At 62.2% G+C, this 49,204-nt stretch carries 34 protein-coding genes and 1 tRNA gene; 13 read left to right on the plus strand and 22 right to left on the minus strand.

The annotated features are described in order from the left end of the window. Positions 1 to 261 precede the first annotated feature (261 nt). The 3 genes from lpdA to aceE form a co-directional block, all read right to left on the minus strand. Complete coding sequence (gene lpdA, locus PQR67_RS03985; RefSeq protein ID WP_408454705.1) at positions 262 to 2,031, minus strand: dihydrolipoyl dehydrogenase; 1,770 nt, start codon at positions 2,029 to 2,031, stop codon at positions 262 to 264. A 259-nt stretch (positions 2,032 to 2,290) separates the two neighbouring features. After that, positions 2,291 to 3,937 (minus strand): dihydrolipoyllysine-residue acetyltransferase, encoded by a 1,647-nt coding sequence (gene aceF / locus PQR67_RS03990; protein ID WP_408454708.1) that lies wholly within the window; start codon positions 3,935 to 3,937, stop codon positions 2,291 to 2,293. A gap of 86 nt (positions 3,938 to 4,023) precedes the next feature. Then, positions 4,024 to 6,720 carry a pyruvate dehydrogenase (acetyl-transferring), homodimeric type gene (gene aceE, locus PQR67_RS03995; protein WP_408454711.1) on the minus strand — a complete coding sequence of 899 codons (2,697 nt, stop codon included), beginning with the start codon at positions 6,718 to 6,720 and terminating at the stop codon, positions 4,024 to 4,026. Between the two features lie 275 nt (positions 6,721 to 6,995). Here aceE and fixL point away from each other — a divergent pair, with 275 nt between their 5' ends. The 6 genes from fixL (at position 6,996) to PQR67_RS04025 (ending at position 16,468) form a co-directional block, all read left to right on the plus strand. Next, the gene (gene fixL / locus PQR67_RS04000; protein WP_408454714.1) at positions 6,996 to 9,512 is read left to right on the plus strand and encodes an oxygen sensor histidine kinase FixL; all 2,517 of its coding nucleotides are present in this window, start codon (positions 6,996 to 6,998) and stop codon (positions 9,510 to 9,512) included. Beyond that, positions 9,509 to 10,153, plus strand: a complete 645-nt coding sequence (gene fixJ, locus PQR67_RS04005; protein ID WP_028199479.1) for an oxygen response regulator transcription factor FixJ — start codon at positions 9,509 to 9,511, stop codon at positions 10,151 to 10,153. The genes fixL and fixJ overlap by 4 nt, the downstream gene beginning before the upstream one ends. Positions 10,154 to 10,734: 581 nt before the next feature. Further along, entirely contained in the window at positions 10,735 to 12,042 is a 1,308-nt protein-coding gene (locus tag PQR67_RS04010; protein WP_408454717.1) for a DUF3300 domain-containing protein, read from the plus strand. Between the two features lie 20 nt (positions 12,043 to 12,062). After that, positions 12,063 to 13,004 carry a DUF2950 domain-containing protein gene (locus PQR67_RS04015; RefSeq protein ID WP_408454720.1) on the plus strand — a complete coding sequence of 314 codons (942 nt, stop codon included), beginning with the start codon at positions 12,063 to 12,065 and terminating at the stop codon, positions 13,002 to 13,004. Positions 13,005 to 13,253: 249 nt separating this feature from the next. Next, positions 13,254 to 14,114 carry a bifunctional methylenetetrahydrofolate dehydrogenase/methenyltetrahydrofolate cyclohydrolase FolD gene (folD, locus tag PQR67_RS04020; protein WP_408454723.1) on the plus strand — a complete coding sequence of 287 codons (861 nt, stop codon included), beginning with the start codon at positions 13,254 to 13,256 and terminating at the stop codon, positions 14,112 to 14,114. Positions 14,115 to 14,359: 245 nt separating this feature from the next. Further along, on the plus strand, positions 14,360 to 16,468 hold the full coding sequence (locus PQR67_RS04025) for a M3 family metallopeptidase (protein WP_408454726.1): 2,109 nt from the start codon (positions 14,360 to 14,362) through the stop codon (positions 16,466 to 16,468). Between the two features lie 125 nt (positions 16,469 to 16,593). On the opposite strand, the gene PQR67_RS04030 is transcribed toward PQR67_RS04025, so the two are convergent. Further along, on the minus strand, positions 16,594 to 17,895 hold the full coding sequence (locus tag PQR67_RS04030) for an amidohydrolase family protein (protein WP_408454729.1): 1,302 nt from the start codon (positions 17,893 to 17,895) through the stop codon (positions 16,594 to 16,596). A gap of 259 nt (positions 17,896 to 18,154) precedes the next feature. Between PQR67_RS04030 and PQR67_RS04035 the strand changes: the two genes are divergently transcribed. Continuing rightward, the gene (locus tag PQR67_RS04035; RefSeq protein ID WP_408454732.1) at positions 18,155 to 18,853 is read left to right on the plus strand and encodes an aspartate/glutamate racemase family protein; all 699 of its coding nucleotides are present in this window, start codon (positions 18,155 to 18,157) and stop codon (positions 18,851 to 18,853) included. 84 nt (positions 18,854 to 18,937) lie between these two features. Here the strand turns inward: PQR67_RS04035 and PQR67_RS04040 are convergent. Then, positions 18,938 to 19,014, minus strand: a tRNA-Met gene (locus PQR67_RS04040). Positions 19,015 to 19,150: 136 nt separating this feature from the next. After that, complete coding sequence (locus PQR67_RS04045) at positions 19,151 to 19,438, minus strand: hypothetical protein (RefSeq protein ID WP_028199471.1); 288 nt, start codon at positions 19,436 to 19,438, stop codon at positions 19,151 to 19,153. 266 nt (positions 19,439 to 19,704) lie between these two features. Here PQR67_RS04045 and xth point away from each other — a divergent pair, with 266 nt between their 5' ends. Next, positions 19,705 to 20,481, plus strand: coding sequence for an exodeoxyribonuclease III (gene xth / locus PQR67_RS04050; protein WP_408454736.1), 777 nt, complete (start codon positions 19,705 to 19,707; stop codon positions 20,479 to 20,481). A gap of 32 nt (positions 20,482 to 20,513) precedes the next feature. Here xth and PQR67_RS04055 read toward each other — a convergent pair whose 3' ends face one another. The 4 genes from PQR67_RS04055 to glnA form a co-directional block, all read right to left on the minus strand. Further along, positions 20,514 to 22,700 (minus strand): prolyl oligopeptidase family serine peptidase, encoded by a 2,187-nt coding sequence (locus PQR67_RS04055; RefSeq protein ID WP_408454738.1) that lies wholly within the window; start codon positions 22,698 to 22,700, stop codon positions 20,514 to 20,516. Between the two features lie 140 nt (positions 22,701 to 22,840). After that, the gene (gene ntrC / locus PQR67_RS04060) at positions 22,841 to 24,352 is read right to left on the minus strand and encodes a nitrogen regulation protein NR(I) (RefSeq protein ID WP_408454741.1); all 1,512 of its coding nucleotides are present in this window, start codon (positions 24,350 to 24,352) and stop codon (positions 22,841 to 22,843) included. A gap of 35 nt (positions 24,353 to 24,387) precedes the next feature. Next, positions 24,388 to 25,530, minus strand: coding sequence for a nitrogen regulation protein NR(II) (glnL, locus tag PQR67_RS04065; protein WP_408454744.1), 1,143 nt, complete (start codon positions 25,528 to 25,530; stop codon positions 24,388 to 24,390). Between the two features lie 208 nt (positions 25,531 to 25,738). Further along, complete coding sequence (gene glnA / locus PQR67_RS04070; protein WP_408454747.1) at positions 25,739 to 27,154, minus strand: type I glutamate--ammonia ligase; 1,416 nt, start codon at positions 27,152 to 27,154, stop codon at positions 25,739 to 25,741. A gap of 438 nt (positions 27,155 to 27,592) precedes the next feature. Here glnA and PQR67_RS04075 point away from each other — a divergent pair, with 438 nt between their 5' ends. Then, a complete protein-coding gene (locus tag PQR67_RS04075) occupies positions 27,593 to 28,057 on the plus strand; it encodes a rhodanese-like domain-containing protein (RefSeq protein ID WP_408454749.1) in 465 nt (154 codons plus the stop codon). A 373-nt stretch (positions 28,058 to 28,430) separates the two neighbouring features. Here PQR67_RS04075 and PQR67_RS04080 read toward each other — a convergent pair whose 3' ends face one another. The 4 genes from PQR67_RS04080 to PQR67_RS04095 form a co-directional block, all read right to left on the minus strand. Beyond that, entirely contained in the window at positions 28,431 to 29,261 is an 831-nt protein-coding gene (locus PQR67_RS04080; protein WP_408454752.1) for a competence/damage-inducible protein A, read from the minus strand. Positions 29,262 to 29,291: 30 nt separating this feature from the next. After that, the gene (locus PQR67_RS04085) at positions 29,292 to 30,122 is read right to left on the minus strand and encodes an EI24 domain-containing protein (RefSeq protein ID WP_408454755.1); all 831 of its coding nucleotides are present in this window, start codon (positions 30,120 to 30,122) and stop codon (positions 29,292 to 29,294) included. Between the two features lie 183 nt (positions 30,123 to 30,305). Further along, entirely contained in the window at positions 30,306 to 31,307 is a 1,002-nt protein-coding gene (locus tag PQR67_RS04090; protein ID WP_408454758.1) for a sterol desaturase family protein, read from the minus strand. Between the two features lie 57 nt (positions 31,308 to 31,364). After that, positions 31,365 to 32,384, minus strand: coding sequence for a YVTN family beta-propeller repeat protein (locus PQR67_RS04095; RefSeq protein ID WP_408454761.1), 1,020 nt, complete (start codon positions 32,382 to 32,384; stop codon positions 31,365 to 31,367). A gap of 619 nt (positions 32,385 to 33,003) precedes the next feature. Between PQR67_RS04095 and PQR67_RS04100 the strand changes: the two genes are divergently transcribed. Continuing rightward, on the plus strand, positions 33,004 to 35,916 hold the full coding sequence (locus tag PQR67_RS04100; RefSeq protein ID WP_408454764.1) for a YadA-like family protein: 2,913 nt from the start codon (positions 33,004 to 33,006) through the stop codon (positions 35,914 to 35,916). A 248-nt stretch (positions 35,917 to 36,164) separates the two neighbouring features. Here the strand turns inward: PQR67_RS04100 and hrpA are convergent, their stop codons facing one another. Then, a complete protein-coding gene (gene hrpA / locus PQR67_RS04105; protein WP_408454767.1) occupies positions 36,165 to 40,445 on the minus strand; it encodes an ATP-dependent RNA helicase HrpA in 4,281 nt (1,426 codons plus the stop codon). Positions 40,446 to 40,468: 23 nt separating this feature from the next. On the opposite strand from hrpA, the gene argA reads away from it, so the two are divergent. From argA to proP, 3 genes are all read left to right on the plus strand, one after another. Further along, the gene (gene argA / locus PQR67_RS04110; RefSeq protein ID WP_408454770.1) at positions 40,469 to 41,857 is read left to right on the plus strand and encodes an amino-acid N-acetyltransferase; all 1,389 of its coding nucleotides are present in this window, start codon (positions 40,469 to 40,471) and stop codon (positions 41,855 to 41,857) included. A gap of 55 nt (positions 41,858 to 41,912) precedes the next feature. After that, positions 41,913 to 42,188 carry an oxidative damage protection protein gene (locus PQR67_RS04115; RefSeq protein ID WP_074282891.1) on the plus strand — a complete coding sequence of 92 codons (276 nt, stop codon included), beginning with the start codon at positions 41,913 to 41,915 and terminating at the stop codon, positions 42,186 to 42,188. Between the two features lie 691 nt (positions 42,189 to 42,879). After that, positions 42,880 to 44,382 (plus strand): glycine betaine/L-proline transporter ProP, encoded by a 1,503-nt coding sequence (gene proP, locus PQR67_RS04120; protein ID WP_408454773.1) that lies wholly within the window; start codon positions 42,880 to 42,882, stop codon positions 44,380 to 44,382. A gap of 134 nt (positions 44,383 to 44,516) precedes the next feature. On the opposite strand, the gene PQR67_RS04125 is transcribed toward proP, so the two are convergent. The 7 genes from PQR67_RS04125 to PQR67_RS04155 all read right to left on the minus strand — a co-directional run bounded on the left by PQR67_RS04125 (position 44,517) and on the right by PQR67_RS04155 (position 48,959). Then, positions 44,517 to 45,005, minus strand: a complete 489-nt coding sequence (locus PQR67_RS04125) for a metallophosphoesterase family protein (RefSeq protein WP_408454777.1) — start codon at positions 45,003 to 45,005, stop codon at positions 44,517 to 44,519. Between the two features lie 97 nt (positions 45,006 to 45,102). Continuing rightward, the gene (locus PQR67_RS04130) at positions 45,103 to 45,678 is read right to left on the minus strand and encodes a TMEM175 family protein (RefSeq protein WP_408454780.1); all 576 of its coding nucleotides are present in this window, start codon (positions 45,676 to 45,678) and stop codon (positions 45,103 to 45,105) included. Between the two features lie 113 nt (positions 45,679 to 45,791). Continuing rightward, positions 45,792 to 46,178 carry a DUF488 domain-containing protein gene (locus PQR67_RS04135; RefSeq protein ID WP_408454783.1) on the minus strand — a complete coding sequence of 129 codons (387 nt, stop codon included), beginning with the start codon at positions 46,176 to 46,178 and terminating at the stop codon, positions 45,792 to 45,794. A gap of 142 nt (positions 46,179 to 46,320) precedes the next feature. Then, a complete protein-coding gene (locus PQR67_RS04140) occupies positions 46,321 to 46,638 on the minus strand; it encodes a hypothetical protein (protein WP_408454786.1) in 318 nt (105 codons plus the stop codon). Between the two features lie 61 nt (positions 46,639 to 46,699). Beyond that, positions 46,700 to 47,059: a cupin domain-containing protein gene (locus PQR67_RS04145; protein ID WP_408454789.1), complete on the minus strand. Its 360-nt coding sequence runs from the start codon at positions 47,057 to 47,059 to the stop codon at positions 46,700 to 46,702. Between the two features lie 121 nt (positions 47,060 to 47,180). Continuing rightward, positions 47,181 to 48,581, minus strand: coding sequence for an FAD-containing oxidoreductase (locus PQR67_RS04150; RefSeq protein WP_408454792.1), 1,401 nt, complete (start codon positions 48,579 to 48,581; stop codon positions 47,181 to 47,183). Positions 48,582 to 48,770: 189 nt separating this feature from the next. Further along, positions 48,771 to 48,959 (minus strand): hypothetical protein, encoded by a 189-nt coding sequence (locus PQR67_RS04155; protein ID WP_408454795.1) that lies wholly within the window; start codon positions 48,957 to 48,959, stop codon positions 48,771 to 48,773. Positions 48,960 to 49,204: the final 245 nt, after the last annotated feature.

Raw genomic sequence — 49,204 nt, forward strand, 5'->3', positions numbered from 1 at the left:
AAGCAACAGCGTTGTGCCGTTGCCGCTCACACGGTTTTATCTGGCCAAACGCTCCGATACGTTGAATAGCGTATCGTTTGCCCGGCACAAGGCCGGGATTTTTTTTCCCCGCTGCCTGAGATGGAAGACGCATGCTTCATGCGTTGCTTCACGACAAACGCTGCTTGCTGCAAAAGAAAACGGCGCGCCCCATAAAGGGCGCGCCGTTTTTTTTTGCCTCTGCACATTGGGTCCACCTGCATGCAGGCGGACCCGGTTGCATTACTTCTTTTTCTGCGGCGGCAGGTCGGTACAGACCCCTTCGTACAACTCGGCGGCCATACCGATCGATTCGCCAAGCGTCGGATGCGGGTGAATCGTCTTACCGATATCCGTTGCGTCCGCACCCATTTCGACTGCCAGACAGACTTCGCTGATCAGGTCGCCTGCGTTCAGACCGACGATACCGCCGCCGATCACGCGATGGGTTTCTTCGTCGAACAGCAGCTTGGTGAAACCTTCGTCGCGGCCGTTGGCGATGGCGCGGCCCGAAGCGGCCCACGGGAACACTGCCTTGCCGTACTTGATGCCCTCGGCTTTCAGCTGGTCTTCCGTCTTGCCGGCCCATGCCACTTCCGGATCGGTGTAGGCCACCGACGGAATCTGCAGCGCATCGAAGTACGCCTTTTCGCCGTGGGCCACTTCGGCGGCGACGTGACCTTCGTGCACGGCTTTGTGCGCGAGCATCGGCTGGCCGACGATATCGCCGATCGCAAAGATATGCGGCACGTTGGTGCGCATCTGCTTGTCGACGTCGATGAAGCCGCGATCCGTTACCGCGACGCCTGCCTTGTCCGCGCCGATCTTCTTGCCATTCGGCGTACGGCCGACGGCGACCAGCACGAGGTCATAGCGTTGTGCTTCGGCCGGGGCCTTTTCGCCTTCGAACGACACATAGATGCCGTCGTCTTTCGCTTCGGCCGCGGTGGTTTTGGTCTTCAGCATGACGTTGGCAAAACGCTTGCTGTTGTACTTCTCCCAGACCTTGACCAGATCGCGATCCGCGCCGGCCATCAGGCCGTCGAGCATTTCGACCACGTCGATTTGCGCGCCGAGCGTGGCGTAGACCGTCGCCATTTCCAGGCCGATGATGCCGCCGCCGATCACCAGCATGCGTTGCGGAATCTGGCGCAGTTCGAGCGCGCCGGTCGAATCGACCACCCGCGGATCTTCCGGAATGAACGGCAGCTTCACCGCTTCCGAGCCTGCGGCGATGATGGCCTGCTTGAACTTGACGACCTTCTTGCCGCCTTCGGTCTGCACTTCCATGTGATGCGGATCGACGAACGAGCCGGTGCCCGTCACGACTTCGACCTTGCGCATCTTGGCCATGCCGGCGAGACCGCCGGTGAGCTTCTTGACCACACCCGACTTGAAGTCGCGAAGTTTGTCGAGATCGATTTGCGGCTTGCCGAACGTGATGCCATGCGCGCCGAGCGCTTCGGCTTCGTCGATGACGAGCGCCGTGTGCAACAGCGCCTTCGACGGGATGCAACCGACGTTCAGACAGACGCCGCCAAGCGTTGAATAGCGTTCGACGAGCACGGTCTTCATGCCGAGGTCGGCCGAGCGGAACGCAGCCGAGTAACCGCCGGGGCCCGAACCGAGCACCAGCATGTCGCACTCGACATCCACGTTGCCGGAGAAGCTACCGGCTTGCGGTGCGGGCGCTGCCGCTTTGGACGCAGGCGCCGGTGCAGGCGCCGCTGCCGGAGCGGGCGCTTTCTCAGGCGCCTTAGCCGGTGCTGCGTCTGCCGACGTTTCGACTAGCGCGATGACCGTGCCTTGCGAGACTTTGTCTCCCGCTTTGACGCGTACTTCCTTGACTGTGCCGGCGGTATCGCTCGGCACTTCGATGGAGGCCTTATCGGACTCGAGCGTCATCAGCGCCTGCTCGTTCTCGATGACATCGCCCGGTTTGATATTGACTTCGATGACATCGACGTCCTTGAAGTCACCGATATCCGGCACTTTTACTTCGACGAGACTCATAGTGTCCCCTTCTCTTATTGATCGTGATGAGGCAAAGAACCCACTCCCAAACAGCCTGAAAGCTCGCAGCACCTTGGACAGGATCAGCCTTTGCAGTCCGCCCAAGGACGCGCCTTTCTTTTGCTTACTTTTCTTTGGAAGACAAAGAAAAGTAAGTGCCGCCCCGCACAGGGGCGACGCTAATAGACCGATAAGAAAGCAAGTTCAGCGAGAAGCGCGGATAACCACTCAAACCGCGCCGCCGGCAATCATCACCAGATCAAAGAATCACACGCCGAAAATCGGCAAGAATCGCACCCAGATACGCATTGAACCGCGCCGCAGCAGCACCATCAATCACCCGATGGTCATACGACAACGACAGCGGCAGAATCAGACGCGGCACAAATTGCTTGCCATCCCAAACCGGCTTCATCGCGCCACGCGACAAGCCGAGAATGGCGACTTCAGGCGCATTGATAATCGGCGTGAAGTTAGTCCCGCCAATCCCGCCCAGCGAAGAAATCGAGAAGCAACCGCCCTGCATCTGGTCCGGCTTCAGCTTGCCGTCACGCGCGGCCTTCGACAGCTCGGTCATTTCCTTCGCGATGTCGATCAAACCCTTCTTGTCCGCATCGCGAATCACCGGAACGACCAGGCCATTCGGCGTATCGGCAGCAAATCCAATATGGAAGTACTGCTTGAACACCAGGTTATCGCCGTCGAGGCTCGCATTGAACGTCGGGAACTGCTTCAAGGCAGCAACCACCGCCTTGATCACGAACGCCAGCATCGTGACTTTCACGCCGGACTTTTCGTTTTCCTTGTTCAACTGCACGCGCAGCGCTTCGAGATCGGTGATGTCCGCTTCGTCATTGTTCGTGACGTGCGGGATCATGACCCAGTTGCGATGCAGGTTCGCGCCCGAGATCTTCTTGATGCGCGACAGCGGCTTCGGATCGACCGGACCGAACTTGGTGAAGTCGACCTTCGGCCACGGCAACAGATTCAGCTCGCCACCACCCGCGGCAGCCGGTGCTGCGCCGGCCGGCGCAGCACGCTGGCCGGTCATCACGCCCTTGATGAAGGCGGTCACGTCGGCTTGCGTAATGCGGTCCTTCGGACCCGTGCCCTGCACCTGCACCACGTCGACACCCAGTTCGCGCGCGAACTTGCGCACGGACGGCGAAGCGTGGCTCGCGTGGCGCGCACCGCCTTCGCCAGCCGGAATCACCGGTGCCTGTGCAAGCGCGGACGGCGAAGCCGGAGCGGGTGACGGAGCAACCGGTGCGTCCGACGGTTTCTCGAGCGCTTCCTGTTTGGCCGCGGGTGCGGAAGCCGGTGCAGCAGCACCATCCGCTTCCAGCACGACGATGACCGAGCCTTCCGAGACGTTATCGCCGACCTTGACCTTCACTTCCTTGACGACGCCGGCGGCCGAACTCGGCACGTCCATGGTCGCCTTGTCGGATTCGAGCGTCACCAGCGACTGCTCTTTCTCGACGCGATCGCCGACCTTCACCGCGACTTCGATCACGGGAATATCTTTGTAGTCGCCGATATCCGGCACTTTGACTTCTTGCAGACCACCGCCGCTCGCAGCCGGCGACGGTGCCGGCGCAGCAGCCGGGGCTGCCGCGGGAGCCGGTGCGGCAGCAGGCGCCGGAGCGGGTGCTGCAGCAGCGCCCGCCCCATCCAGCACGACGATCAGCGAGCCTTCCGACACGTTGTCGCCCACCTTGACCTTCACTTCCTTGACGACGCCGGCGGCCGAGCTCGGCACGTCCATGGTCGCCTTGTCGGATTCCAGCGTAACGAGCGATTGCTCTTTCTCGACGGTGTCACCCGCCTTCACCAGCACCTCGATCACAGGAATGTCCTTGTAATCGCCGATGTCCGGCACCTTGACTTCGATCGCTTGACTCATTGTTAGTGTCTCCTGGGCCGCGCACGCCACCCGCCCCTGGTGATCAGGGACAGGTGCGCACGCCATGGCACACGGGGAATGATGCCTTAGACGGTCATCGGGTTGGGTTTGGCGGGATCAAGGTTGTACTTCTTGAGCGCCTCGGCGACAACCTTGCGTTCGATCGTGCCTTCGTCTGCCAGTGCATTCAACGCGGCAACCGTGACCCAGAAGCGATCGACTTCGAAGAAGTGACGCAGCTTTTCACGCGTGTCCGAACGGCCGTAACCATCCGTGCCCAGCACGACGAATTTCTGCGGCACGAACGCGCGGATCTGTTCGGTCAGCGCGCGCACGTAGTCGGTCGACGCGATGACCGGACCTTGTGCGTCCTTCAGCAGCTTCTCGACGTGCGAGACCTTCTTCTCTTCGGTCGGGTGCAGCAGGTTCCAGCGCTGCACTTCGTGACCTTCGCGAGCCAGTTCGGTGAAGCTCGGCACGCTCCAGAGGTCGGCAGCGACGCCCCAGTCGTTCTTCAGCAGATCGGCAGCGGCAATCACTTCGTTGAAGATCGTACCCGCGCCCATCAGTTGAACGCGCGGCGCCTTTGCGTCGGCGTCCGCTTTGCGGAAGGCATACATACCCTTGATGATGTCGGCCGCTACAGCATCGCCCTGCGGAATCGCCGGGTGCTCGTAGTTCTCGTTCATCACCGTGATGTAGTAGTACACGTCTTCCTGGTCAGCAACCATGCGACGCAGACCGTCCTGCATGATGACCGCGAGTTCGTAGCCGAAGGTCGGGTCGTAGCTGATGCAGTTCGGCACCGACGCCGCCCACAGGAGCGAGTGGCCGTCTTCGTGTTGCAGACCTTCACCGTTCAACGTCGTACGGCCAGCCGTGCCGCCCAGCAGGAAACCGCGCGAACGCATGTCGCCCGCGGCCCATGCCAGGTCGCCGATACGCTGGAAGCCGAACATCGAGTAGAAGATGTAGAACGGAATCATGATCTCGCCGTGCGTCGAGTACGACGTCGCGGCTGCGATCCAGTCACACATCCCGCCGGCTTCGTTGATGCCTTCCTGCAGGATCTGACCGGTTTCCGATTCGCGATAGAACATCAGCTGGTCGGAGTCTTCCGGAATGTACTTCTGGCCGTCCTGATTCCAGATACCGATCTGACGGAACAGGCCTTCCATACCGAAAGTACGCGACTCGTCCGGCACGATCGGCACGATGCGCTTGCCGAGCGCCTTGTCTTTCAGCAGGATGTTCAGGATCCGCACGAACGCCATCGTCGTGGAGATCTCGCGGCCTTCGCCCGTGCCCTTCAGCAGCGGCTCGAACGCGTCGAGCGCCGGCACCGGCAGCGACTCGGCCTTCTGACGACGCGCCGGCAGATAGCCGCCGAGGTCCTGGCGGCGAGCGCGCATGTACTCGAGTTCCTTCGAACCTTCTTCGAACTTGAGGTACGGCACGTTGACGAGATCTTCGTCCGAGATCGGCAGGCGGAACTGGTCGCGGAATTTCTTCAGCTGGTCCAGATGCAACTTCTTCTGCTGGTGGGTGATGTTCATCGCCTGACCGGCTTCACCCATGCCATAGCCCTTGATCGTCTTCGCGAGAATGACGGTCGGCTGGCCCTTGGCGTTGGTGGCTTCGGTGAACGCTGCGTAGATCTTGTGCGGATCGTGGCCGCCGCGATTCAGGTTCCACACGTCTTCATCCGACCAGTCGGCGACCAGCGCCTTCAGTTCCGGCGTGTTGAAGAAGTGTTCGCGAACAAACGCGCCCGATTCCGACTTGTACGTCTGATATTCGCCGTCGACGACTTCCATCATCCGGCGCATCAGCGCGCCCGACTTGTCGCGCTGGAACAACGCATCCCAGCGGCTGCCCCAGACGACCTTGATGACGTTCCAGCCGGCGCCACGGAATTCGCTTTCGAGTTCCTGGATGATCTTGCCGTTACCGCGCACCGGACCGTCGAGGCGCTGCAGATTACAGTTGATCACGAACACCAGGTTATCGAGACGTTCGCGACCGGCCATGCCGATTGCGCCGAGCGATTCCGGTTCATCCGTTTCGCCGTCGCCGAGGAAGGCCCAAACCTTGCGGCCGGTGGTCTTCGCAATGCCGCGCGCGTGCATGTACTTCATGAAGCGCGCCTGATAGATCGCCATGATCGGGCCGAGGCCCATCGAGACGGTCGGGAATTGCCAGAAGTCCGGCATCAGCCACGGGTGCGGATACGACGAGATGCCCTCGCCGCCCACTTCCTGACGGAAGTTGTCGAGCTGGTTTTCACTCAGGCGGCCGAGCAGGAACGCGCGCGAGTACACACCCGGCGACGAATGGCCCTGCACGAACACGAGGTCACCGCCATGTTCGGCCGACGGTGCATGCCAGAAATGGTTGTAGCCGACGTCATACAGCGTGGCGGCCGACGCGAACGACGCGATGTGGCCGCCGACGTTCGTGTCCTTACCCGCGCGCAGCACCATGGCGATGGCGTTCCAGCGCGTGTACGAGCGGATGCGGTGTTCGAGGTCCTGGTCGCCGGGAATCGGCGCCTGACGCGACACAGGAATCGTATTGATGTAGGGGGTGTTTGCAGAGAACGGCAGATGTTCGCCGTGTACACGGGCGAATTCGATCTGCTTCTCGATGAGGTAGTGAGCGCGATCGGGGCCCACAGCAGAAATCACGCCATCCAGCGCTTCCAGCCATTCGCCGGTTTCCTGGGGATCGTCGTCTTTTTCAGCGGCGACATATTTCATGACTTCGTCGGGTACAGCGGACATGCTCGTCTCCTGGATATAGAGGAACGCTCTTTGAACAGACGACGCGGACGAAGCACGGCCGCGGCAGCTTCGGCCGATTGTAAAAGGGGTCCCGACGTCCGCGCAACAAAATTTTCAAATTACGAGATCACTTCTCATAATGCGGAAAATTGTTGCGGCGCAACCTGATTTGACTGCCGATCGACGGATACGCCGGCTAGTTTGCGCCGAATAACGGTTCTTTCAGTGCTTTTTTGCGCCATTTGCTAGTGACTCGCTGCGCTACAATGCCACGCATGTTGACCGAACGGCTTTTCGCTCGCTCGGCGCGCACCGCCGGTTCGCCGGCGGATTCGACGCCGTCCTCCCGCTGGCACCACGGACCGTGGTGGTCGAACTCCTATTTGCTCACGCCGTTGCTGTCGATCCTGGTTTTCCTGGTCGTCATGAGCCTGATTCTGTGGAGCCTGAACCGGCGCGAACAGCAGCAGCAGGAAGACACGCTCTACCGCAATGTCGCGTGGGCGCAGCAGCAGATCCGCCTGTCCATGACCGGCGCGCAGGAACAGATCCAGGCCCTCGCGCGCGACCTCGTCGCCGGCCACGCCGATCCGCATTCGTTCCAGGTGTCCACCACGGACATCATGCAGGGGCATCCCGAGATCCTCTACATGAACCGGTACACGAGCCAGCAGCAGCCGCGCTGGCCCAATACCGCACTCCCCGTGTTCGGCCAGCGTCTCGCCAAGCCGAACGACGCGCAGATGGACGAGGCCGTCAAAGCCGCCTTCGCCGAAGCGCGCAATACGCGCCGCCAGGTGTATTCGCCGCTGATCTACGACGACCTCGGCAATGGCTACATCACGCTGCAGACGCCGGTTTTCCGCGACCGTGACTTCCTCGGCACGATTGCCGCCGTGTTCTCGGTGGAAGGCATCCTGAAGCACGACATTCCGCCCGAGTTGTCGGCCAAATACAAAATCTCGATCATCGACGTGAACAATCGCGAGTTGACCACCACGTCGACCCGCCCGCGCCTGCCGCGCGACATGTTCTACGATCTGCCGCTCGACCCGCCGGGCCAGGGCGTCTCGGTACGCGTCTACGCGTTCCCGCAGATGACCAACTTCACCAACAACACGCTGGTCTGGCTGGTGGCCGGCCTGTCGTGCTTCGTGCTGTGGAGTCTGTGGAGCTTGTGGAAACACACGCGGCAACGCTTTGAGGCCCAGCAGGCGCTCTACGCGGAAGCCTTCTTCCGCCGCGCAATGGAAAACTCGGTGCTGATCGGTATGCGCGTGCTCGACATGCATGGCCGCATCACGCACGTGAATCCGGCCTTCTGCCGCATGACCGGCTGGGACGAAAGCGATCTGGTCGGCAAGAACGCGCCATTCGCTTACTGGCCGCGCGACGCCTACCCCGAGATGCAACGCCAGCTCGACATGACGCTGCGCGGCAAGGCGCCTTCGTCGGGCTTCGAATTGCGGGTGCGCCGCAAGGACGGTTCGTCGTTCCACGCGCGGCTCTACGTGTCGCCGCTGATCGACAGCTCGGGCCGTCAAACCGGCTGGATGTCGTCGATGACCGACATCACCGAGCCGAAGCGTGCGCGCGAAGAGCTCGCCGCCGCGCATGAGCGCTTCACGACCGTGCTCGAGAGTCTGGACGCCGCGGTCTCCGTGCTGGCCGCCGACGAAGCCGAATTGCTGTTCGCCAACCGCTACTACCGCCACCTGTTCGGCATTCGCCCCGACGGCCACCTGGAACTGGCGGGCGGCGGCTTCGATAGCACGCAGGCGTCGTCCGATTCGATCGACATGGTGGACACCTACGCGGGGCTGCCCGCCGCCGCCTTGACCGAAAGCACGGCGGATGCCCAGGAAGTCTACGTGCAGGGCATCCAGAAATGGTTCGAAGTGCGCCGCCAGTACATCCAGTGGGTGGACGGCCATCTCGCGCAGATGCAGATCGCAACCGACATCACCACCCGCAAGCAGGCTCAGGAACTCTCGCGTCAGCAGGACGAGAAACTGCAGTTCACCAGCCGCCTGATGACGATGGGCGAAATGGCCTCCTCGCTCGCGCACGAACTGAACCAGCCGCTCGCCGCGATCAATAACTATTGCTCGGGAACCGTAGCACTGGTTAAATCCGGTCGGACGACGCCTGACAATCTTCTGCCCGTACTCGAAAAAACTGCCCAACAGGCGGTGCGAGCAGGCATGATCATCAAGCGCATTCGCGAGTTCGTGAAACGCAGTGAGCCGAAACGCCAGGCCACGCGCGTGGCCGATATCGTCGCCGACGCCGTGGGTCTCGCCGAACTCGAAGCGCGCAAGCGCAAGATTCGCATCGTGACCGATCTGCGCTCGCGCCTGCCGGTGATCTATGTCGACCCGGTGCTGATCGAGCAGGTGTTGGTGAACCTGCTCAAGAATGGCGCTGAAGCCATGCACGACGCGCGTCCGAACGCGGTGGATCCCGTGATTCGCGTGGTCGTGCGGCTGGACAGCGGGTTTGTCTGCATTAGCGTTGTGGACCAGGGACCCGGAGTCGACGAAGCAACCGCCGAGCGTCTGTTTGAACCGTTTTACAGCACCAAGTCCGATGGTATGGGCATGGGGCTGAACATTTGCCGTTCGATTATCGAATCGCACCGCGGTCGTCTGTGGGTGGTGAACAACGTCGAGTCTGACGGCCACATCACAGGCGCCACGTTCCATTGCAGTCTGCCTATTGGAGAGCCTGACGGCCCGAGCAACGGCGGGTCAGAGGCGCCGACACCACAAACCGTTACGGGAGAGCTATGAACAGCCCAGTCACCACACAGGAAACAGTCTTTGTCGTCGATGACGACGAGGCCGTGCGAGATTCGCTGCGCTGGCTGCTGGAGGCGAACGGCTACCGCGTGCAATGCTTCTCCAGCGCCGAGCAGTTCATCGACGCATGGCAGCCGCATACGCATCCGGGCCAGATCGCCTGCCTGATTCTCGATGTGCGGATGTCCGGCATGAGCGGGCTCGAGTTGCAGGAACGCCTGATCGCCGACAACTCCGTGCTGCCGATCATCTTCGTGACGGGTCACGGCGACGTGCCGATGGCCGTGTCGACGATGAAAAAAGGCGCGATGGACTTCATCGAAAAACCGTTCGACGAAGCCGAACTGCGCAAACTGGTCGAGCGCATGCTCGACAAGGCACGCAGCGAAAGCACCAGCGTGCAGCAACAGCGCGCCGCCGCCGAACGTCTGGGCAAGCTGACCGCGCGTGAGCACCAGGTGCTCGAACGCATTATCGCCGGCCGCCTGAACAAGCAGATCGCCGACGACCTCGGCATCAGCATCAAGACGGTTGAAGCGCATCGCGCGAACATTATGGAAAAGCTCAACGTCAACACGGTCGCCGATCTGCTGCGTCTCGCGTTGTCGAACAAGCCGCAACCCGCACAATAAATATCGCAATCGCGAAAACGGCAGCGGCACATTCCGCGGATCGCGATTGAGCTTCAACGGCCGGACTGTCGAAAGGTCCGGCCCGCCCACCTCTGCGCCCCTCCAACTCTCCCCTTCGCGTTCTGACGCAATGCGCTGACGACGAGCCGCATGGTTCGACGCATTAGTATCTATTTAGCATTACTGCATACTCTCCAGCATCTGCTTACGTCAAACAGCAATAACTTCTTTTCTCCGGCAAGATTGACAAGCTCGGCTGTGTCCCCTAATTTACACAGAACTCCTTAGCAGGAATCTCTGATGCCCCATGAGCACAGGACAGGTGAACTGCGGTTTTTGTGGTCGTTTTTGTGGTCGTTTTTTTGGTCGTTGTTGTCGTATTCAGCATCGCGAGGCGATGCAAAGCAGATAAAGCGGCCTGGCCGCTTCACTGGCGTATGTGCCATATCGATCGGTTCGGCCACACGTAGGCCATCCGCCCCCGCTTCACCACGCACGGTTCACATTTCATTGCGCCTGGGCAACGCAGCATGCGCTGCGCATCGGTCTCGCGCGTTTAACCCAGCCGGGAGGATTTCATCGTGAAACGATCCGGAGCACACCGTTCGCGTGTGTTGCTTATCTGTGCCGCATTCGCAGGTGCGCCATTTTTCATGGGTCTCGCCGCGCCAACTGCTGCTTATGCGCAGAGCGCCGCGAAGATATCGAGCCAGCAACTCGATTCGCTGACCGCGCCCATCGCGCTCTATCCGGACGCCCTGCTCGCGCAGGTGCTGATGGCGGCCACCTTTCCGCAAGACGTGCAGGCCGCGGCCGCGTGGTCGAAAGCAAACGCGAAGCTGCAAGGCGACGACGCTGTCAAGGCGGTCGCGTCCGAGCCATGGGACCCGAGCGTGCAATCGCTGGTCGCCTTCCCGCAGGTCCTCGCAACGATGGCGTCCAAACCCGACTGGGTCGCTCAACTCGGCAACGCTTTTCTGGCCCAGTCCAACGACGTGATGGACTCCGTGCAACGTCTGCGCAAACAGGCGCAGGCCGCCGGCAATCTGAAGACGAGTTCACAGCAGAAGGTCGTGGTCGAGCAAAGCACGATTCAGATCGTGCCGGCCAATCCACAGGTGGTGTACGTGCCGACATATAACCCGACTGTCGTCTACGGTACGTGGCCCTATCCCGCCTATCCGCCCGTGTATGTGCCACCGCCGCCAGGTTATGCAATCGCAAGCGGTTTGGCTGCCGGCCTCGCGTTCGGCGCCGGTGTCGCCGTTGCCAATTCGCTGTGGGGCGGCTTCAACTGGAACACGCACGACGTCAACATCAACGTGAACCGGTACAACAACATCAATGTGAACAACCGGCTCAACGTGAACAGCAGCACGACGAACTGGAACCGCAACACTAACGTCGATCGCAACGTCAACAACGCGAATCTCAACCGCAACGTCAACAATAACCTCGGCGGCGCACAGCGCGATGCCTACCGCGGCCGTGACGACGCCGCCCGTGCCCAGGCGCAGCAGACCTTGCAGAACCGCACCGGTCAGAACCTGAGCGGCAACGCGAGCCAGCGCGTGCAAGGGATTCACCAGGGCGGCACGCAGAATGCCGATCTGCAAAACCGCGCACAGAACGCCAATCGCGATAACGCGTTACGCGGCGCCGGTGACGGCAACACCGCGCGGCAGGACACGCAACGCGGCGAGGCGAGCCGCAACGCAGCCGCGAACCGTTCCGGCGGTGGCCTCAGCGCGAACGGTGGCGGTCAGCAACGCACAGGCGGCGGTTTCGGTGCAAATGGCGGGGGTATCCAGCGCGGCGGCAACGGAGGCGGTGGTGGCAGACTGGGCAGTGGCGGCGGCGGTGAGCGCCATCTCGGCCGCAACCGTTGAACGATCAGGAGGAGTCTCTGATGATTCGCTTAATTCCATGCGGCGCGTTGCGCGCCCACGCTCTGACACTCGCCGTCGCCCTCTGCAGCACCGGCACCCTGCTGGTCGCGCCGGTACTGCTGCTCGGCACAACCGCCGCACACGCGCAAGCGGTCTATCCCACGGCTGACGACGCCGCTGCTGCGTTCGTCGACGCCCTGGCCCGCAACGACGAAGGTGCGCTCAAACACGTGCTCGGCAACGATTTTCATCGCTTCATTCCTTCCGAAGGAATCGGCGAAGACGACATTTACCAGTTCCTCGGTTCCTGGTCGAAAGGCCATCAGATCGTCGAGGACCCGGTAAAGAGCAAAGGGCGCGCAACCGCGCATCTGGCGGTCGGCGACAGCGGCTGGACGCTGCCGATTCCGCTCGTGCAGGCCGCGCACGGCTGGCGCTTCGATCCGCCCGCCGCGCAGGATGAGATGCTGACACGCCGCATCGGCCGCAACGAACACGCGGCGATCCTGACCTCGCTCGCTTACCTCGACGCGCAATACGACTATCACAACCTGACCCAGCACTACGCCCAGCGCTTCGTCAGTACGCAGGGCCAGCATGACGGCCTGTATTGGGTGACGGCGCCCGGCGAAACGGAGAGTCCGCTCGGACCGCTCGCCGCCACCATGCCCAACGGCACCCTGCCGACTGAGGCGTATCACGGTTATCACTACCGCATCCTGACGGCACAAGGTCCGCACGCGAAGGGTGGCGCGCAGGACTATGTGGACAATGGTGTGCTGACCAGGGGGTTCGGTCTGATCGCTTCGCCAGCCGAGTATGGCAAGACCGGCGTGATGAGCTTCATCGTCAATCAGAGTGGGCAGGTTTATCAGAAGAATCTGGGCCCGCAGACCGCGCGGGCCGCTGCGGCCATTAAATCGTTCGACCCGGACGATAGCTGGCAGCCGGTGCAGGAATAAAGCCGAAGCCTGCCAGACGGCCGGGAACACGGCGAATCCGCCGTGTTCCCGCACGCCAGCAATCCCTCCATGGCACGCCATGCCGGGTCGGTATAATGTCGGACTTTGCAGCGCCGCTTATCGCCGATTCGCGCCGCGCGCTTTTCATCTGCCGCCCCATTTCCGATGAAAAGCGCCATCGCACGCGCCGCCCATGCCACGCGCGCCTGCGCCCTGCTCCGCTTTCCAAACTGCCCATCTCGACCGACCATGACTGCCAAACTGATCGACGGCCTAGCCCTTTCCAAGACCCTGCGCGCCGAAGTCGCCACGCGTGCCGCCGCCCTCACCGCTCGCGGCCATCAACCGGGGCTCGCCGTAGTCCTGGTCGGCGACAATCCGGCCAGCGAAGTCTACGTGCGCAACAAGGTCAAGGCGTGCCATGACAACGGACTCGGTTCTTCGTTCGACCGCTATCCGGCCGATCTGCCGGAAGCCGATCTGCTGGCGCGCATCGACGAACTGAATCGCGACCCGCGCATCCACGGCATTCTGGTGCAATTGCCACTGCCGCGGCATATCGACAGCCACAAGGTGATCGAGGCGATCGCCCCGGAAAAGGACGTGGACGGTTTTCACGTCGCCAACGCCGGCGCACTGATGACCGGCCGGCCGCTGTTCCGCCCGTGCACGCCGTATGGCGTGATGAAAATGCTGGCGGCCTACGAAATTCCGCTGCAAGGCGCGAACGCGGTCGTGATCGGCCGCTCGAACATCGTCGGCAAGCCGATGGCGCTGCTGCTGCTCGAAGCGGGCGCGACTGTCACGATCTGCCACAGCAAGACGCGCGATCTGGCCGCCCACACCCGTAACGCCGACGTGGTGGTCGCCGCCACCGGCCTGCGCAACATTCTCACGGCGGACATGGTTAAGCCGGGCGCAGCCGTGATCGACGTCGGCATGAATCGCGATGAAGCCGGCAAGCTGTGCGGCGACGTCGATTTCGCGGGCGTGAAGGAAGTGGCCGGTTACATCACGCCGGTGCCGGGCGGCGTCGGCCCGATGACCATTACGATGCTGCTCGTCAATACGATCGAAGCCGCCGAGCGCGAAGCGGCGGCCAAGGCTTAAAGATGTGAACGCGCGCCGGCGCATGCCCACAGCCTGCGCCGCGTGCCAGATTCCCGCCCTCGCGCACAGTCGCGCCACATCTGATAATTTGTCTGCCGACGGATTGGAATCGGCGCGCCCTGCCCCAATAATGTCCTTACGGAGTGTCATCGGGGTGTTACAGCGCGCGCCCCGCAGGAAATCCCCTTGAGGGACGCCCGTCGATGCACCGATTACCCGTTCACCCGCGTCAGACAGGAAGCCTTATGTCCACTACCCCCTCGAAACACGACAATCCGCTCCTCGATTTCTCCGACCTGCCGCGCTTTGGCGAAATCCGCCCCGAACACGTCACGCCCGCCCTGGATGTCCTGCTCGCCGATGCGGCTGCCGCTGTCGAGCGCGCCGCCCAGCCGATTACGCCCGCTTCGTGGGCCGACGTGGTCGGGCCCGTCGAGCACGCCACTGAACCGCTGTCGCGCGCGTGGAGCGTGGTCGGCCATCTGAACGCCGTGGCCGATACGCCGGAATTGCGCGCCGTGTACGGCGAGAATCTGCCCCGCGTCACCGAATTCTGGGCGAGCGTCGGGCAAAATCTGGCGCTGTATGAAAAATACAAGGCACTGAACGCCAGCGACGATTTCGCGTCGCTGACCGGCGAGCGCAAGAAGATCCTCGGCAACGCGCTGCGCGATTTCCGCCTGTCGGGCGCGGAATTGCCGGAAGACCAGAAGCCGCATTTCGCCGAATTGCAAGAACGCCAGGCAGGTTTGTCGAAAGCGTTTTCGGATCACGTGCTCGATGCGACGAATGCTTACGCGTATATCGTCGAAGCCGGTGATGAAGCACAACTGGCCGGCCTGCCGGAAGACGTGATCGAAGCCGCGAAAGAAGCCGCCGAGCGCGAAGGCAAAACCGGCTACAAATTCACGCTGCACTTCCCGTCGTATTTCCCGGTCATGCAGTACTCGGAAAACCGCGCGATGCGCGAGGCGATCTATCGCGCGTACGTAACGCGTGCCTCCGAGCTCGGTCCGCAATACGGCGGCGGCAAGCCCGAGTGGGACAACACCCAGGTGCTCGCCGATCAGTTGAAGCTGCGCGCGGAAGAAGCGCACATGCTCGGCTACAACAATTTCGCCGAAGTCTCGCTCGCGCCGAAGATGGCTGAATCGCCGGCACAAGTGATGAGCTTCCTCGAAGACCTCGCCACGCGCGCGCGTCCGCACGCTGACCAGGACTGGAAGGAATTGCGCGAATTCGCCGCGAGCGAACTCGGCATGAGTGACCTGCAGCCGTGGGACATGACGTTCGCCGCGGAACGTCTGCGCCAGAAGCGCTATTCGTTCTCCGAGAACGAAGTCAAACAATACTTTCCGGAAGATGTCGTATTCAAGGGCCTCTTCAAGGTCACGGAAACGCTGTTCGGCGTACGCATCCGTCGCGACGAAGCGGCCGTCTGGCATCCGGACGTGCGCTTTTTCCGCGTCGAGAATCAGGACGGCGGCCTCGTCGCCCAGTTCTATCTCGATCTGTATGCACGCGAAGGCAAACGCGGCGGTGCATGGATGGACGATGCGCGTGGCCGTCACAAGCACACGCACGGCGGTGTGCAAACGCCGGTGGCGTATCTCACCTGCAACTTCTCGGCGCCGGTCGGCGGCAAGCCCGACTGCTTCACGCATGATGAAGTGATCACGCTGTTCCACGAGTTCGGCCACGGCCTGCATCACATGCTCACGCGTGTCGATGAACTGGGCGTGTCGGGCATCAACGGCGTCGAGTGGGACGCGGTTGAATTGCCGTCGCAATTCATGGAGAACTTCTGCTGGGAGTGGGACGTGTTGAGCGACATGACCTCGCACGTCGACACCGCCAAACCGTTGCCGCGCGATCTGTTCGACAAGATGCTCGCCGCGAAGAATTTCCAGAGCGGTCTCGGCACCTTACGCCAGATCGTGTTCTCGATGTTCGACATGCAACTGCACACCGGTTTCGATGCGTCCGGCACGAAGAACGCGACCGAACTCGCGAGCGAGATCAACGAGCGCTTCCACGTAGTGCCGCAAGCTTCGTTCTCGCGCTGGCCGAATACGTTCAGCCATATTTTTGCGGGCGGTTATGCGGCGGGCTACTACAGCTACAAGTGGGCTGAAGTGCTGTCCGCCGATGCGTATGCCGCGTTCGAAGAAGCCGCACAAACCGCGAGCGGCAGCGTGCTCGATCAGACGACCGGCCTGCGCTATCGCAAGGAGATTCTGGAAGTGGGCGGCAGCCGCCCTGCGATGGAATCGTTCAAGGCGTTCCGCGGCCGCGAGCCGAATATCGACGCCCTGTTGCGGCACAGCGGCATGGCGCCAGGCGCGGCGCATTGAACATGCGTTGAAACCTCAGTAGCCGGCGTTGCGGATGACGTCGACGTCAAGATAAAAGCCGGTGACCTGCATGAGCAGGCACCGGCTTTTTCTTTTTCCGCATCAGTACACCTCGCGCTGTACGGCTAATCGCGATGCAGCTTGAAATCCACTTGCGCCGGGCGTCCTTCCAGCGACAATGCCGCGCGCGCGGCCAGCGCACGGCTCACCACCTTGCCCCGGCTCACCACCGCGAGCCGCGCCGCGCGCAGGCGGATCGCTTCGACCGGATCACGTGCGTCGAGCAGTACGAGGTTGGCCGCGCAACCGGGCGCGATGCCGTAGCCTTCCAGACCGAGAATACGCGCGGCATTCACCGTGACCGCGTCGAAGCACGCATGCATGCCGTCGACGCCCGTCATCTGCGCAACATGCAAGCCCATATGCGCAACTTCGAGCATGTCGCCCGAGCCGAGGCTGTACCACGGGTCCATCACGCAATCGTGACCGAACGCCACGGTGATACCCGCCGCCATCATCTCCGGCACGCGTGTCATGCCACGCCGTTTCGGATACGTGTCGCTGCGGCCTTGCAACGTGATGTTGATCAGCGGATTGGCGATCGCCGCCACGCCCGACTCGCGCATCAGCGGCAGGAGCTTGCTGACGTAGTAGTTGTCCATGGAATGCATCGAGGTTAGATGCGAACCGGTGACGCGCCCATGCAAACCGAGCCGGTGTGTTTCGGCCGCGAGCGTTTCGATATGGCGCGACATCGGATCGTCCGATTCGTCGCAATGCATATCGACGCGCAAGCCCCGCTCCGCGGCGAACTCGCACAGCATGCGCACGGACAGCGCGCCGTCGGCCATCGTGCGTTCGAAATGCGGAATTCCGCCGACCGCGTCGACGCCCATCGCAATCGCACGCTTGAGATTGTCGAATGCGCCGGCGCTGCGCAAGACACCATCCTGCGGAAACGCAACCAGTTGCAGGTCGAGATACGGTGCGACGCGGCGCTTCACTTCGAGCAGTGCCTCGACCGCGAGCAGGCGCGGATCGCACACATCCACGTGGCTGCGAATCGCCAGCAGACCGCGCGCGACCGCCCAGTCGCAGTATTGCAGCGCGCGCTCGATCAACGCCTCCTGCGTCAGGTGCGGCTTCAGTTCGCCCCACAGCGCGATGCCTTCCAGCAAGGTGCCCGACGCGTTCACGCGCGGCAGACCGTACGACAGCGTCGCGTCCATGTGGAAATGCGGATCGACGAAGGGCGGTGTCACGAGCGAACCGGCGGCGTCGATTTCTTCGCGCGCGCTCGCGGCCAGATTCGGTTCGACGGCGACGATGCGGCCCGCTTCGATACCGATATCGACCGGCTGCTTTTGCTGCTTGTGCTGTGACGTGGCGCCCGGCGGCAGCATCGCGTGACGGATGATCAGATCCATGGTTCGCTCCCTGTTCCTTGTTTCTGGTTGACCGCTATTTGAGTGATGATGATTCTATCGGCGTCAGAAAGTGCGTGCCGACGTTTTAACAAGTCGCCGTACCGGTGGGCAAAAGGGAATCCGTACCGGCTGCGGGCCCGGGCGCCCGCCTATACTCGATTTTTCGAACGCTCGATGCTTGGGTGTTCCACGTTGGCTTCGGCACTTCCGTTCGGTGCGCAGCGGGCCTGCATCATCCACCCACCCACGGAGCAAGACTATGAAAACGATCGGCGTAATCGGCGGAATGAGCTGGGAATCGTCCACCGAGTACTACAAGCTCCTGAACCGTCATGCGAAGGCACGCCTTGGCGGCCACCACAACGCCCGCAGCCTGATGCTGACGCTCGACTTCGCGCCGATCGAGGCCAACCAGCGCGCCGGCGACTGGACGGCGCTCGGTGAACAGTTGGCCGACGCCGCACGTCAACTCGAACAAGGCGGCGCCGACCTGGTGATACTCGCGACCAACACCATGCATCGCGTGTATGAGTCGATCGAACAGGCGATCGACATACCGTTTCTGCACATCGCCGATCCGACTGGCAACGCGCTGCGCGCCGCGGGAATTGAGCGAGTGGGCCTGCTGGGGACCCGCTATACGATGGAGCAGACGTTCTACACGGGGCGTTTAGGCGAGCGCTACGGCCTCGAGACACTGGTTCCCGATGAAGCCGGTCGCGCGGATGTGCATCGCATCATCTACGACGAGCTGTGCCACGGCAAAGTGAACGATGCTTCGCGTGCGGTGTATCAGCGTGTGATCGAAGGACTCGCTGCACGGGGCGCGCAGGCGGTGATTCTCGGCTGCACGGAAATCACGCTACTGATCAAACCGGAAGATTCGCCGTTACCCGTGTTCGACACCACCGCGTTGCACGCACAAGCGGCAGTGGAATGGGCAATCGGGCCGGACTGAATACGAGCGCGTGCCGCATGCACGAAGAGAGCCTGGAAGTTAAAAAGCCCGCGTAGCTTGCGCTAGCGGGCTTTCAACAATGCTTGGTTGCGGGGGTAGGATTTGAACCTACGACCTTCGGGTTATGAGCCCGACGAGCTGCCAGACTGCTCCACCCCGCGTCAGAGAAAAAGAGTATATAGGGTCGATCGCGAGACGTCAAACAATCCGTTGAAATAAGCCTGAAATAATTGCAGGTGAAGCACAGCGCGTGTTCGCTCTCATGCGGCACATGGATGGCGAAAATGAGCGGACAACTCAGAGATCCTGGACCGTCGCGCCTTCCACCTTGCCGTCGATGATGTCCGCGCCGTACTGACTCGCGCTGCGTTTCGCGACGCCGAAATCGGAGAACGTGGACGCCAGCACGAGACGAAACACACGGCTCGCCTTCGAGCCGCTGATCGCGCCCGGCCGGCAGACGCGTACCGCAACGTCGTAACCTTCCGCATGACGCTTGTGACCGTCGAACTTGTCGAACTCCCGCGAAAACACCAGCGGATGCACTTCGAAGTCCTTATAAAGAGCCGGATAAGTTTGAGCCATGTTGGGTCCCCGATGCGCATAGATGTGATCCCACTATACGCCGCGGCATGACGGGAGCACGCTTTTATTTTTCGCGGCCAGCGAGCCAATTTTCACGGTCGCTCGTCGCGCGCGATAAGATGCGGGACTATCGGAATCAGCCCGATCTTGCCAACCCGATCCGGGTCGCCAGATTGGCAGCCGTTGAAGCAAAAAATGAAGCGGAAAAGCAAAAACACCGGGGCTGCACCCCACAAAGCCTTGCTCAGCAAGAATGTGAGAACCTCATGAAAATCGCCACCTGGAACGTCAACTCCCTGAAGGTCCGCCTGCAGCACGTCATCGACTGGCTCGACACCAGTCAGACGGATGTGCTGTGCCTGCAGGAACTGAAGCTGACCGACGACAAATTCCCCCGCGCCGAGCTCGAAGAGAAAGGCTACCGGAGCTGGTTCGCGGGTCAGAAGACCTATAACGGCGTCGGCATCCTGGTGCGCGACGGCCTGAACGTCGACGAAAGCAGCATCGTGCGCAATATCCCCGGGTTCGAAGACCCGCAGCAACGCGTGATCGCCGCGACCGTCGAGGGCGTGCGCATCATCTCCGCATACTTCCCGAACGGCCAGGCGCCAGGCACCGACAAGTTCGCCTACAAGTTGAACTGGCTCGCCGCGCTGCACGACTGGGTCGCGAGTGAAATGGCGCTGTATCCGCAGCTCGCGCTGCTCGGCGACTACAACATCGCGCCGGAAGATCGCGACGTGCACGATCCGAAAGCATGGGAAGGCCAGAATCTGGTGTCGCCCGAAGAACGCGCCGAATTCGTGCGGCTGATTGAACTCGGTCTCGTCGACGCGTTCCGCCAGTTCGAGCAGCCGGAGAAGATCTACTCGTGGTGGGACTACCGGATGATGGCATTCCGCCGCAATGCTGGGATGCGCATCGACCACATTCTGCTGTCGAAAGCACTCGCCCCACTCTGCTCGTCGTGCGATGTCGACAAGGTGCCGCGCAAATGGGAACAGCCGTCGGACCACGCACCGGTTGTCGCGCAGATCGGCTGAACGCGCGACACCGTGTGACTAGTGAAAAAAACCTAAACCGGCCCGTTCAAGCAGCGCCACAAGAACTCAAAAACCATCGCGTCATGCTCGGCCTGCTCCAGTTCATCGGAGCCACCGTGCCCCCCTTCCGTGTTCTCGCGATACCAGACCCTTGGCGCACCTAACGCCTGCATGCGCGCGGCCATCTTGCGCGCGTGTCCGGGATGCACGCGATCGTCCGCAGTCGACGTGGTGAACAGCACGGGTGGATATGCCACGTCCGCACTCACGCGGTGATAGGGCGAGTAAGCCGCAAGCACACGCGCCTCGTCGGGTTCATCCGGATCGCCGTATTCGTCGATCCACGACGCGCCCGCGTGCAGCAGGTGGAACCGGCTCATGTCGAGCAGCGGCACCTCGCAGATCACGGCACCGAACAATTCGGGCCGCTGCACCATGCACGCCGCGACCAGCAGGCCGCCATTGCTGCCGCCCTGAATACCGAGTTGCGCGGCACTGGTCACGCCCGTGCGGATCAGCGCCTCGGCCACCGCGATGAAATCGTCGAACGCGCGCTGCCGATGCTCGCCCTGCGCCGCCATATGCCACTGCGTGCCGAACTCGCCGCCGCCGCGAATATGCGCGACCACATACACGCCGCCGCGTGCGAGCCAGCCGATGCCCTGCCCGGTCAGATAACCCGGCAGCAACGGAATCGCGAAACCGCCGTAACCGTTGAGCAGGCATGGGCGCGTCTGATCGTGTGCTGTTTCGTGTGCCTGATCCTGTGTCTGCTGCGTCGCCTGCGCCATCTGCTCGTCTACCGCGTGTTGCGCAACCCGCGGCCCGATCACGGTGTACGGCACCCGCGTACCGTCTGCGGATACCGCGTGCCCGCGTGTCACCGCGAACGGCGCTGCATCGAACTGGGTCGGCCAGCGGTCGAGCAAGGTCCAATCGGTCAGGTCGCCCTGTGCAAGATCGGTGAGCCAGTACGCGGGGGGCTGCAAATAGTCGTCGGTATCGACGAACACTTCGTCGTTCAGCGTCGGCTCGACGGGTGAGACATCGGCTTGCACGTCGTCATGCGACGGAAAGAGGCGTTGTTGCCAGTGCCAGGTCTGATCGGCCGCTTGCGACGGGATCCACAGCGAGGTCTTGCTCTGCACATCCTCCAGGTAGGACACAATCAGATAGTTCAGCGTGTGGGTCCACTCGCAGGCGGAGGTTTGCGAGGTCGGCGTGAAAAGCGGCATCACGTCGCGCTCGCCACGCAGGAACGCGGTTTCGCGGATCGCCAGCAATGCGCCACCCGGATAGCGCACACCATTGCAGTCCCAATCGAGGCGCGGTTCAAGCAGCAGCCAGCCCTGCCAGCCGCCTACCGCGACGTGCGACGGTAAGTCGTACGGCCGCCAGGCATCGGCATGCCCGGCCGCATCGTTCGCATCGGCATTGGCACTGGCGCTATCGAGGTAGTAGGTATGCGAATCGAAGAAATCGACGCTGCTCACCACCGTGTGGCGTTGTTCGACCGGATCGTAATGCGCCTCCACGCCGATGTCGCCAAACGCGCCTTTGAAAACGACTGGTGCGTCCGCCAGCGCACTGCCTCGCGTCCAGCGCCGCACTTCGCGCGGATAGCCGGAGCGCGTCAGCGTCTTGCGGCCGTTGTCCCAACCGACATACAAGGTATCCCGGTCGATCCACGAGGCCGTGTGCTTGCCGGCCTTCGCAATCACGAAACCGTCGTCGACAAAACGTTGCGTGTCGATATCGAACTCGCGCACCACCAGCGCGTCCGAGCCGCCAGGCGACAACGTGATCAGTGCACGATCGCCGTCCGGGTAAAGAATGTCGAGTTCGGCGCAGACCCACGGCGTGCCTTCGACCGCGCCAAGCGCGTCGAAATCGAGCAGGTTCTGCCAGACCGGTGCGCCGCTGCGCCAGGCCGCCCACGTCGTGCGCCGCCAGATACCTTTAGGATTGCGTTCGTCCTGCCACAGGTCATAGGCCCAATCCTTCCAGCGATCGGGGATGACCGGACGCTCGCGCGGCAGATAGGCGTCGGCAAGCCGCTGTTTCAGCGACTCGAAACGCGCACCGCTGCACCATGCGGCACGCGTGCGGGCATTCTGCGCCTCGACCCACGCGAGCGCGCCGGCGTCGTCGAGCGCCTCTAGCGACAGAAAGGGATCGGGGGAAAGCGGCCAGGAGAAAGGAACGGAAGAATCGGGCATCGTCGGCTGTCGAATGAAAACAGCGTCGATTATGCCTTGTGAGCCCGAGCGTCTTCGTCGCTACGGGCGGAGCGGCTCGCGTGCCGCTCCGCTTAATCCGCAAACGCCCGCAAACGTCCGCAAACCTCGGGGCTCGAGAATCAGGGCTCGAGATTGAGTTCCTGAATCTTGCGCGTAATCGTATTGCGGCCAATGCCGAGACGCTCTGCCGCCTCGACCTTGCGTCCACGCGTGAAATCCAGCGCCTCGCGAATCACCGCCGCTTCGAAACGGCGCGCGAGTTCGTCCATCACGTCGGGCGCATTCTCACGCAACATCCGCGCGACTTCGGTGCGCAAGCCACCTTCCCAGGCGCTCACAGCGACTGCGGCGGGCATGCCGACAGCGGTAGCCTGCGTGGCCGCGCTGACGCCGTTGATCGGCGCGCCACCGGCGAGGCCGGGCTCACCTGTGCCGATCACGCCACCACCACCCGCGAAATCGCTCACGCCTGCTTGCGCAGGACCCAGATCGGGCGGCAAGTCCTTGATCTCGATGGTCTGCGCAGGCGCCATCACCGTGAGCCAGTTGGCGAGATTCTCCAGTTGACGCACGTTGCCCGGAAACGGCAGCGATGCCAGATAAGCGAGCGCATCTTCGGATACGCGCTTGGACTCCACGCCCAGATCGCGTGCGCTCTTTTGCAGGAAGTGCCGTGTGAGCAGCGGAATGTCTTCGCTGCGCTCGCGCAATGCCGGCAGGCGCAAGCGGATCACATTGAGCCGGTGATACAGATCCTCGCGAAACAGGCCCTGACGCACGCGCGATTCGAGGTTCTGGTGCGTCGCCGCGATCACGCGCACGTTGGCGCGCAACGGATTGTGGCCACCGACGCGATAGAACTGCCCGTCCGAGAGCACACGCAACAGGCGTGTCTGCAAATCGAACGGCATGTCGCCGATTTCATCGAGAAACAGCGTGCCGTTCTCGGCCTGCTCGAAACGCCCCTGGCGCATGGCCTGCGCGCCGGTGAACGCGCCGCGCTCATGACCGAACAGTTCGGATTCCAGCAGATCCTTCGGAATCGCCGCCGTATTCAGCGCGATGAACGGACCGTTCGCGCGTGGGCTATGTCGGTGCAATGCACGCGCGACGAGTTCCTTACCGGTGCCTGATTCGCCGGTAATGAGCACGGTGGCTGCGGAATGCGACAGCCGGCCGATTGCGCGAAACATGTCCTGCATCGCCGGCGCCTGGCCGAGCATTTCCGGAGCCTCGGCGACGCGGTCGTCCCACGTCTGCTCGCCGCGCATGCTTTCGTCCACCGCGCGGCGGATCAACTCCACCGCCTTGTCGACGTCGAATGGTTTGGCGAGGTATTCGAAGGCGCCGCCCTGGAATGCGGCGACCGCGCTGTCGAGATCCGAGAACGCCGTCATGATGATGACGGGCAAGCCCGGCACCTTGTCACGAACGGTTTGCAGCAGTTCGAGGCCGGAGCCGCCTGGCATCCTGATGTCGGACACCAGCACCTGAGGGCTGTCGTGATCGAGCGCCGCCGAAGCCTCGCGCACGTTCGCGAAGCTGCGTGTCGCGAAGTTTTCGCGAGCGAGTGCCTTTTCGAGCACCCAGCGAATCGATTGATCGTCGTCTACTATCCAGATCGGCTTCATATAGGTCGGTCAGAAGTCTTGAAATACGTTTGGTGTTAGCAGTCGAGCGGCAGCAGAATCTGAAACTCGGTATGGCCCGGCCGGCTTTCCACTTCGATCAGTCCGTCGTGTTGCTGCACGAAGGTCTGCGCGAGCGTCAGACCGAGACCGCTGCCGTCTTCGCGCCCCGACACGAGCGGATAGAAAATGCGGTCACGGATTTCCTCGGGAATGCCAGGGCCGTTGTCAGTGATATGCAAGTCCAGTGCCAGCTTACATAAACGTTTCGACACGGTGATCTTGCGCGCAATGCGCGTGCGCAATTCGATGCGCGCGTCGCCTTGCGAGATGCGTTCACGCAATGCTTCCGCGGCATTGCGCACGATGTTCAGCAGCGCCTGGATCAGTTGCTCCTTGTCGCCGCGCAGGTCCGGCACGCTCACGTCGTAATCGCGCTCGATCGTGAGACCGCGCGGAAACTCCGCGAGAATCACCTGGCGCACGCGCTCGCATACCTCGTGGATATTCACGTCGCCGACGATATGCGGATGACGGTGCGGCTCCAGCAAGCGATCGACCAGCGTTTGCAGCCGGTCCGATTCCTTGATGATGACCTGGGTGTACTCGCGCAACTCGTCGCGCTGACGCTCGCCGAGTTCGAACTCGAGCAGTTGCGCCGCGCCGCGAATCCCGCCGAGCGGGTTCTTGATCTCGTGCGCGAGATTCCTGATCAGTTGCTTGTTGACCGCCGTGAGGTCATTGATGCGCTCCTCGCGGTCGGAACGTAAATGCCGCTCGTTCTCGAACAGTTCGAGCAGCACATAGTCCTGCACGCTCTCCAGAAAGCCGACGATCGCATGCACATGCAGCGGTTCGTGGCCCGGGCGCTCGAGTACGGCGTCCAGATGGGTCGCGTGAAAACGGTGCGCGGCGATCGCGGAGATGGTCTCGACCAGTTCGTCCGCATTCGAGAAGATGTCCTGCCAGGCCATCTGCGTCAGTTGCTTGCGTGACAGATCAAGCATCGACTCCGCGGACGGATTCGCAAACACCACACGCAGCGTGCGCTTTTCGAGCACCAGCACGACCGTCGGCAATGCTTCGAAGCCCGGCAGCAAACCGGAGCTCACCAGCTGAGCGTCATCCGACAGCGTCTGCTCGTGCCCTTTCCTTGCCTTCATCAGATTCTTCAGAACCATCTTGCAGTCTGGCCGATAGGAGATGGTGATAAATCAGGTGTACTGCCTGTTGTCCTGCAGTCCTGCTTCATTGCCCCGACGCCGCGCACGTCGCGAATGGACGTATTCGGGTCCAACAAAAAAGGGACGGCGCCGCCGTCCCTTCGTGACCGATCGCGAGCGTCGGGCAACGCGCTTCGCCGTTTGAAGGGCGAAGCGCCATTGCCGCTTACAGCGAGTAGTACATTTCGAATTCGATCGGGTGCACCGACTGACGATAGCGTTGCAGCTCGCCCGTCTTCAGTTCGATGTACGCGTCGAGCATCGAATCCGTGAACACGCCACCGCGCGTCAGGAATTCACGATCCGCGTCGAGTGCGTCCAGCGCCTGGTCGAGGCCGGCACACACGGTCGGGATCTTTGCATCCTCTTCCGGCGGCAGGTCGTACAGGTTCTTGTCGGCAGCTTCGCCCGGGTGAATCTTGTTCTGCACGCCGTCCAGACCCGCCATCATCAGCGCGGAGAAGCACAGGTACGGATTCGCCATCGGATCCGGGAAGCGCGTTTCGATACGGCGGCCCTTCGGGTTCGACACGTGCGGAATGCGGATCGATGCCGAACGGTTGCGAGCCGAGTAAGCCAGCTTCACCGGTGCTTCGAAGTGCGGCACGAGGCGCTTGTACGAGTTCGTCGACGGGTTCGTGATCGCGTTCAGCGCGCGAGCATGCTTGATGATGCCGCCGATGTAGAACAGCGCGAATTCCGACAGACCTGCATAACCGTTGCCTGCGAACAGGTTCTGGCCGTCTTTCCAGATCGACTGGTGAACGTGCATGCCCGAACCGTTATCGCCAACCACCGGCTTCGGCATGAACGTAGCCGTCTTGCCGTACGTGTGCGCGACGTTGTGGATGATGTACTTCATTTGCTGCAGCCAGTCGGCGCGTTGCACGAGCGTCGAGAACTTCGTGCCGATTTCGTTCTGGCCCTGGCCCGCGACTTCGTGGTGATGCACTTCGACCGGGATGCCGATCTGTTCGAGCAACAGGCACATTTCCGAACGGATGTCCTGGAACGTGTCGACCGGTGCGACCGGGAAATAGCCGCCCTTCGTGCCCGGACGGTGGCCGGTGTTGCCGCCTTCGAATTCCTTCGCCGACGACCACGGTGCTTCTTCCGAACCGATCTTGATGAAGCAGCCCGACTGATCCGTATTCCACTGGACCGAGTCGAAAATGAAGAATTCCGGTTCCGGACCAAAGAAGGCCGTGTCGCCGAGGCCCGTGCTCTTCAGGTACGCTTCCGCGCGCTTGGCGAGCGAACGCGGGTCGCGCTCATAGCCCTTGCCGTCAGCCGGTTCGACGACGTCGCAGGTCAGGACGAGGGTCGACTCTTCGTAGAACGGGTCGACGAAGGCGGTGTTCGCGTCCGGGATCAGCAACATGTCCGATGCTTCGATGCCTTTCCAGCCGGCAATCGACGAACCGTCAAACGCATGGCCGCTTTCGAACTTGTCTTCATCGAATGCCGACACCGGCACCGAAACGTGTTGCTCTTTGCCGCGCGTGTCGGTGAAACGGAAGTCGACAAACTTGACGTCTTCGTCTTTGACGAGTTGAATGACGTCGGCCACGGATTTACTCATAACCTATCTCCTGATTAACGAATTCGGCGGATTCAGCCGCCGCCCAATCTAGCTGACCCGTCCCGGCGCGTCCACCCCTCTATCGTTGAGGATGAACATAAAAGCCTGCTGGAACAAATCGATCGGCACCAATAAAGCAGCTTCTGTGCCATGTATGCGCCAACCCGGCGCAAAACCTCACTGCGCGCGCGTTTGCGGGGAATGGGCGCACCGAACGGCATGCAGCCCCTAAATCTTTGCGCGATGCAACGCACCGCGTTAGTGCATTCGTCGAATGAGCAACGAACGATGTTTTCATTTTGGTGCATTTTCCGAAGTATGCACCACGATCGTGCATTCACTCCGTTGTTTCGCGCAGGCAGGGGCTGTGTCCGAACGGCATGCGCGCCACACGCCGCGCGCTAGAATGATCATTTGGTCCGACGGAGGTTTGCGCTCATGAGCACGCTCGAACAGTTGTACGCCCAGGCGGAAAAACGCCGCACCGAGAACCAGTTGCCCTATGCGGGCGCGGTGTCGCCCGCAGAGGCGTTCGAACTGCTGCAACTCGATCCGCGCACGCGTCTTGTCGACGTGCGCACCCGCGCCGAACTCGATTGGGTCGGTCGACCGGTTGTCGGCGACGGACAATACGCGCATGTGGAATGGACGCGCTACCCGGGCGCCGTGCCGAACCAGGAATTCCTTCAACAACTTGGCCTGGCGGCCACGTCCGATACACCCGTGCTGTTTTTGTGCCGCAGCGCCGCGCGCTCGAAGCTCGCCGCGATCGCCGCCACCCAGGCGGGCTATACCAAGGCGTACGACCTGCTGGAGGGCTTCGAAGGCGATAAGGACGGTCAAGGGCATCGGAAGACGGTCTCGGGCTGGTGCTTTCGCGGGTTGCCGTGGATCGGCGCCTGATTGTTTGCCAGCTTGATCGTTGCAGGGCGCTTCAGGGCTGGTTCAGAGCTACCTCAGGCCGCTCGACCGACACCTGAGGGCCAGCCTTGATGGCCGCTGCCCGCGTCAGCAGAGCTTGCGTAGACGTACTGCTGCCTGCGCGATGCGACGAATGACTTTCGTCGGTCGCGGCCGCGCGTGCCAATCGAAGCATGCGGACACTTGAGGATGCCCTCGCAGAATAGACGGTAGACGGACGATTTGATGCATCGTCGACGCTGCATGTGACAGGCCGATGATGCGTCGTGTCTTTAATCTGGTACGGGCCCACGCCCAAAGGAAGGCTGGTATGCGCGGCGGCTAAGCCGCGGCTCGGCCGCGACTCCAATGCGACTCAACCGCGCGGTTTGGCCGCAGCCGCCTCAGGCTCGACAATATCGCCGCCCAGCAGGTGAACACCTTCGCGCAGCTTCACGAAGGCCGCGGCCACCGCTTCCGGTTCGCCCTTCACACCGAGATCGATGTGATGTCGCGCATACACACCGCCGCGCTCCGCATCGCCCACGCTCGGCAGGCTGAACACCCGCACGCCTGGAAAATCATGCTCGATCTTTTCCATCAACGGCGTAAGACGCGACTCCGGCAACTCGAAGACCAGCAATGATTTTTCCGCGTGCGGCATGGCGTGATGCAGATGCGCGTATTGCGTATCCAGCACCCACTCGATCATCGGCCACGCCATGACCGGGAAGCCCGGCACGAAGTAATGCTGTTTGATCGAGAAGCCAGGGATCTTGTTGTAGCCATTGGGAACGATCGATGCGCCCTGCGGATACGTGCCCATATTCAGACGATGCCGGTTCTCGGACGAATTCAGATCGAGCGGCGTTGCGGAGTTCGCCGGATACATATCGCGGATGCGCTCCTGAATCAGCTTCGCGGCCTCCGGATGCAGTTCGAGCGGCACGCCGAGCGCGGCCGCCGCGCACTGGCGGGTGTGGTCGTCCGGCGTGGCGCCGATGCCGCCCGTGGAAAACACGATGTCGCCCGATGCGAACGTGCGTCGCAGCGTGGCCGTGATGCGCTCCGGTTCGTCGCCGATGTATTCCGCCCAGCCGAGCGACAACCCGCGCGCGCCCAGCAACTCGATGACCTTCGGCAGATGCTTGTCGACACGTCTGCCCGACAGGATTTCGTCGCCGATGATGATGACGCCAAATGCCATTGCCGCCTCTTTCGCCTAGTCAATAATTCGTCAGTAAGAAATCGGCGCCGGGTGCCGCGGGCCGTGCTCTTCCGCGCGCATGCGTTGCAGCGCGCGCAAACAGTAGTAGCCGAACCACAGCGCCGAAAACACGAGGATGAACGCGTAAATCCAGATTGTCACCGCTGTGATCACCGGGAACAGCACGATGAGCCATACCGACGATGCCCACAGCAGCGTAGGCAGCGACCCCAGCAGCCCGCTCGCGATACCGATCAGCAGCAGCGGCAACCGGAAGCGCCGCACCAGCGCGCGCCGCTCGTCACGCGTGGCATGCAGCGCGAGCGCGTCGTAACTCATTACCCGATACGTCAGCCAGCCCCACAGGAGCGGCGGAATCAGCGCGAAGAACGGCGGCACCAGCCACAGCGGCAACGTCACGATCAATAACACGAGACAGACCAGTGTGGTCCACAACGCCTGACCGAGGCTACCGTACCACGTTCCGCCGTGGCGCATTTCCAGCCCGGCAAATTGCCGTGCCGACAGAAAGCGGATCACAGCCGGCATCGACAGCGTGGCGATCAACAGCAACACCGTAACGACAATCAACGGAATCGCCATCGCAATCACGATGAACGGCGCGATCGCCGCATGCAGCGCCGAAAAGCCGAGCCAGTCGAACAGGCGATAGAGCGTGACCGTGAACGACCAGCTTTCGAGCCACGTGCGGGTGGCGCCGATCAGCGTCTGCCAGGAAAACCACAGGATCACGCCCCACCCGAGCGTCGCCGCCAGAAATGGCAGGACGGTCAGCCAGAGCATGCGCGGGTGGAGCGCGCTTGCGAGCGCGCGTCCGAACGAGCGCAACAAATCATTCATGCGAGCCAGTGCCGTTGAACGAAACGATGGAATAAGGGGAACAGCGCGACGAACCGGCGAATGATCCGGCAAACAGACCCGAACGCGGATCGGAAAACGAACCAGGAACGTGCGCGCAAACGTGGACAGGATAAACCACGCGACGCGCCGCCAGGGAAACCGGCGGCGTGGGAGGAAGAATGCTCAAACTGGCGCGGCGTCGCTGCCTTCGGTGCGGCGGCGCTTCGGCGATAGGCGTTCGGCAATACGTACGAAGGCGAACCAGTGCTGCGCCCAGAAACCGTCACCGTAGCGCCGGCCTTCGAGTTGATCGCGGATGCCGGTCGGTTCCATCTCCCGGCTCCAGGACACGCTGCGAAACAGCATGTCCCACCACGGGAACAGCACGCCGAAATTGCAACCGTAAGTCAGGCCTTCGTGCCCATAGCCGATCGCATGGTGACGGCGATGGAAAGTCGGACTGACCAGCAGGCGCTCGCCGAGCCAGCCGAAGTACAGGCGAATGTTCGCGTGCTGCACGCTCTGCGCCAGGTTCGTAATTGCGACCAGCACGACGAATTGCGACGGCGGCACGCCGATCACCAGTGCGATCACCGCGAAGAACGACGCTTGCAGCAGATCGTCGAGCAGATGGTTACGGTCGTCGGACCACAGCGACATCTGCTGCTGGCTGTGATGCACCGCGTGCAGCTCCCACCACACGCCGATCCGATGCTCCCAGCGGTGGTACCAGTAACCGGCGAAATCGAGTACGAGCAGATACATCACGAACGTGACGAGTGGCTGCGTGGTGACGCCCGGCCACAGATTGTCGAATTCGATATTCGCGATGTTGTGCAGACGCAGCCAGGCCTGAACGGTGTCGAAGAATGGCTGCAACGCAAAAAAGAAAAACAGGTTAAGGATGCCGAGTTTGGCGATCCAGGTATAGATCACGTCGACCCGCACGGCCTTGCGGTTTTCCCACTGCTCCACCGGGCGCAGCGCTTCGAGCGGGCGCAGGATCGCGTACATCGCCAGCACCTCGAAGACGCCTACGAGCACCCAATACAACGCGTCGTAGGTATCTTCGTCGTAGCCCATCAGATCGAAGCGAAACAGCAAAGGCTGCACCACGTCGATGTACAGCAGCGTCTGCACGGCTGAGACGAAGCTGTCGAGTGAGGAAAGAATCAGATGGAACATGGTGCGGGCCTATTGCTTCATTCCTGGCGGTTCGCTGATTACAGCGTCAATACTGTACTAAGCGCCGTTGGGCGCCGTAACCGGCGCGCGATTGAAGAAATAGATACCGTGCGGCGAACGGCCGACGGCAATCGTCTGGATCAGCTTCCGTGTGTTCAGGTCGATGATGCCGACATGCTTCGCGAAGCGGAAGGTAACCCACAGATAGCGTTTGTCGGCGGAAAGTTCCATGTCGTCCGGACCCGGCAACAAACCGGTGATGTCGCCGACGTTGGTGAGCGTGTCTTCGTCGATGATGCTGATGGTGCTCGCGACACGATTCGACACTGCCACATGCTTGCCATCCGCCAGCGAGCGGAAGTTATGCGCGCCCTTGCCCGTCTGGATCGTCTTGACGATTTTCTGGTTGCGCCAGTCGACCACCGCGACGTAATCCGATCCGGTCATGCCGATCAGCAGGTACTTTTCGCCCGGTGTCATCCACAAGCCGGCCGGCACCTTGCCGACTTTCATCTTCCACTTGACCGTTTGCGTGGCCAGATCAATAGCGGCCAGCTCGCCCGATACCTGCAACGTGACGAAAACCGTTTTGTTGTCGTTGGTGAATGCCATGTGGCTCGGCATTACCGCGAGCGGCAGACGCGAAGCCAGCGTCATCTGGTTTTTCTGGCTGTCGTAGTGATAGATGTCGAGACGGTCCAGACGCAGCCCGGTGGTGACGAGCCACTTACGGTCGGGCGAAAAACCGATCTGGTACGGGTCCTCGATGTTCTCGACCCAGCGCTGCACCTGGCCCGACTTGGGATCGACGAACATCAGGTTGTTCGACACCGAGTTGGCGACGATCAGCGACGAATTGTCCGGCGTGGCCATCAGGTGATGTGGTTCTTTACCCGTCGGCACCGTGCCGACGACCTGGCGGGTGGTCTCGTCGATCAGGCTCAGCGTGGCTTCGCCGGAATTGAGCACGATCACGTTGTTGGCGAAAGCCGCCGGAGAAAAAAAGCCTGCGGCCGCGACCAGCGCCGCGCCTGCGGCGAACGTGGCAGTCAAGCCGGGAAGAAAAAATTTACGCATGAAAACTCACTTCGGAGAACAGCCGACATTGTAGAACGTTTGCTCGGGCGAGCGGTTGATGTGGATGCAGGTGCAACGTGCTGAAAAGCGGAAGCCAGAAAGGATGCGAGCACAACCACGATCGGCAAATTCCGCCGCACTGCCGGTATCACACCTCCACCACGTAGGAAAATCTCCACGCAACTTTCATAACGCCATTAATTAATCAAAAAGACGGATTATTACATTCTTAGATTCTTTAATTTCACATAAGACAAACAAAGACTATTCTTTATATTTCTTAACTTTATACATCCGCATAACGATTAATCAAAATAAATTACAATCAATTATTTATTTCCAACCATTTAGGAATTTGCTTATTCCGCCTCTCCCCCGCCACGCCTGACAATCCCGCCGATCATCGCTCATGCACTTAATCCAGTGGATTCAAGAGCGTGAAGCAGGCGATTCGGACGCGCGAAAAATTCAGCGGAACACGCAAAACGGACGACGGAGAAAACCGCGGCCTATATGTTCTTATTTTGTGCGCGACATACCAGGGCGATGACGCCTTATCCGAATCGCCGTGTATTCACGTGCAATCCACGCACGCAATAACCGCGGAGTTTCTGAATAAATGAACAAGATTTACAAATCAGTTTGGTGTGAAGCGACGGGAACGTGGGTAGCGACGTCGGAAACGGCGCGGTCGAAGACGAAACGGGGTGGGTCGGGGAAGCTGGCTATTGCCCAAGTCGTACTGGCAGGAACGGTGTTGGCGGGTGGGGTATCGGCGGCGCATGCTGCAAGCGCTGACTATTACTTCAACGTCAATGGGCTCGCGAACGGCTCCGACAATGCAACGGCAACAGGTTCGAATGCGCTCGCCGCAGGTTCGAATGCTCAAGCCACCGCCAAGGATGCTATCTCGATTGGTACCGGCTCGACTGCGAGCTTTACAGCCGCAGTTTCGATCGGCGCTGGCGCTGCTGCCAACGGACGAAAAGCTATTGCACTGGGCAGTGGCGCAAACGCGGCAGACATGGATGCGGTCGCAATTGGCGATGGCGCGCAAGCCACGGCCGTGAACGCATTTGCTGCAGGCAGTTTCTCCAACGCTGCCGAATCTGGCACAGCAGTTGGCACTGGTGCTCAGGCGGCCAAAAGCGCCACAGCCGTCGGCGTCGACAGCAGCGCTTCGGCCGAGGATTCGGTTGCCATTGGGGATAGCGCAGCAGCCTCGCACGTCAACAGTGTCGCACTGGGCGCGGGCTCAGCCACTACTATCGGCGCTCAAAGCGGATACGCCGCCTACGGCCTGACCACTGCGCAAAACTCAGCCGGCGAAGTCAACGTCGGTAACCGGACCATCACCGGCGTCGCAGCTGGCGCCGCGGACACCGACGCCGTCAACGTGAGCCAACTCAAAGCCGTCGACGGCAAAATCGCCACGGCCACGGCCAATAGCGTCCAGTACGACGCAACGCCCACCGACAAGAGCAGCGTCACGCTCGCCGGCCCGGCATCGACGGACGGCGGCGTAACCGGCGGCACAACGATCACGAACGTGCATCAAGGCACGGTTTCCGCTACCAGCACCGACGCCGTCAATGGCGCTCAGCTTTACAGCATCGCCGGCGATACCAGCGCTAACTATGTCCAGGATAACGGCACCGGCGTCAAATACGTCCGCACCAACGATACCGGCTTGACGCCAGACGATGCACACGCAACAGGTAGCGGATCATCGGCGATCGGTTACAACGCGCAATCGACCGGCGCAAGTTCGGTTGCTGCAGGCGCAAACGCCGTCGCTGGCGCCGACTACTCGTCGGCATTCGGCCACAAAGCTCGGGCTGGAGCCGTCAATGCGGTAGCAATCGGCAATATGGCAGACGCAGCGGGCATGGCAGCGGTGGCGATCGGCAGCGGATCGAATGCGTCCGACTTCGGTTCAGTTGCATTCGGCGCCTATTCCGCCGCAGGCAGCATGGGCACCGCTATCGGCGCGTATTCGACCGTGACCGGCGCCAACTCCGTTGCGTTGGGCCAAAGCTCGCTCGCCGACCGCGCCAACACCGTTTCCGTCGGCTTCGCGGGTAGCGAGCGCCAGATCACCAACGTCGCTGACGGCACCGAGGGCACCGACGGCGTCAACGTGCGCCAGTTACAGGCCGCGATCACCGCAGCCACCTCCAGCGAGACGCGCTACTTCAAAGCCAATGGCAACAACGACGGCACCGACGACGCAGTCGCGACGGGCACTCGCGCTGTCGCGATGGGTCCCACCGCAAGCGCGTCTGGCTCAAACGCATTTGCCGGCGGCAATGCTGCGTATGCCAGCGGCGACGACAGCGTCGCCATCGGCAATAAGGCCGAGGCCAATGGCGACGACTCAGTTGCCATCGGCGCCAATTCCGTCGCCGGCCACGATCCGCTCGCCCTGACCGACCCGGGCTACACCGGCGCTACCGCCATCGGCGCCGGCGCACAAGCCGTCGCCCAGAGCAGCACGGCGATCGGCAACCTCGCCACTGCCAGCGCCACCGGTTCCGTCGCACTCGACCAAGGCTCGATCGCCGATCGTGACAACACCGTATCGGTCGGCTCAGCCGGAGCGGAACGCCAGATCACCAACGTAGCCGCCGGCGTGCAAGGCACCGACGCCGTCAACGTCAACCAGTTGAACGCGGTCGCCAGCCAGGGCGCAGCCACCGCCGCCAAGCTCGACGGCGCCGTCATGTACGACACCAACGCCGACGGCAGCGTCAACAAGAACAGCGTCACACTCGGCGATGCAGCCAGTGGCGGCACGGTCATTCACAACGTCGCCGACGGTGTGGACGCAAGCGATGCTGTCAACCTCGGCCAACTGAACGCGGCAATCGGCAACGCCGTCCAGAACATCACCGTGAACCCGAACGTGCCGTTCTTCAGCGCCGACGGCAACACCGACACGGAAGGTGCACAGGCTTCGGGCACGCATTCGGTCGCCGTGGGCGCCAACGCCAATGCCACCGGCACGAACGCCGTCGCCATGGGCGCGAACTCGGTCGCTAGCGGCAACAACGCCACGGCGCTTGGCGCTTCGGCGAACGCCAGCGCCGACAACTCGGTCGCGCTGGGTCAAGGTTCAGTCGCGGATCGGGCAAACACGGTATCCGTCGGCGCAGCTGGCCAGGAGCGTCAGATCACCAACGTCGCGGCCGGCGTGCAAGGCACGGACGCGGTCAACGTCAATCAGTTGCAGCAGAGCATGAGCGGCGCAGTTGGCCAGGCGAACAGCTACACCGACGACCAGATCCGCTCGGCACGCCGCGATTCGTATGGCGGCACGGCGTCGGCGCTGGCTGCTGCAGGCTTGCCTCAAGCGGTCTTGCCGGGTCACGGCATGGTGGCGATTGCGGGTGGCACGTATGGCGGCCAGTCGGCGATGGCCATCGGCGTGTCGCAGTTGTCGGAAACCGGCAAATGGGTCTACAAGGTGCAAGGTACGACCGACTCACGCGGTCAGTTCGGCGCGTCGGTTGGCGCCGGCATGCACTGGTAAAACTTTGGCAAGAAGCGTGACCGGCTCGATCTGAGCCAGTCACGCTGAAGTCAATAGCGTTGCTGTACTAGCAGCGAGCAGGCGCGGGTCCGAAAGGGCCTCCGCCCTTTGCGCGTGATGTCACTCTCAAAAGGAGCGGTGTCGCGCGCTTTTTTGTCCGCGCTGCAAAAGCGTTGCAGCCAGCGACCCGCGCCGCCCAGATCGAGCGGGAGCGGGCACCTCTACGGCGCCCCCATCCCACCCTCCTCTCAGCGCTGCATCGATTCCCACACTTTGTAGAGACGCTTCACCGACACAGGCATCGGCGTACGCAACTCCTGTGCGAACAGCGAAATCCGCAATTCCTCCAGAAGCCAGCGAAACTCCGACAACCGCGTATCCAGCACACCACCCCGCTGCGCCAGCGCGCGCTGGTAGTTCTGCAACAGCGGCTGGAGTTCGGCGAACTGCCGCGCATCGCGGGCGGAGTCTGCCTTCAGCTTGTCGATACGCAGCGCAATGCCCTTCAGGTAGCGCGGGAAATGCGCCAACTGCGTATACGGCGTATCAACCACGAAGCGTTTGCCAATCAGACTATCCAACTGGTTCTGCATGTCCGCATGCGCGGCCGTGAACGACTTCGCCTGCGCCAGCTTTTTCGTCACTGTCGCGTATTCGCCGAGAATCTGTCCGACGAGGCGGGCAATCTCCTGAGCCAACAAAGTCAGACGGCTGCGGCCTTCGTCGCGACGAGTATGGAAACTGACGTCATCGGCGGGCAGCGGGTCCTGCAGACAGGCGCGGTCGAGCGCGGTATCGATCAGTTGATCGCGCAACTCCTCCTGAGTGCCGCGCGGCATGAACTGCATCGCCATTTCGCGCAAACCCGGGAGATTTTTCTCCAGGTACTTGATCGGCTCTTTCAATTGCAACGCGAACAATCGTCGCAGCCCTGCGCGATGAATCCGTGCGGCTTCGTCCGGTGAATCGAATACTTCGACGTCACAATGCGTGCCGCGATCCACCAGCGCCGGATAGCCGAACAACGTCTGACCGCCGCGGCGAATTTCCAGCAACTCGGGGAGCTTGCCGAAATTCCACGTCGTGAGTTTTTCGTACAGCGCTGTACCCAGTGCGCCATCTTGCGACGCGGTTTGTGGACCAGGCGCCGCACCGCTCTTGCCTCGCTGCGCCGCACCGCTTGCCGCGCCGGCTGCTCCGCCAGCTTGCGTGGCAGCGGCCACGCCGCCACCGCCGCCCGCATCCGCCAACGCCGCCCCAGCCGCACTCGACGCAATCTTCTGGAAGTGCTGCTGTGCCTGGCCACCGAGTTCAGCGCGCAGTTGCGACATATTGCGGCCCATCGCGAGCTGCCGCCCATGCTCGTCGACAACCTTGAAGTTCATGAACAGATGGGGCGTCAACGTTTCGAGCTTGAAGTCCGATTGCTTCATCGCGACCTGGGTCTGCTCGCGAACATCGGCAATCAGCGATTCGAGCAAACCGCCCGCGCCGAAACGCGGCCCACTATGCCGATCGACGAAACCCGCCGCGAACTCAGGCAGCGGCACGCAATGGCGTCGCAACTTCTGCGGCAACGATTTCAGCAACAGTTGCGCCTTCTCTTTCAGCATGCCCGGAACCAGCCACTCGCAGCGGCGCGCGTCGACCTGATTCAGCGCATACAGCGGCACCGCGAGCGTCACGCCGTCGCGCGGCGAACCGGGTTCGAAGTGATACGTGAGCGCCATCTCGACGCCTGCCATCGTCATCCGCTTCGGGAACAGATCGGTTGTCACGCCGGCGGCTTCATGCCGCATCAGATCGTCACGCGACAGATACAGCAGCCGCAATTTGTCTTCCGGCTGGCCGCTCTTCCTGACCTCGTCGCGATACCAGCGCTCGAACGACGCACCCGTGTAAATGCCCTGCGGCAGCGCCTGATCGTAGAAGCCAAAAATCAGTTCGTCGTCGACCAGCACATCCTGACGGCGCGACTTGTGTTCCAGTTGCTCGATATCGGCGAGCAGCTTGCGATTGTGCGCAAAGAACGCGAGCTTCGTGTCGAACTCACCCTCCACCAGCGCACCGCGAATGAACAGCTCGCGCGCCCGCGCCGGGTCCTGTTTACCGAAGCTCACACGCCGCCGGTGATAGATCGGCAGGCCGTACAACACCGCGCGCTCGAACGCCGACACCTGCGCCGCGCGCTTTTCCCAATGCGGCTCGGACAGTGATTTCTTCAGCAGATGCTCGCCGATCTTTTCGATCCATTCCGGCTCGATCTTCGCGATGCAGCGTGCGTACAGACGGCTCGTCTCGACCAGTTCCGCGGCCATCACCCACTTCCCGGCCTTCTTCACCAGCGCCGAGCCCGGCCAGAGGTAGAACTTGATGCTGCGTGCGCCGAGGAAGTACGGTTCGTCGTCGGCTTTGAGGCCGATGTTGCCGAGCAAGCCGGTCAACAACGCGAGATGAATCTGCTCGAAAGTCGCTTCGGCCTCGTTCAGCCGCCAGCCATGCTCGCGCACCACGGTCAGCAGTTGCGAATGCACATCGCGCCACTCACGCAACCGCAGTTGCGACAGAAAATTCTTGCGGCATTCGTCGTGCAACTGCTTGTTCGACTTCTTGTGCGCGATCGCTTCTTCGAACCAGTTCCAGATCTTCAGCCATTGCAGGAATTCGGAACGCTCGTCGGCGAACCGGCGATGCGCCTGGTCGGCCTGCTCCTGCGCTTCGATCGGCCGGTCACGCGGATCTTGCACCGACAATGCGCTGGCGATAATCAGCACTTCCTTCAACGCCTGCTGATCGCGCGCGGCGAGAATCATCCGGCCGACGCGCGGGTCGAGCGGCAGGCGCGCGAGTTCGCGGCCGAGCGGCGTGAGCTGGTTGTCGTCGTCGACGGCGCCGAGTTCGTTGAGCAGCTGGTAGCCGTCGGCGATGGCACGGCCGGGCGGCGGCTCGATGAACGGGAAGGTTTCGATCGCCGTCAGATGCAGCGACTTCATGCGCAGAATCACCGACGCCAGCGACGAGCGCAAAATCTCAGGATCGGTGAAACGCACGCGGCCCTGGTAGTCGCTGTCTTCGTACAGACGAATACAGATGCCATCCGCGACCCGGCCGCAACGCCCTGCCCGCTGATTCGCGGCGGCCTGCGAAATCGACTCGACTTGCAACTGCTCGACCTTGTTACGATACGAGTAGCGCTTCACGCGCGCGAGGCCCGTATCGACCACATAGCGAATCCCCGGCACCGTCAGCGAAGTTTCGGCGACGTTGGTGGCCAAAACGATGCGCCGCGCGTTCGAGGTGCGGAACACGCGTTCCTGCTCGGCCGCGGACAAGCGCGCGAACAGCGGCAGAATTTCCGTGTGCGGCGGGTGATGCTTGCGCAGCGCCTCGGCGGCATCGCGAATCTCACGCTCGCCGGGCAAAAAAACCAGCACGTCGCCGGGACCTTCGCGGCACAGTTCGTCGACCGCGTCGACGATCGCTTCCATCAGGTCGCGATCCGTCTCGCGTTGCGTCTTCGGCCTTTCGCGCGACGACGATGCGGAAGAACCTTCCGCCGCCTTCACGGCCGGGCTGTCTTCCGCAACCGGGCGATAGCGCACTTCGACCGGATACAGACGACCGCTCACTTCGATCACCGGCGCGGGCTTTTCTTCGCTGCCGAAATGGCGCGCGAAACGATCCGCGTCGATCGTCGCCGAGGTCACGATCAGTTTCAGATCGGGGCGCTTGACGAGGATTTCCTTCAGATAACCCAGCAGAAAATCGATGTTCAGGCTGCGCTCGTGCGCTTCGTCGATGATCAGCGTGTCGTAGGCTTTCAGCAGCGGATCGGTCTGCGTTTCGGCGAGCAGAATACCGTCGGTCATCAACTTGACCGACGCGCCCGGCGACAGATTGTCGGTGAAGCGCACCTTGTAGCCGACTACTTCGCCGAATGGCGTACCGAGTTCTTCGGCGATACGGCGGCCCGTTGCCGACGCGGCGATCCGGCGCGGCTGCGTATGGCCGATCAAACCGCTACCGCCCGCGCCTAGGCCACGCCCCAGTTCGAGGCAGATTTTCGGCAACTGGGTGGTCTTACCCGAACCGGTCTCGCCGCAGACGATCACGACCTGATTCTTCGCAATAGCGCGCGCGATCTCCTCGCGGCGGCCAGACACCGGCAACGCTTCGGGGAAGGTGATCGGCGGAATGGGATTCGGTTCGACCACGCGCTGAACGCGCGGCGGACGTGGTTCGCGGCGTTCGTTGCGCGCGGCATCGCCGTGCGGCGGCTGTTTGCGCCCCTCATGAGCGTTTTTCGGCGCCTGCGCGCCCGCCTCCCGGCGCGTGCCCCGCGGCGGATTTTTTTTCTGTGCAGACGAGTCCGCACCCGGCGCGGCTCGCCGCGGTTCGCGCGCCGTTTCCGGCGTGTGGCGGTTGGCGTCCGGCGCTTCGCGGCGCTCTGCGTCGCCGGGCTTCACCTGATCGGCGGCCGGCGCAGTATTCTCGTTCGCCGGAGCGGGATTTCTGGGTACATTCGACATGGGGGCGCATTATAATCCCCGGCATGAATTCCCAAACCGACCTCGTCCCCGCGCCCGCGAGTGTTCCTGCCCCCGCCGGAGCAACGGAAGACCTCGCCCAGCACGCGCAATTCGTCGACTGGATGCGCTCAGTCGCCCCTTACATCCATGCGTTCCGTAACAAGACGTTTGTCGTCGGTTTCGGCGGCGAAGTGGTGCATCAGGGGCTCCTGAACGCACTCGTGTCCGATATCGCGCTGCTGCAGGCCATGGGCATCCAGATCGTGCTGGTGCACGGCTCGCGACCGCAGGTCGAAGAGCAGATGAGCCTCCATGGCGTGGAATCCGAGTTTTCGCACGGCATGCGCATTACCGACGCGCGTGCTTTGGAGTCCGCGAAAGAAGCGGCCGGCGAAGTGCGTCTGGATATCGAGGCGGCGATCAGCCAGGGCTTGCCGAACACGCCGATGGCGCACGCGCACATCAGCGTGGTGTCCGGCAACTTCGTAACGGCGCGCCCGGTCGGCATTCTGGACGGCGTCGATTTCGCCCACACCGGCGTGGTGCGCAAGATCGACGCAGATTCGATCCGCCATTCGCTCGCGAGCCGCAAGCTCGTGCTGCTCTCGCCGCTCGGTTTTTCGCCGACCGGCGAGGCTTTCAATCTGTCGATGGAAGACGTCGCCTCGGCGGCGGCCATTGCGCTGCGCGCCGACAAGATCGTGTTTCTGACCGAAACGCCGGGCTTGATGGAAACCGGCGAAGAAGGTCCTGAACTGGTCCGCGAACTGTCGCTCGACGACGCCTACAAGCTGCATGAAAGCGGCGAAGTCACCGGCGACGCAGGTTTCTATCTGAAGCATTCGATCCGTGCCTGCCGCGGCGGCGTGGCGCGGGCGCACATCATCCCCTACGCGCTCGACGGCAGCCTGCTGCTCGAACTGTTCCTGCACGACGGTGTGGGCACGATGATCTCGTACGAGAACCTCGAAAGCCTGCGCGAAGCGACGCCGGACGACGTCGGCGGCATTCTCTCGCTGATCGAGCCGCTCGAATCCGACGGCACCCTGGTGCGGCGAGGCCGCCACCAGATCGAACGGGACATCGACCATTTCTCGGTGATCGAGCACGATGGCGTGCTGTTCGGCTGCGCGGCGCTGTACCCGTATCCGCAGGAGCGCATCGGCGAAATGGCCTGCCTGACCGTGGCGCCTGAAGCGCAAGGCACCGGCGACGGCGAGCGCCTGCTCAAGCGCATCGAACAACGCGCGCGGGCACGCGGCCTTACGCGCATTTTCGTGCTCACCACGCGTACCGAACACTGGTTCCTCAAGCGCGGCTTCGTCAAGGTCACGGTCGACGACCTGCCGGAAGACCGCCGCCGACTCTATAACTGGCAGCGCAAATCGCTCGTGCTGATGAAACAGCTCTGAGCGGCCCCATATAAAGCGACTGCCCGCCCCCACACCGATATAGGAGAAGCACAGCATGACTCGTATGGTTCAATGCGCGAAGCTCGGCAAGGAAGCCGAAGGCCTCGATTTCCCGCCGCTGCCGGGCGAACTCGGCAAGCGGATCTACGAAGGCATTTCGAAGGAAGCCTGGCAGGCCTGGTTGAAGCAGCAAACCATGCTGATCAACGAAAACCGCCTGAACATGGCCGATCCGCGCGCACGTCAATATCTGATGAAGCAGACCGAAAAGTTCTTCTTCGGCGAAGGCGCGGATACGGCGCAGGGTTACGTGCCGCCGGCTGCTGAATAGGTCACGCGCGCTGAGCCTCACTTTTGCCACCCCGGCAAAAGCGGTTCAATGCAAAAAACCGCGCCGCGTGCGCGGTTTTTTTTCGTCCCGCGAGACTCGCGGACTCTCCAGACAGTCCATTTTCAACATTTTTTAAGTCTTTTTTTCATACCGCCGCGATCCGCCGAATCCCCCACCCCGCAAGGGATTGAGCGCCTTTCCGGAGCCGCTCGCCGCCCCCTGCGTTTGCACGATCCTCTGTCATCGTGCTAACATGTGCCTCGTTCCAACAGCAATTCACCTTCATTCGCGTTCTTTTCGAACTGGTTCACCGTGCCTTTTCCGGCACGCCGCCACACTGAACTGAACAGTTTTTATACAAGAAGGCTTGTCGGTCGTTTCCCCGCCAGATCTCATCCATGAGCGGCGATCCAGCACCGGCCTTTTTCGTTTCAAGCCTTCCAGCGGCGCGTGGGCCAGCTTCCAGCCACCCCAGCGCCCTCATGCATCTGCCCCCCTTCCACGGCCACGCAGATGCAACAGTCAGCACAATCTAGACGAGTGTTTTTTCGCGAATCGTTCGCGAGGCACGGGCGTTTTATTTTCTTTTTCACGCCCATTTCTTTTGTCTCCGGACGAAAGAGACGCCATCGCGCTGCTCGCGAAACTGCACTTCCCCAGCACCCGTGGCGGAACGTTCATGCGCTTTTTCATGAGTTTCGTCGCAGTCATTGGAGTTTTCACCTTGACCGCTTCCAGCAACGGCTTCTGGCGACATCACAAAGAAGAACAACGCCTCTCGCTCGACGACATCACCGTCGTCGATAAATCTCTCCTCAAGCGGGCCGTCGGCGCCATGGCGCTCGGCAACGCGATGGAATGGTTCGATTTCGGCGTGTACAGCTATATCGCTGTCACGCTCGGCAAAGTGTTCTTCCCGTCGTCGAGCCCGTCCGCCCAGTTGCTCGCCACCTTCGGCACATTTGCCGCGGCGTTCCTGGTGCGGCCGATCGGCGGCATGGTGTTCGGGCCGCTGGGTGACCGCATCGGCCGTCAGCGCGTGCTGGCCATGACCATGATCATGATGGCCGCCGGCACCCTCGCGATTGGCCTGATTCCGAGCTACGCGACGATCGGCATTTTTGCGCCAGTGTTGCTGCTGGTCGCGCGTCTGGTGCAAGGTTTCTCGACAGGCGGTGAATACGGCGGTGCCGCGACCTTCATCGCGGAATTCTCGACGGACAAGCGCCGCGGTTTCATGGGCAGCTTCCTCGAGTTCGGCACGCTGATCGGCTACGTGCTCGGCGCGGGGACGGTCACGGTCCTGACGGCGACGCTGTCGACCGACGCACTGCTCTCGTGGGGCTGGCGTGTGCCGTTCCTGATCGCGGGTCCGCTGGGCCTGATCGGCCTGTACATCCGGATGAAGCTCGAGGAAACGCCCGCGTTCAAGAAGCAGGCCGAGCAACGCGAAGCTGAAGACAAGGCGATTCCGAAGCAGTCTTTCCGCGAATTGCTGATGCAACAGTGGAAGCCGCTTCTGCTGTGCGTCGGTCTCGTGCTGATCTTCAACGTCACCGATTACATGGCGCTCTCGTATCTGCCGAGCTATCTGTCGGCCACGCTGCACTTCAACGAAACGCACGGTCTGTTCCTCGTGCTGCTCGTGATGGTGCTGATGATGCCGATGACGCTGGCAGCCGGCCGCCTGTCCGATACGATCGGCCGCAAGCCCGTGATGCTGTTTGGTTGCGTGGGGCTGTTCGTACTGTCGATTCCCGCGCTGTTGCTGATTCGCATGGGCGCGATGCTGCCGGTGTTCGGCGGCCTGATGATTCTCGGCGTGTTGCTGTCGTGCTTCACCGGCGTGATGCCGTCGGCGCTGCCGGCGCTGTTCCCGACGAAGATCCGCTACGGCGCGCTCGCGATCGGTTTCAACATTTCGGTGTCGCTGTTCGGCGGAACGACGCCGCTCGTGACGGCCTGGCTGGTCGAGAGCACCGGCAACCTGATGATGCCCGCGTACTACCTGATGGGCGCGTCGCTGATCGGTATCGTCTCGGTGCTCGCGCTGCGTGAAACGGCCCGCAAGCCGCTGCTCGGCTCGGGTCCGTGCGTGGCGACGCGTGCGGAAGCACATGCGGTGCTGCGCGGCGAGCGTGAGGCGGCGGAGATGGATGAACGCTACGCGGCCGCGGCCACTGCACGGGCCTGATTCCGGGTTGCGCGGTAGCTAACCGCCGGAGTTGTATGCGTGCCACTCGCGGTTAGCGGTTAGCAGCAGGCAACCACCGAAATTCGCGTTAGCGTGTCCGAAAACGGGCCGGCAGATTTTTGCCGGCCCGTTTTTTATGCCACCAGTGACTCGAACGTCGCGCTTGCATGGCTGCCTTCAATGATTAGCATGCCGGCGGAAATCGGCAGCTTGAAACGCCTCGGCCCGGCACTCCCTGGATTGACGAACAGCACGCCATCGCGCTCGCTGATCGCGGGCTTATGCGAGTGCCCGGTCACGACGACGTCGATACCTTCTCGACGCGGATCGTCACCCACATCGGCGATGTCGTGCACAACCAGGATCGTCACCTGTTGCACGGTCAGCTTGACGTGGGTCGGCAGCGAGGCAACGGCCTCCCCGATGTCGTTATTGCCGCGCACGGCGGTGAGCGGCGCGATCCGCGCGAGTGCATCGAGCACCGCCTGATTGCAGATGTCGCCCGCGTGAATAATCGCATCGCACCCGGCGAGGTATTGCAGGGCTTCAGGACGCACGAGATTATGCGTGTCGGAGATCAGACCGATTCGAGTGACCTGCGAGCGGTGGGTAGGCGAGGTCATGACACCAGGTATCGGCCGACCGGCCCTGGTCTGCCTGCAGCGGTTCGGCGGGTTCCCGTGGCAGCGCCACCGGCGCGCTTCGTGCGCAGCAACATGCTCACGCTTCCATCAGGTGTTCGATACGGCGGTCTGGCACCAGCCACCACGCCGCGGCCAGCGTATAGAGCGCAGCCGAGAGCCACGGCTGAACGAATGCCAGCGCCATGCCGGCCAGATAGATCACGACCGAGACTTTGCCCTTGAAATCGTTGCCGACCGCCTTCGCAATCGTCGACTCCGTGCCGTGCTCGCGGATCAGCACGCGGGTCAGAATGAAATACGCGATCGCCGACATGAACAGCACGGCGCCATACATCGCTGTCGGCCAGGCGGCGAGATGATTCTCGCCGACCCAATGCGTGACGGCCGGCAGCAGCGACAGCCAGAACAACAGATGGAGATTGGCCCACAACACCGCGCCGTTGACCTTCTGCACGGCATGGAACATGTGGTGGTGATTGTTCCAGTAGATGCCGACGTAAATGAAGCTCAGCACGTACGCGCAGAACACGGGGATCACGGGGCGCAGCGCGGCGAGATCGTAGCCGTCCGGCACCTTCAATTCGAGCACCATGATCGTGATGATGATGGCGATCACGCCATCGCTGAAGGCTTCGACGCGTCCCTTGCCCATCGGTCGGTTTCCTGATTGTGTAGTCGCGGTTGTGAAGCCCGGTCAGGCCCGCACGCCGCCGATTATCGGCGATGACAACGGGACTTGTCGAATGCCGGCCGCGCAGACACGCCTCACCGGATCAGCGCTCCCCGCTCGTTTAACAATTGACGAAGAATGCTGCGATGGCACCGATTTTCATCCTCGCAGTAGCAGCCTACGGAAAAGTTTGTCGTCTTTGACAATGCGGCAAGCAGGTCCAACACCTTGCCGGTATCGCTATCGTTCATCTGCGCGCGGAATTTCTTCGCAAACGCGGTCCACTCGGCGTCGCTGGCGGCCGCCTTGGCTTCTTTTATCAAGTCCGCATCGGGCGACAGATTGGGCAGCCACACATCGTAATAGTCGCGGGTGGCGAATTCCGTCCGGGGTACGCCGCGCGGCGGCCGCCGAACGGTGCCGATCCGCAGGCCTTCGTCGGCTGCTCTCGGCGAACCAAGCTGGACAATACGCACGCTCATGTTGTTTCCCCGATTGTTGTTTGCCCGATTCGTGACGGACTCGCGAGCGTCCTGCGGCTGGTCGGCGTCGGACCGATGCCGGGCCAATCCAGGCCGGGCCGGGCCAATCGCCGCCGTTCGCCGGTGGTTCCGCGATGCAGGCTTAACGCCTCAGGCCCTTCATCGCCTCGATTTCCATGGCTGCGGTCCGCTCTTCGCTGGCTTCGATCGGGTCCATCGACTCGTCGATCGAAGCCGCCGCACGCTCCGCGAACGCTTTCGTTTCGTCGAAAACGGGATCGAATTCCGCGTCGTCATCGTCCGGCGGTTCCAGCATGTCGCGAAGCATAGCCGCCAGCTCCGGCGTGTCCCACGCCGCGCCCTGCTGCTTTTGCTTCTTGATGTAATGTCTGACTTCCGCGTCCTGTTCCGGGGTCAACGGAAGACCGCGGAACGTGCTGTTGGGTTCGGCATCATTCATGATCTCGCTCCAGGATACGTGCCAGTTCGAGTGTAATCCCGTTCTGGTGGCGTAATCTCAGCTATCGGTCATTGCTCGTCAATCTGCCTGGCGTGTACACCGCCAGCCATACGCTCGGCTGTGCGTCGCTGGTCCACGCTACCCGGTGCCGGCAATGCGCGTCGATCAGCACGTGGTCGCCCGGTTTCATCGGATACGGCTCACGCTCGCCTTCGAATTCGAGCGTCGCCGCCCCGCTCAGCAGCACGACCCACTCGGCGCGCGGACTGTCGTACCAGAAGTCCGGCGGGCTTGCGTGGCCTCTCGAGACGATCCGCTCGATGCTCACGCCGGCTTCTTCCACGAGCGCGTCCACTTGCTCGTCAGGGCCTGCCGGTGCGCTGAGATCGAAGATATTGCCGCTGCTGCTCACGCGTTTCATCTTTTTTGCTCCGGATAGGTTCGCTACCACGGTCCGCTGCGCGCCCTCCTGGCAATCGTGGCCCATTGCGGCTCATTGCGGCTCATTGCGCCCATCAGCCGGACGCCGCCGGGCGCATCGCTCATTTCATCGGCTTGAGCCCGTCGAGCAAGGTCGGCACCAGTTCGCTGATAGTCGGGTGAATGTGCATGGCGTACTGCAAGGTCGGATACGGCGCGCCGGCGGTCATGATGTCGATGAACGTATGCAGCGCTTCGTCGCCTTCGATGCCATGAATCGCCGCGCCAAGAATCTGCTTGCTCTGTGCGTCGACCAGCACCTTCATGAACCCGTCGGTCTCGCCGCGTTCGCGGGCGCGGCCCACCCGCGTCATCGGCATGGTGGCGATCAGCGCGTCGCGTCCTGCCTTGCGCACGTCGGCCTCCGAGAGCCCGACGCGCGCGAGCGGCGGGTCGACAAACACCGCGTACGCCATGATCCGCGTGTCGACGCTGCGCGTGCCGCCGTCGAGCAGATTGGCCGCAACGATCTGAAAATCATCGTAGGACGTGTGGGTAAAGGCGCCTCGTCCGTTGATGTCGCCGATCGCCCAGACGCCCGGCACGTTGGTACGCAACTGGCCGTCGACGGGAACCGTGCCGTGCTTGTCCGTCGCAATGCCGGCGGCGTCGAGGCCGAGGTCGTCGGTATTCGGTTCACGCCCGGTGGCGAACAGCACGTGCGACGCTTCGAGCGCGGGGATGTTCTGCTCGAAGCCGATACACACCTCGTTCTCGTGATGCGGATGCGGCTCGACCCGTGAGGGTTGCACGCCGAACATAAACTCGACGCCCTCGCGCGCCAGCACCTTCTGCACGGAGTCGGCGAAGTCGGCATCCTCGCGCGTGAGCAGGCGCTCGCCGCGCACCAGTACCGTCACCCGGCTGCCGAACCGGCGAAAAATCTGCGCGAATTCGAGCGCGATATAGCTGCCGCCGACGATCGCCAGATGGTCCGGCAATTCCGTCAGTTCGAGCAGATTGGAGTTGGTGTAGTAGCGAATTCGCTCGAGCCCTTTGAGCGCCGGCACGACCGCGCGCGTGCCGGTATTGATGAAGATTTCGTCGGCGCTCAGTTCGTGGAGCACGCTGCCGTCCGGGCCGCTGATGGCGAGCGCATGCGCGCCGGTGAAGCGCGCGTGGCCGTTGAAGACGGTGACGTTGTCTGCGCCGCGCAGCCATTTCTCGACACCGTCGCGCGCCTCGCCGATGATCCTGTCCTTGCGCGCCTTGACCGCTTCCAGATCGACGCTGACCGCGCCGCTCACCTGCACGCCCAGATCCGCGGCATGACGCGCCACGTGGGCTGCGCGGGCGCTCGCCACATACGACTTGGTCGGTGTACAGCCGACATTCACGCAAGTCCCGCCGAAAGCCGCGCGCTCGATGACCGCGGTTTTACGCCCGCTTTGACCGAGACGCACGGCGAGCGGACCACCGCCCTGTCCCGTGCCGATCACAACTGCGTCGAAGTGCTGTGGCATGGCAAATCTCCCGAGGCTGGGGGTGCTGGTCGTAGCATCTTACGCTCAGCGCCTCAGGTTGCCTTTGTCGCCCTTTCTGATCGTTTCGGTTGCGCAGTGCAAGTGGTGGGACTGGCTTGCGATCCCGGTTCGCAGCGACAGTGGATCAGCGCAGGCCGATTGGCGTGGATTACACCTGATGGATGACGTTCAGGCGTGGCAGTGCACCGCACAGATCAATTCGCGCGAGCGTTGCAGCGCGGCTTGCGCGCCACGCGTCGCAACGACCCAACCGACCTGCCCGAGGTTGAAATCCTGCGACACCATCACCTGCATGAGGGCGACCATCGGCAGAACCACCGATGGCCGATAAAGCTGGTTCGTAATCAAGCTTGGCATAACGGCTCCCATCGCGCGGCGCCGCTTCGGCACGGCGCGGAAATGACATTCGATGGGAGGATTCTAGGGAGACTCGAGGCGCGGATAAATACCAGGAACGCGAAGGCACTTGTTCGTCAAACTGAACAATCGAATCCGGGCGCCCGCGGGATCAGGGTGATTGGATAACCCGCCTGCCGACGGGGTTTTGGGGGGGGGGGGGGGGGGGGGGGGGGGGCCCCCCCCCCCCCCCCCCCCCCCCCCCC

The organism is Paraburkholderia fungorum (assembly GCF_046026025.1).
In the GTDB taxonomy this organism is placed as follows: domain Bacteria; phylum Pseudomonadota; class Gammaproteobacteria; order Burkholderiales; family Burkholderiaceae; genus Paraburkholderia; species Paraburkholderia fungorum_E.

Coding starts and splice junctions, on each gene's coding strand:
- xth (WP_408454736.1), top strand. CDS start 19,705: ATGAAAATCGCCACCTGGAACGTCAACTCCCTGAAGGTCCGCCTGCAG.
- PQR67_RS04115 (WP_074282891.1), top strand. CDS start 41,913: ATGACTCGTATGGTTCAATGCGCGAAGCTCGGCAAGGAAGCCGAAGGC.
- fixJ (WP_028199479.1), top strand. CDS start 9,509: ATGAACAGCCCAGTCACCACACAGGAAACAGTCTTTGTCGTCGATGAC.
- PQR67_RS04045 (WP_028199471.1), bottom strand. CDS start 19,438: ATGGCTCAAACTTATCCGGCTCTTTATAAGGACTTCGAAGTGCATCCG.
- fixL (WP_408454714.1), top strand. CDS start 6,996: ATGTTGACCGAACGGCTTTTCGCTCGCTCGGCGCGCACCGCCGGTTCG.
- PQR67_RS04130 (WP_408454780.1), bottom strand. CDS start 45,678: ATGGGCAAGGGACGCGTCGAAGCCTTCAGCGATGGCGTGATCGCCATC.
- PQR67_RS04135 (WP_408454783.1), bottom strand. CDS start 46,178: ATGAGCGTGCGTATTGTCCAGCTTGGTTCGCCGAGAGCAGCCGACGAA.
- PQR67_RS04150 (WP_408454792.1), bottom strand. CDS start 48,581: ATGCCACAGCACTTCGACGCAGTTGTGATCGGCACGGGACAGGGCGGT.
- PQR67_RS04145 (WP_408454789.1), bottom strand. CDS start 47,059: ATGAAACGCGTGAGCAGCAGCGGCAATATCTTCGATCTCAGCGCACCG.
- PQR67_RS04125 (WP_408454777.1), bottom strand. CDS start 45,005: ATGACCTCGCCTACCCACCGCTCGCAGGTCACTCGAATCGGTCTGATC.
- PQR67_RS04075 (WP_408454749.1), top strand. CDS start 27,593: ATGAGCACGCTCGAACAGTTGTACGCCCAGGCGGAAAAACGCCGCACC.
- PQR67_RS04030 (WP_408454729.1), bottom strand. CDS start 17,895: ATGGATCTGATCATCCGTCACGCGATGCTGCCGCCGGGCGCCACGTCA.
- argA (WP_408454770.1), top strand. CDS start 40,469: ATGAATTCCCAAACCGACCTCGTCCCCGCGCCCGCGAGTGTTCCTGCC.
- aceE (WP_408454711.1), bottom strand. CDS start 6,720: ATGTCCGCTGTACCCGACGAAGTCATGAAATATGTCGCCGCTGAAAAA.
- PQR67_RS04155 (WP_408454795.1), bottom strand. CDS start 48,959: ATGCCAAGCTTGATTACGAACCAGCTTTATCGGCCATCGGTGGTTCTG.
- hrpA (WP_408454767.1), bottom strand. CDS start 40,445: ATGTCGAATGTACCCAGAAATCCCGCTCCGGCGAACGAGAATACTGCG.
- PQR67_RS04025 (WP_408454726.1), top strand. CDS start 14,360: ATGTCCACTACCCCCTCGAAACACGACAATCCGCTCCTCGATTTCTCC.
- lpdA (WP_408454705.1), bottom strand. CDS start 2,031: ATGAGTCTCGTCGAAGTAAAAGTGCCGGATATCGGTGACTTCAAGGAC.
- PQR67_RS04090 (WP_408454758.1), bottom strand. CDS start 31,307: ATGTTCCATCTGATTCTTTCCTCACTCGACAGCTTCGTCTCAGCCGTG.
- glnL (WP_408454744.1), bottom strand. CDS start 25,530: ATGGTTCTGAAGAATCTGATGAAGGCAAGGAAAGGGCACGAGCAGACG.
- PQR67_RS04035 (WP_408454732.1), top strand. CDS start 18,155: ATGAAAACGATCGGCGTAATCGGCGGAATGAGCTGGGAATCGTCCACC.
- aceF (WP_408454708.1), bottom strand. CDS start 3,937: ATGAGTCAAGCGATCGAAGTCAAGGTGCCGGACATCGGCGATTACAAG.
- PQR67_RS04140 (WP_408454786.1), bottom strand. CDS start 46,638: ATGAATGATGCCGAACCCAACAGCACGTTCCGCGGTCTTCCGTTGACC.
- ntrC (WP_408454741.1), bottom strand. CDS start 24,352: ATGAAGCCGATCTGGATAGTAGACGACGATCAATCGATTCGCTGGGTG.
- glnA (WP_408454747.1), bottom strand. CDS start 27,154: ATGAGTAAATCCGTGGCCGACGTCATTCAACTCGTCAAAGACGAAGAC.
- PQR67_RS04015 (WP_408454720.1), top strand. CDS start 12,063: ATGATTCGCTTAATTCCATGCGGCGCGTTGCGCGCCCACGCTCTGACA.
- PQR67_RS04095 (WP_408454761.1), bottom strand. CDS start 32,384: ATGCGTAAATTTTTTCTTCCCGGCTTGACTGCCACGTTCGCCGCAGGC.
- PQR67_RS04080 (WP_408454752.1), bottom strand. CDS start 29,261: ATGGCATTTGGCGTCATCATCATCGGCGACGAAATCCTGTCGGGCAGA.
- folD (WP_408454723.1), top strand. CDS start 13,254: ATGACTGCCAAACTGATCGACGGCCTAGCCCTTTCCAAGACCCTGCGC.
- PQR67_RS04055 (WP_408454738.1), bottom strand. CDS start 22,700: ATGCCCGATTCTTCCGTTCCTTTCTCCTGGCCGCTTTCCCCCGATCCC.
- PQR67_RS04085 (WP_408454755.1), bottom strand. CDS start 30,122: ATGAATGATTTGTTGCGCTCGTTCGGACGCGCGCTCGCAAGCGCGCTC.
- PQR67_RS04100 (WP_408454764.1), top strand. CDS start 33,004: ATGAACAAGATTTACAAATCAGTTTGGTGTGAAGCGACGGGAACGTGG.
- proP (WP_408454773.1), top strand. CDS start 42,880: ATGAGTTTCGTCGCAGTCATTGGAGTTTTCACCTTGACCGCTTCCAGC.